The sequence below is a fragment of the Mesorhizobium sp. L103C119B0 genome (assembly GCF_000502235.1).
In the GTDB taxonomy this organism is placed as follows: Bacteria; Pseudomonadota; Alphaproteobacteria; order Rhizobiales; family Rhizobiaceae; genus Mesorhizobium.
On the sequence record NZ_AYXE01000006.1, the window covers coordinates 448,203 to 505,873 of the forward strand.

45 protein-coding genes and 2 pseudogenes (2 of these 47 cut by a window edge) are annotated in these 57,671 nt (G+C 61.4%); 18 read left to right on the forward strand and 29 right to left on the reverse strand.

Annotated features, from left to right (window positions below):
• From X728_RS153845 to X728_RS1000000168795, 3 genes and pseudogenes are all read left to right on the forward strand, one after another.
• Positions 1 to 1,004: the 3' portion of an acyltransferase gene (locus tag X728_RS153845; RefSeq protein WP_155923968.1), read on the forward strand. It extends 460 nt beyond the left edge of the window; 1,004 of the gene's 1,464 nt are visible here — the last part of the coding sequence; the start codon falls outside the window, past its left edge; its stop codon occupies positions 1,002 to 1,004.
• A gap of 130 nt (positions 1,005 to 1,134) precedes the next feature.
• Complete coding sequence (locus X728_RS1000000170995; RefSeq protein ID WP_023831490.1) at positions 1,135 to 1,506, forward strand: hypothetical protein; 372 nt, start codon at positions 1,135 to 1,137, stop codon at positions 1,504 to 1,506.
• 14 nt (positions 1,507 to 1,520) lie between these two features.
• Positions 1,521 to 1,878 (forward strand): annotated as a pseudogene (locus X728_RS1000000168795) (DDE-type integrase/transposase/recombinase); the annotation flags it as partial.
• A 339-nt stretch (positions 1,879 to 2,217) separates the two neighbouring features.
• On the opposite strand, the gene X728_RS153835 reads toward X728_RS1000000168795, so the two are convergent.
• Positions 2,218 to 2,784, reverse strand: a complete 567-nt coding sequence (locus X728_RS153835; protein ID WP_023753829.1) for a recombinase family protein — start codon at positions 2,782 to 2,784, stop codon at positions 2,218 to 2,220.
• A 557-nt stretch (positions 2,785 to 3,341) separates the two neighbouring features.
• Between X728_RS153835 and X728_RS153830 the strand changes: the two genes are divergently transcribed.
• Together X728_RS153830 and X728_RS153825 are read left to right on the forward strand one after the other, a co-directional pair.
• The gene (locus X728_RS153830) at positions 3,342 to 4,157 is read left to right on the forward strand and encodes a Hachiman antiphage defense system protein HamA (RefSeq protein WP_050589897.1); all 816 of its coding nucleotides are present in this window, start codon (positions 3,342 to 3,344) and stop codon (positions 4,155 to 4,157) included.
• Positions 4,147 to 7,266, forward strand: a complete 3,120-nt coding sequence (locus X728_RS153825) for a DEAD/DEAH box helicase (RefSeq protein WP_023831493.1) — start codon at positions 4,147 to 4,149, stop codon at positions 7,264 to 7,266. The genes X728_RS153830 and X728_RS153825 overlap by 11 nt, the downstream gene beginning before the upstream one ends.
• A 289-nt stretch (positions 7,267 to 7,555) precedes the next feature.
• On the opposite strand, the gene X728_RS0135035 is transcribed toward X728_RS153825, so the two are convergent.
• From X728_RS0135035 to X728_RS153805, 5 genes are all read right to left on the reverse strand, one after another.
• Positions 7,556 to 8,002, reverse strand: coding sequence for a terminase small subunit (locus X728_RS0135035; RefSeq protein ID WP_081732390.1), 447 nt, complete (start codon positions 8,000 to 8,002; stop codon positions 7,556 to 7,558).
• Positions 7,999 to 8,208, reverse strand: a complete 210-nt coding sequence (locus X728_RS153820; protein ID WP_023831495.1) for a hypothetical protein — start codon at positions 8,206 to 8,208, stop codon at positions 7,999 to 8,001. The genes X728_RS0135035 and X728_RS153820 overlap by 4 nt, the downstream gene beginning before the upstream one ends.
• Positions 8,209 to 9,569: 1,361 nt before the next feature.
• A complete protein-coding gene (locus tag X728_RS153815; RefSeq protein ID WP_023831496.1) occupies positions 9,570 to 9,905 on the reverse strand; it encodes a hypothetical protein in 336 nt (111 codons plus the stop codon).
• Positions 9,902 to 10,099 carry a hypothetical protein gene (locus tag X728_RS153810; RefSeq protein ID WP_031195418.1) on the reverse strand — a complete coding sequence of 66 codons (198 nt, stop codon included), beginning with the start codon at positions 10,097 to 10,099 and terminating at the stop codon, positions 9,902 to 9,904. The genes X728_RS153815 and X728_RS153810 overlap by 4 nt, the downstream gene beginning before the upstream one ends.
• Positions 10,096 to 10,284, reverse strand: a complete 189-nt coding sequence (locus X728_RS153805) for a hypothetical protein (protein WP_023737715.1) — start codon at positions 10,282 to 10,284, stop codon at positions 10,096 to 10,098. Before X728_RS153805 ends, X728_RS153810 begins: the two co-directional genes overlap by 4 nt.
• Positions 10,285 to 10,394: 110 nt before the next feature.
• Between X728_RS153805 and X728_RS17055 the strand changes: the two genes are divergently transcribed.
• Both X728_RS17055 and X728_RS153800 read left to right on the forward strand, forming a co-directional pair.
• Positions 10,395 to 11,000 carry an Arc family DNA-binding protein gene (locus X728_RS17055; protein ID WP_023831497.1) on the forward strand — a complete coding sequence of 202 codons (606 nt, stop codon included), beginning with the start codon at positions 10,395 to 10,397 and terminating at the stop codon, positions 10,998 to 11,000.
• Positions 11,001 to 11,003: 3 nt separating this feature from the next.
• A complete protein-coding gene (locus tag X728_RS153800) occupies positions 11,004 to 12,230 on the forward strand; it encodes a site-specific integrase (RefSeq protein ID WP_023831498.1) in 1,227 nt (408 codons plus the stop codon).
• Positions 12,231 to 12,621: 391 nt separating this feature from the next.
• On the opposite strand, the gene X728_RS153795 is transcribed toward X728_RS153800, so the two are convergent.
• From X728_RS153795 to X728_RS153785, 3 genes are all read right to left on the reverse strand, one after another.
• Positions 12,622 to 13,776 (reverse strand): GNAT family N-acetyltransferase, encoded by a 1,155-nt coding sequence (locus X728_RS153795; protein ID WP_023831499.1) that lies wholly within the window; start codon positions 13,774 to 13,776, stop codon positions 12,622 to 12,624.
• Positions 13,773 to 14,765 carry a sterol desaturase family protein gene (locus X728_RS153790; RefSeq protein ID WP_023686296.1) on the reverse strand — a complete coding sequence of 331 codons (993 nt, stop codon included), beginning with the start codon at positions 14,763 to 14,765 and terminating at the stop codon, positions 13,773 to 13,775. Before X728_RS153790 ends, X728_RS153795 begins: the two co-directional genes overlap by 4 nt.
• Positions 14,766 to 14,968: 203 nt before the next feature.
• Positions 14,969 to 16,975: a heparinase II/III-family protein gene (locus X728_RS153785; RefSeq protein WP_023671805.1), complete on the reverse strand. Its 2,007-nt coding sequence runs from the start codon at positions 16,973 to 16,975 to the stop codon at positions 14,969 to 14,971.
• A gap of 16 nt (positions 16,976 to 16,991) precedes the next feature.
• Here X728_RS153785 and X728_RS153780 point away from each other — a divergent pair, with 16 nt between their 5' ends.
• Positions 16,992 to 18,233 carry a cellulase family glycosylhydrolase gene (locus tag X728_RS153780; RefSeq protein WP_031192949.1) on the forward strand — a complete coding sequence of 414 codons (1,242 nt, stop codon included), beginning with the start codon at positions 16,992 to 16,994 and terminating at the stop codon, positions 18,231 to 18,233.
• Between the two features lie 221 nt (positions 18,234 to 18,454).
• A complete protein-coding gene (gene asnB, locus X728_RS153775) occupies positions 18,455 to 20,344 on the forward strand; it encodes an asparagine synthase (glutamine-hydrolyzing) (protein WP_023831500.1) in 1,890 nt (629 codons plus the stop codon).
• Between the two features lie 18 nt (positions 20,345 to 20,362).
• Here the strand turns inward: asnB (X728_RS153775) and X728_RS153770 are convergent, their stop codons facing one another.
• The gene (locus tag X728_RS153770) at positions 20,363 to 21,481 is read right to left on the reverse strand and encodes a glycosyltransferase family 4 protein (protein WP_031195420.1); all 1,119 of its coding nucleotides are present in this window, start codon (positions 21,479 to 21,481) and stop codon (positions 20,363 to 20,365) included.
• 168 nt (positions 21,482 to 21,649) lie between these two features.
• Here X728_RS153770 and X728_RS153765 point away from each other — a divergent pair, with 168 nt between their 5' ends.
• Positions 21,650 to 23,089: a polysaccharide biosynthesis C-terminal domain-containing protein gene (locus X728_RS153765; RefSeq protein WP_023831502.1), complete on the forward strand. Its 1,440-nt coding sequence runs from the start codon at positions 21,650 to 21,652 to the stop codon at positions 23,087 to 23,089.
• A gap of 40 nt (positions 23,090 to 23,129) precedes the next feature.
• Here the strand turns inward: X728_RS153765 and X728_RS153760 are convergent, their stop codons facing one another.
• Genes X728_RS153760 through wecB form a run of 3 tightly spaced genes read right to left on the reverse strand, consistent with a single transcriptional unit; the run spans position 23,130 to position 26,414 of the window.
• Positions 23,130 to 23,933: a WecB/TagA/CpsF family glycosyltransferase gene (locus X728_RS153760; protein WP_031195422.1), complete on the reverse strand. Its 804-nt coding sequence runs from the start codon at positions 23,931 to 23,933 to the stop codon at positions 23,130 to 23,132.
• Positions 23,930 to 25,267, reverse strand: coding sequence for a UDP-N-acetyl-D-mannosamine dehydrogenase (gene wecC, locus X728_RS153755; protein WP_023686301.1), 1,338 nt, complete (start codon positions 25,265 to 25,267; stop codon positions 23,930 to 23,932). Before wecC ends, X728_RS153760 begins: the two co-directional genes overlap by 4 nt.
• A complete protein-coding gene (gene wecB, locus X728_RS153750) occupies positions 25,260 to 26,414 on the reverse strand; it encodes a UDP-N-acetylglucosamine 2-epimerase (non-hydrolyzing) (protein ID WP_023831503.1) in 1,155 nt (384 codons plus the stop codon). Before wecB ends, wecC begins: the two co-directional genes overlap by 8 nt.
• A gap of 666 nt (positions 26,415 to 27,080) precedes the next feature.
• On the opposite strand from wecB, the gene X728_RS0135045 reads away from it, so the two are divergent.
• On the forward strand, positions 27,081 to 28,064 hold the full coding sequence (locus X728_RS0135045; RefSeq protein WP_023831504.1) for a hypothetical protein: 984 nt from the start codon (positions 27,081 to 27,083) through the stop codon (positions 28,062 to 28,064).
• Between the two features lie 42 nt (positions 28,065 to 28,106).
• On the opposite strand, the gene X728_RS1000000167810 is transcribed toward X728_RS0135045, so the two are convergent.
• Positions 28,107 to 29,210, reverse strand: coding sequence for an acyltransferase (locus X728_RS1000000167810; protein WP_196815074.1), 1,104 nt, complete (start codon positions 29,208 to 29,210; stop codon positions 28,107 to 28,109).
• 378 nt (positions 29,211 to 29,588) lie between these two features.
• Between X728_RS1000000167810 and X728_RS153745 the strand changes: the two genes are divergently transcribed.
• The 5 genes from X728_RS153745 (at position 29,589) to X728_RS153725 (ending at position 35,788) form a co-directional block, all read left to right on the forward strand.
• Complete coding sequence (locus tag X728_RS153745) at positions 29,589 to 30,851, forward strand: VpsF family polysaccharide biosynthesis protein (RefSeq protein ID WP_023831506.1); 1,263 nt, start codon at positions 29,589 to 29,591, stop codon at positions 30,849 to 30,851.
• Between the two features lie 217 nt (positions 30,852 to 31,068).
• Entirely contained in the window at positions 31,069 to 32,670 is a 1,602-nt protein-coding gene (locus X728_RS153740; protein WP_245266133.1) for a Wzz/FepE/Etk N-terminal domain-containing protein, read from the forward strand.
• Position 32,671: 1 nt separating this feature from the next.
• Entirely contained in the window at positions 32,672 to 33,778 is a 1,107-nt protein-coding gene (locus tag X728_RS153735) for a glycosyltransferase (protein WP_023831508.1), read from the forward strand.
• Between the two features lie 238 nt (positions 33,779 to 34,016).
• Positions 34,017 to 34,676, forward strand: a complete 660-nt coding sequence (locus X728_RS153730; RefSeq protein ID WP_023747185.1) for a HemK/PrmC family methyltransferase — start codon at positions 34,017 to 34,019, stop codon at positions 34,674 to 34,676.
• On the forward strand, positions 34,673 to 35,788 hold the full coding sequence (locus X728_RS153725; RefSeq protein ID WP_023831509.1) for a hypothetical protein: 1,116 nt from the start codon (positions 34,673 to 34,675) through the stop codon (positions 35,786 to 35,788). Before X728_RS153730 ends, X728_RS153725 begins: the two co-directional genes overlap by 4 nt.
• Positions 35,789 to 35,857: 69 nt before the next feature.
• Here the strand turns inward: X728_RS153725 and nadE are convergent, their stop codons facing one another.
• From nadE to asnB (X728_RS153705), 4 genes are read right to left on the reverse strand one after another with little or no spacing between them, the layout of a single operon-like run.
• Complete coding sequence (gene nadE, locus X728_RS153720; protein WP_023831510.1) at positions 35,858 to 36,862, reverse strand: NAD(+) synthase; 1,005 nt, start codon at positions 36,860 to 36,862, stop codon at positions 35,858 to 35,860.
• A complete protein-coding gene (locus tag X728_RS153715) occupies positions 36,859 to 38,406 on the reverse strand; it encodes an AMP-binding protein (protein WP_023831511.1) in 1,548 nt (515 codons plus the stop codon). The genes nadE and X728_RS153715 overlap by 4 nt, the downstream gene beginning before the upstream one ends.
• Positions 38,407 to 38,429: 23 nt before the next feature.
• Entirely contained in the window at positions 38,430 to 38,693 is a 264-nt protein-coding gene (locus X728_RS153710; protein WP_023671787.1) for an acyl carrier protein, read from the reverse strand.
• A 22-nt stretch (positions 38,694 to 38,715) separates the two neighbouring features.
• On the reverse strand, positions 38,716 to 40,653 hold the full coding sequence (gene asnB, locus X728_RS153705; protein WP_023831512.1) for an asparagine synthase (glutamine-hydrolyzing): 1,938 nt from the start codon (positions 40,651 to 40,653) through the stop codon (positions 38,716 to 38,718).
• 298 nt (positions 40,654 to 40,951) lie between these two features.
• Between asnB (X728_RS153705) and X728_RS153700 the strand changes: the two genes are divergently transcribed.
• Positions 40,952 to 41,821: a hypothetical protein gene (locus X728_RS153700; RefSeq protein WP_023814580.1), complete on the forward strand. Its 870-nt coding sequence runs from the start codon at positions 40,952 to 40,954 to the stop codon at positions 41,819 to 41,821.
• A gap of 207 nt (positions 41,822 to 42,028) precedes the next feature.
• Here the strand turns inward: X728_RS153700 and X728_RS153695 are convergent, their stop codons facing one another.
• The 11 genes from X728_RS153695 to X728_RS153635 form a co-directional block, all read right to left on the reverse strand.
• The gene (locus tag X728_RS153695; RefSeq protein WP_023735004.1) at positions 42,029 to 43,543 is read right to left on the reverse strand and encodes an aldehyde dehydrogenase family protein; all 1,515 of its coding nucleotides are present in this window, start codon (positions 43,541 to 43,543) and stop codon (positions 42,029 to 42,031) included.
• A 175-nt stretch (positions 43,544 to 43,718) separates the two neighbouring features.
• The gene (locus X728_RS153690) at positions 43,719 to 45,002 is read right to left on the reverse strand and encodes an RNA polymerase sigma factor (protein WP_023831513.1); all 1,284 of its coding nucleotides are present in this window, start codon (positions 45,000 to 45,002) and stop codon (positions 43,719 to 43,721) included.
• Positions 44,999 to 45,373, reverse strand: coding sequence for a YciI family protein (locus X728_RS153685; protein WP_023725131.1), 375 nt, complete (start codon positions 45,371 to 45,373; stop codon positions 44,999 to 45,001). The genes X728_RS153690 and X728_RS153685 overlap by 4 nt, the downstream gene beginning before the upstream one ends.
• 81 nt (positions 45,374 to 45,454) lie before the next feature.
• Positions 45,455 to 46,555 (reverse strand): DNA topoisomerase IB, encoded by a 1,101-nt coding sequence (locus X728_RS153680; RefSeq protein ID WP_023831514.1) that lies wholly within the window; start codon positions 46,553 to 46,555, stop codon positions 45,455 to 45,457.
• 63 nt (positions 46,556 to 46,618) lie between these two features.
• Positions 46,619 to 47,380 carry a hypothetical protein gene (locus tag X728_RS153675; protein WP_023831515.1) on the reverse strand — a complete coding sequence of 254 codons (762 nt, stop codon included), beginning with the start codon at positions 47,378 to 47,380 and terminating at the stop codon, positions 46,619 to 46,621.
• Positions 47,377 to 47,946 (reverse strand): hypothetical protein, encoded by a 570-nt coding sequence (locus tag X728_RS153670; protein ID WP_023831516.1) that lies wholly within the window; start codon positions 47,944 to 47,946, stop codon positions 47,377 to 47,379. Before X728_RS153670 ends, X728_RS153675 begins: the two co-directional genes overlap by 4 nt.
• 376 nt (positions 47,947 to 48,322) lie before the next feature.
• Positions 48,323 to 49,258, reverse strand: a complete 936-nt coding sequence (locus X728_RS153655) for a glycosyltransferase family 2 protein (protein ID WP_023831519.1) — start codon at positions 49,256 to 49,258, stop codon at positions 48,323 to 48,325.
• Between the two features lie 101 nt (positions 49,259 to 49,359).
• Entirely contained in the window at positions 49,360 to 50,244 is an 885-nt protein-coding gene (locus X728_RS153650) for a transglutaminase family protein (protein WP_023831520.1), read from the reverse strand.
• A gap of 1 nt (position 50,245) precedes the next feature.
• Positions 50,246 to 52,657 carry a circularly permuted type 2 ATP-grasp protein gene (locus X728_RS153645; RefSeq protein ID WP_023831521.1) on the reverse strand — a complete coding sequence of 804 codons (2,412 nt, stop codon included), beginning with the start codon at positions 52,655 to 52,657 and terminating at the stop codon, positions 50,246 to 50,248.
• A gap of 6 nt (positions 52,658 to 52,663) precedes the next feature.
• The gene (locus X728_RS153640) at positions 52,664 to 56,023 is read right to left on the reverse strand and encodes a transglutaminase family protein (RefSeq protein WP_023831522.1); all 3,360 of its coding nucleotides are present in this window, start codon (positions 56,021 to 56,023) and stop codon (positions 52,664 to 52,666) included.
• A gap of 248 nt (positions 56,024 to 56,271) precedes the next feature.
• Positions 56,272 to 57,468, reverse strand: coding sequence for an acyl-CoA dehydrogenase (locus tag X728_RS153635; RefSeq protein WP_023831523.1), 1,197 nt, complete (start codon positions 57,466 to 57,468; stop codon positions 56,272 to 56,274).
• 105 nt (positions 57,469 to 57,573) lie between these two features.
• Here X728_RS153635 and X728_RS01000000166715 point away from each other — a divergent pair.
• A pseudogene (locus X728_RS01000000166715) lies at positions 57,574 to 57,671 on the forward strand (LysR family transcriptional regulator) (it continues 813 nt past the right edge of the window).

Genomic DNA, 57,671 nt, shown 5'->3' on the forward strand with positions numbered 1-57,671 from the left:
TGCTGCTCTCTCCGCCTCGGCTGTTGACCAGCCTGACAGTGTGGGGCGCTGCGTCAATGATCGTGGCGGCGATGATCGCTTTTGCCGCGCCTCAATGGCAGGGCGAGATCCCGCTCAGCCCGATGATAGGCGAATTCCTGCTTGGCATCTTCGTTGGGCATCTGTTCCGTAAGGGCTTAGGCCGCTACCCGATTGCAGGAATCGCGGTCGGGCTGATCTGGTTCTTCGTAGCATGCGAGATCAATGTGGCATATTTCAACTACACCAATCCCTGGTTTCGCCTTATCGGCTTCGGCGTCGGAGCGGCCGTTGTGGTCTATGGCGTGCTGGTGGTCGAACGAGACCACCAATGGACGTTTTCTGCTCCATGGCAGCGCCTTGGGGATGCGTCTTATAGTATCTATATCTGGCACCAACCGATCTACGCCGCCGCATTCGCGGCGGTCGTCTACTTCGGCCTCGACCAGGTTGCGCCGATATGGGCCTTCATTGCGCCTTTCGTCCTAATTGTCCTCTGTGTCGGATTTCTTTCTTTCCACTTGATCGAGCGTCCAGCGCAGTCCTTCATCAACAACGCGCTGCTGCCTATATCAACGAAGGTGGGGTTCGCTCGAGTCGCGGTCCCTGCCTTTGCTTTAGCCGCCATGCTGGCGATTCCGGCGCCCAAGACGTTCATCGAGATGCCAAAGCCGGTCGAACGAGCAGACGCCGGGGTCGCCAAAATCATCAATGGCGACGCACACATCTTCGAAGCAACTCGGGTAGACATACCCAAAGATGCGACCGTCATACGCTTCACCGTAAACAGTAGCGAGCCTGGAAAGCTATATGCTGGGTACCACATAGAGGGTACCCTGAAGCAGAAATGGGCAGAATTCCAGGCGGGAAGTGGAACTGCGGAACTTGAGGTACAGCAGCCAGTTGACGGGTCGCATATTTGGCTGCAGATCGAGACCCCAAGACCTAAGAACTTTACTATCCTGGGGGTCCAGGCATTCCGATGATGGCCTTCTCCCTCATCCCTTGGTTATCGTCGCTGGCTGCACGGGTATAGCCCGAGAACGCCGGCTGGACTATTGTTCCGGGTTACACTTGGCGCTATAGGCGATCGATTGGGGTATTGGGGGGTCTATTTTGAAAGAACAGAGTTTGCACGCCGTGCGCGACATTGTGGCGCTGATACTGCCGTTCTTCGCGAAAGTTAGGTTCGACGCGCGCATCACCGAAGCTACTCGGGTAGATATAACCAAGGGCGCAACCGTCATCCGTTTCGCGGTAAGAAGCAGCGAGCCGGGGATGCTCTATGCTGGCTACCATAGCTATGGCAGCCTCAATGAAAGATGGGCAAAGTTCCAAGCGGGTAGCGGAATTGCAGAAATATGGGTTCAACAACCAGTCGATGAGTCACACATTTGGCTTCAGCTCGAGAAGCCAAGACCGAAGGATTTCAAGATCCGAAGCGTTCAGGTCCTTACGATAAAGGACGAAAGCCCTTTTTCGTTCTGACACCTCAATTCATTAAGGAACTCGCTCTGGATACGCTGCTCATGGCTGTGTGGCGCAGAAAGCCGGCCGGCCGTGTCGTTGTGCATTCGGACCAGTGCAGTCAATACTGCAGTGACGACTTCAAGCGTTTCTGCCAGGCCGACAAATCTGGAGCCCAGCATGAGCAGGCGCGGCAATTGCTGGGACAACGCTGTCGCGGAATCATTCTTCAGGAGCCTGAAGAAGGAGCGCATCCGAAAACGCGTCTAGAGACGCGAGACCTCCGCCCGAGCCGACATCTTCGACTATATCGAGGCGTTCTACAGCCGAACCCGCCGTCGCAGTCACCTGGGCGGTGTCATTCCCGAGGCGTTCGAAAGCGCCGCGGCGTGAGGCTGGGAGTTGTCTGCCAATCTGGGTGCAGTCCAACAAGCCGGACTTCGCGGTGGCTTGTCGGCGGCTGGTTCAACGGCTTGTCTAGCTCTGCATGGATCGCCGACCGGTGGCGCAACGAAAACCGCGCGAATCTCAAGGTTCTGGTTTGTGGCGCTACAACGTCCTTGAGCGTTTTGAAGAAAGACCGCCGTCCTTCCTCTCTCATCGAGTTTCTCGATCTGGCGAAGGTAGTAGGGTTCGATCCATATGAAGTCTTGCGCCATATCGAGGCCGTCGATCAGCTGACGGATTAGGAGTAGGCCCCGGAAGTTCCGCGACACGCTTGCAGACCGTGGGCTACCTGAGGCCAGCAGCCGTAAGCGCTCGGTAGACTGACCCCCGACCGATGCCGAGGGACGCGGCGATCTCTGACACGGACTTCTGTTGCTGGTACAACACGACTGCTTCACCGGCCTTTGCTCGCGCCGTCGGCTTCCGCCCTTTGTATTTCTTGTCTGCTTTCGCCTTCGCGATGCCTTCCTTCTGTCGCTCTTTCATCAGGCCCCGCTCGAACTCCGCGAAAGCCGCGAACATGTTCAGCATCAGCCGGCCGTACGCTCCGGTCGTGTCAAGCGTCTCCTTGCCGAACTGTAAGACCTTCAGTCCTACACCACGTCCATGTAGGCCATCGACAATATCACCTAGGGTCCGCGTATTGCGCGCCAAGCGATCGATTTTGGTTACCACCAGCGTATCGCCCTTGCGCATGAACTTGAGCGTACGATCGAGCTCCTGCCGATCCCCCAGGGCTGAAACCTGCTCGGAAAAGACCTCCTCGCAACCGGCGGCTTTGAGGTCACGTATCTGGGCCTCCAGTCCCGCCACCTGCTCTTCTGTTGAGGTTCGTGCGTAGCCGACCTGCATCCAACTCTCCCATGTCCAATAGCCTCTAAGCTTTTGAGTCAGAGCCGTCCAAAAGTCAATAGGAACCTTATTGGACGGCGCTAGGGGTTGTTACAGGGTGTCCGGTAGACCCTGCCCATATGGACGTGTTGCGAGCTTTTTGATGGATCCTGGGATCGCGCACGGCGCTCGGCCAGCGGGTCGACCCAATGAACAGTTTACGGGTTTCAGGATGATCGGAGGATCTCACTGTCAGACGGCATTGAGGCGCGGTGCAGGCATTCCTTCTTGGGGCCGTCTGCGGACCGGCAGCTATTCGCAGGCGGGATGCGAAACCAGACGTTGAGCTTCGAGCGAACGGGTGTCACGGGGGCGTTGCCGAAAATCGACGGCTGAATGCTGGCCTCAATCACGCCGAATAAGCTACGAAGATCGCTTAGACGTCGGATGATAGCATATGCACGCCTTGTGGAGCCAAGATGTTCGCCTTAACGCTTGCGTCGCGTCCGTAAAATCCTTCAAAGACGCTCTTGGAATTAAGGGCATCTCAGTACTTCGGTCGCGGGGGGATTTAGATCGTGGCGGCACCGGGCCATTTGAACTGGCTAGTCGATACCGGGGAGCGTCAGGCGACGGCGTGCGGCCGCGAAATCGAGATCTGGGAGCTCAATCCACAGGACGATGCTGAAATTCTATCGAATTGGGCTAGGTATTTTCGCAAACATTATATCGCCGATGCTGATTTGCCGTTCATGGCAGGCGGCACCGGGCTCGACCATGCAGATTATCTGCGAACGATTCTCTTCCCCGATGCGAAGGTGGCACCTGGGCCGAGCCTCCGATCAGGAGACTTTGGCGAGATCATCGTTGCCGACTTCATCGAATATTTCCTGGGATATTGGTGCCCGCGCGAGCTGCGCTACCAGGATCGCTGGAACCGAAATGACTCGACAAAGGGGTGCGATGTCATCGGGTTCAAATTCGCGAACGAGGACAATCCCGGCCCGGCCGACGAGCTTTTTATCTTCGAGTCCAAATCCGGCATGTCGGCGACCGACGCGAACCGGCTCCAAGATGCGATCGATGACAGCATCAAGGACAGACTTCGCGAGGGCATGAGCCTCAATGCCATCAAACGGCGCTTCTTCGATCGGGGCGAGATGGGCGATGCCCGCAAGGTCGAGCGCTTTCAGAACCAGGCCGACCGACCCTTTCGCCGGATCAACGGCGCGGCCGCCATTCTCGATGAGGCCGTCTTCGCCGAGTCCGATCTCGCGGCGACCGACGGTGCGGCTCATTTCAACCAAGAGAATCTGCGCCTTCTGGTGATCCGCGGACCGTCGCTAATGAAGCTCGTGCACGCGCTTTACGAGAGGGCAGCCGATGAGGCCTGAGGCGACCGCGCTCACCATCCTGTCCACCGCGCTAGCACGGGCAAAGATGCACGAATTCCGCGTCGCGCCGGCGGATTTCAATGCGCTGCCGCGCGACCCGTCGATGCTCTTTTCGTTGGCGATCGGCATTCTGGGTGACGTTGCGGCCGCCGTCGCCGACACGCTCGAAGGTGCGGCCGTCGCACCGGCCGCGCTTCCCCAGCCGCTCGGCTGGGGCGAGCTGGACGAAGATCCACAAGACGTGCTGCGCTTCGCCTCGATCTTCTTCGATGCCTATCTGAACGCGCAGCTCGATGCTGACCTGGACACCGAGTTTTCCCTGCTGTGCGCCGCGGCTTATTACATCACCGGGAATGTCGGCAGCGCGACCGTGATCATACGGCAGATGGCGGCGCCCGATCTCGACCTCGCGGGCGGCCTCGGCCATCTCGTCTACAGCATCCTCCAGAACAGCTTCGTTCCCATTCAGGCGCCTCACGCTCATCAAGCGGTGACGAGCGAGCTCCTACAGGCGTTGGGCGGCTATTTCAGCTTTGAGGCTGAAGCAGGTGGCATTGCCGAGGTTTGCCGCGCACTCCGTGAGTATTTCCACCAATCTGGCTCGCCGCGCGAATTGCTCTACGCCGACATTGCCGGCGCCTTGTGTGCGCTCAAGCTCAGAAACGCCGCGCGGACCATCCTACCGGCAGCATCAGGCTTGGAGCCGGGCGTCTGGCGCCCGGCGCTCGCCAAGCCGCATTTTCCGATCGAGCTTTGGCCCGCCCAGCAGCGGATCGCGGATGCCGGCGTGTTCGCCGGTCGCTCCGCGGTCATCCAGATGCCGACGAGCGCGGGCAAGACCCGCGCCACCGAAATCATCATTCGATCGGCCTTTCTATCGGGTCGAGCGCACCTGGTTGTCATCGTCGCCCCCTATCGTTCGCTCTGCCACGACATCCGGGGCGACCTGGTGACCGCCTTTGCCGGCGAGAATGTGCGGCTGGACGAAGCATCGGACGCCTATCAGTTCGACCTCGCTCTCGATGCGCTGTTCGCCGAAGACTCGGTGCTGATCGTCACGCCCGAAAAGCTCCTCTACATGCTGCGCCGGGCTCCCGACCTCGCCGAGCGGATCGGTCTGGTGATCTACGACGAAGGGCATCAATTCGACGGGATGACACGGGGGCCAACCTACGAGCTCCTCCTCACCTCGCTGCGCATGTCGCTCCCCGCCGAGACCCAAATCATTCTCATCTCCGCCGTGATTGGCAACGCGCCGGATGTCGCCGCATGGCTGATCGGCGATGCCGATGCGGTTGTCGGCGCCGAGGGCCTGCTGCCGACGACCAAGAGCATCGCGTTCGCGAGCTGGCAGGACCAGCGCGGGCGGCTCGAATATGTGAAGCCCGAGGATCCGGCCGAGCGAGAATATTTCGTGCCGCGCATCATCGGCGATATCGCTCTGCCGCTCCGCGGCAAGGAAACTGCCCAGCGCAGATTTCCCGAGAAGACCGGCGGTGACGTCGGTCTGTTCCTCGGCCTGCACGTCGTGCGCAACGGCAGCGTTGCGATCTTCTGCGGCCGAAAGGACAGCGTGACGAAAATCTGCTCGCGCGCCGTCGAAATCATCGATCGCGGCGTCGCGCTCGAATGGCCGATCGAAACCTCGGATGTCGCCGAGGTGGAGAAGATCCGCGCGCTTTGCGAACTTGAGCTCGGAGCCGGCGCGTCGGCGACCCGCGCGGCAGCGCTTGGGATATTCGCCCATCATGCCGACACGCCGCACGGCATCCGGCTCGCGATCGAACACGCCATGAAAGACGGGCTGGCGAAGTTCGTCATTTGCACCTCGACCCTGGCCCAAGGTGTCAACTTTCCGCTCAAATATCTGATCGTCACATCGACGCGCCAGGGCGGCGAACAGATCCTGGTGCGCGACTTCCACAATTTGATAGGCCGCGCCGGTCGTGCCGGAATGCACACCGAGGGCAGCGTCATCTTCTCGACACCGTCCATCTACGATCAGCGGCAGCAATTTCGTGGCCAGTGGACGTGGAACCGCGCCATCGAACTCCTCGACGCTCGAAACTCCGAACCGTCTCGCAGCTCGATCCTTGCGCTGTTCGATGCGTATCAGCAGCGCCAGCCGCCGATCGTCCAGGAGATCCCGCCCGAGTGGCTCGATCTCGCCTTCGCCGATGCCGCCCGGATCGATGAGGTCGTGGCCGCAGCGCTCGCGGCGCAACCTAATATCAGCGAACGGGAATTCCGCCGGTTCATCGAAAGCCGCGCCCGCGCTGTCCAGAACGTTGCCGCCTTCCTCGTTGCCAACATGACTTTTGCCGAAGGCGAGGACGCCGCAGCGCGGACCGGCGAACTTGCGGCCAATACGTTGGCCCATCACCTCGCTGACGAGGAGACGCGGGTTCGTCTCGTCGAAGTGTTTCGGTCGATCGGGGAGTCGATCGCGGCCAACACCGATGGCGACCAGCGCGCTCTCATTCGACGGTCGCCCCTACCACCGGCGGCGGTTGCCGAACTCAAGACCTGGCTCACCGATAATCTCGAGATCCTCCAGACGGCAGTGCAGGAGAACCGGCTGTTCGCCGAAATTTCTCCGTTGGCGCTCCGTTTCGCCACGTCCCGCGCGATCCAGGCGATCAGCGTTCAGGATTTACTTCCGCGCGCTCTCCAAGAGTGGGTGGCGGGCAGATCCTATGCCGTGATCTTCGACACATTGGCTGAGGCAAAAGTTCGGGTCGGGCGTGACCATGTCACCGTCGAAGATGCTGTTGCGCTGTGCGAGGGCGGCTTCGGCTACGATGTTGCGATGATCGCTGCATCGATAGCGGATCTGACCGAGGAGCTGGACGACGCACTGCACACGAACGCCAGCTTGCTTCAAAAGCAGATCAAATACGGCCTGACCGATCGCGCGGCAATTGCGTTTCACGAGGCCGGGTTCGCGGATCGGCATGTCGCGAGTCTTCTCGGTCTCGTCTGGGGAAATGTCGTCGACCGGGGCGGCGTCCGCGCAGCCTGCCAGCAAGAGGAGATCGTACGCGCGGTGCTCGCGCACATTCCAAGCTATTTCGTCAGGGTCGCTGCTGAGCTAGGAGGATGGGCCTAACACGCGTCATGACCAGGTACGTCGATCGGAACGCGAGTTATTTGTTTGCGACCGCGCTAGATGCGCACTCGTCGCAGACGAGTCTCAACCAACGGCCGCTTTTTGCATCATCATGGCCGACATCGAATGACCGAAATGGGGCCGCAAAGCAGCCACGTCAGGACGCCCTTGGCCAAGAAGTGCTCGACCCGCCGGAATTCGGAGAGCTTTGGATGGGTCCCGCGTTGTCCGATTATCGCCGCCGGCCGACTTCTCCATCAGTGCTCCGTCTTGTCGTGATCCTGCGCCGTCAGGGGCGCATCCCCTTTGCTGCCCTTATTTCACTGATCATGGCAGCGATCTCGAAATGAAGCTCCGAGTCTGTCATCTGGTTGACCGTCGCAGTGACATTGACGTTGAGCTCCTTCGGAGCTTCGATCCCGAGCAGACGGGCTTTGGCTATACTGGCGGCCGTGGCCGCCGCCGACTGGCCATGCTCATGTGCCAAGGCACGGGCTTGTTCGAGCTCTGCGCAAAGTGATTCCTTGCTGACCATGAGACTTTCCGCGAGACCCTCGAGCAGATACCGCCGCCGATTCTGGATGTCAGGCTTTGTCAGGAGTTTTGAGGACTCGACAGCAGCTGCTCGGATAGTACATTTGTAGCCCGCTTCGAGGTATGCCTTATAGGCGGGCAGCCCGTCCACGTAGCCTCGTACGAATGCTTCGTGACGCGGATTTTTAAGCGGTGCGCTCATTGCGTGGCCTCACGCAAATCAGCCACTTCTCTATTCGGAAGACCGCGTTGCGCGATCTCCTCCCGCTCAATCAGGCAACCCACCTCCACGCGCCGCAGTGTGGCCAAAGACCATTTGCAACATTGCGCGACGGTCTCCCAGGCGCGCTCGGCCTTTTGGATAATGCGAAGCTTGGTGGATTCGACCCTGCCTTCCTGGCTGCTCATAGGTTCTCGATCTCCAAACCAAACCCACGTACACACATTATTCCCCACAAATTCTGAATTGGCGCAGAGAGCCGGGGCCTATGAATAGGATGGTGAAGGTCACCGCGCGGCAGTAATTGCCGATCGGCGTCGACAAGTACCCCGGTGATTCAGCGGGAAAGAAGTTGGAGGCCGAATGAATCGCGAGCCGACATGAAGGCTATGTCACAGATGCCGCAACAGGGCGGCGGCCCACAGCCTAAATGGCGGCCTGCGGCGCCTTCTGAAGTCTTCTGCGGACTATGGCAGAGATCGAAGAGCCCTTCGTTCCGGCAGAAGGATGGCAGAAGGGTTTGCAGACCCCATTCCGATTTGTTCCAGGCGCCGGTCTGCTGTCGACAGGCGCGCCAATTTTCCGAGCTGCTTTGAGCGCGCGGTCACCTTGCGCACTGCCATCCAGGATTGACGGTGCATTCATCGTCCAGGGCAATGCCGGAGTCTGCTTCCGGCCCATTTGCCTGAAGCGCTCGGCTGCTTCGCGGAAACGACAAATTGACACCGCCGCGCCCGATGCAGGATCAAAATCCCTGCACATGAGCGCTGTGCAATAAGAAATGACTTAAAGGAATGCGATCGCATGATTGTTCGGCAGGGCGGTGACTGTCGGCGATTGGCTCTTTCGACTTGGCGCCCGATACCGGCAGTGGGAATATTGGCTGCGAGAATCGCCTGCTTCGTTTGGTGCGGAGACATGTGCTTGAGCAGTTCCCCTGCCCTTCGGATGGCGCGGCCGCGGATGCCGCCCGGATTAGGAACTGTATGTACGGTACGTACAAATATGTATGTACATCGATGTAGGGAAAGATCTTCATAGAGCGNCGGATTAGGAACTGTATGTACGGTACGTACAAATATGTATGTACATCGATGTAGGGAAAGATCTTCATAGAGCGGTCAGATGTAGTGCTCAACCTCCAGCGTCGGGGGGCTGTATCAGCGGTGCGTTCGGTCTCTTCTTCACCTCTCTCGAGGAGGGCATTGGGTTTGCATGGATGGTGAGGCGGTGGTGGGACACACTTCACCCTAGCCGGGTGAAGCGTGAGGCTTGCACGGTATGGAGCCGGCGTATGGAGCCCAACACAGTGGCATTTGCAGATTCCGACGGGAGAGGCTTTGCCAATGGTCGGGCGCGCCGGGGTCATACTGTCGGCGCTACTGCATCTTCTTTGGCGGTACCCCGGCAATGCGAATGCCACAGACATTGAAGGGGCTCCTGGTGCTCGTGGCCCAGGGGTCCAGGTGTATTGTGCCTCACCGTTGATGCGGTATTAGCCGCTTCCGGTATCCCGACGGACGGGCTGGGCCTATGGGTTAGATTGCGCTCAGGAAGCGGCGCGAGACTTCATGCGTTGTTTCTTTCCGGGGCGTCGGCGCTTGCTTTTGCCCTTGCCAATATTCCCGATTGACAGCGTTGCCTTTTGGCGCGGCTGGCGTCTCGGGGTTCGCCCGGTCCACTTTTCTTCAACGAGCCTCTCCTTCCAGCCATTGGAGCCAGCTAGGCCCTTCTTGTGGGGGAAGCCCCGATTCTTGATATTGTCGGCCCCCAGTGCCTTCCCAGGCGGGCAGACCGTCACCCAGGCGCCAAGCTGATCGTCAAAGTATCGATCGCTCATGCTTCCCTCGAATTGTTGCCGATCGCCTCCGCGCAAGCCGTTCATGCCGCGCGCGCCCGGCGCAACGTGATCTCACGTATGACGATGATCGCCTGGTGCGACGTCAGCAAGAATCGGCGCCGAAGCGCTGGCACGATCGGCCTTTCGCAGGCGCCATAGTTGGCCGCGTACCACTCGATTGCTTGGTCCACGGCGGCCGAGTGCTCGTGCTCGGCCGGCGTCAAGTCGGCGGCGGTCATGCGGCTTCATCCTTCAGGAAGAACGCCCTCAGTTTGCCCCGCTCAGCCACCCATTGGTTGCCGACCTTCTTGGCCGGCAGGAGACCCTTTTCCAGCATGTGGAATGTCTGCCTGGGCTTCCGTTTGATCTCTTTTCCGATTTCTACGGCGCCCCACACGAGATCGATTGCCGTTATCGCTTCCATGCACTGTCCTTCGCTCCGATAGGTGCAACTCGCACCCACAATATATGGGCTACTCGATAGGTGCAAGTTGCACCCTTGCATTTGTTGGGTGCAAGTCGCATCCATAGGGAATGGATGACGATGAACAGAAATACCCGAGCCAACTTGCCGAGCGTTTTCAGGTCCGGTTGCCGGTTGGCCTCCGAGACAGGATCAAGGCGTATGCCGAGCGCCATGGCCGATCCATGAACACGGAGATTGTGCGCGTCCTTGAGCGCGAGTTTCCAGAGCAATGGCCTGTAGAAACGCGGTTGAATGACCTTGCAGAGATGATGGCGATTCTTACGGCGGGGGCGTCCGACTCGCGCATCGACGAGGTCGTTTCGAAATTCGAAGAGACGGTTGAAGGAATTGTGTCCGGGCGTGTCACTGGCGTGGATTTGGAGACGCGCGAGAGCATCATGGGAATGTGGCAAGCATATCGCTCACGCGAGGACGAGAAGAACTACGAAGCAGCCCAAGAGGCGATGACGGAATACGACGACGAGGAGCAACGATCATTGGAGTTGACGGGACGGTCGGAGAAGTTTGCCTTGCCGCCACCTCGTCGCAAAGAGTGGGGCGAGATGTCTGAAGAAGAGCAAGATCGCCACATCAAGGAACAGCTTTTACGCGAAAATGAAACGGGGGAGCAGTCGAAGTCATCGGATTTTCCGCTCCCCGAATGGGAGCCGTGACCTATGTCCATCCGCAAGCGCACATGGACCAACGGCAAGGGCGAGAAGAAGACCGCCTGGGTTGTCGACTACCCCGACGGCAAGGGCGTCCGCCGCCTGAAGACCTTCGGCAAAAAGAAGGATGCCGACCAGTTCGCGGCCACGGCCAGGGTCGAGGTCCGGGAAGGCTCGCACGTTGCCGACACCGCCAGCGTTACAGTGAAGACAGCGGGAGCCTTCTGGATAGCGACCGGTGAAAATGAAGGGCTCGAGCGCTCATCGGTCGATCAGCGCAAGCGCCATCTGAAACTGCACATCGAGCCGTTCATCGGAACAACTCTCCTTTCGCAGCTCACCGTGCCTGCCGTACGCGAGTTTTCCGACAAGTTGCGGGAGCATGGACGCTCGCAAGCCATGATCCGAAAAGTGCTCGGTTCGCTCGGCGCCCTCCTGTCTGACTCCCAAGAACGCGGCTTGGCTTCACGCAACCCGGTCAAGGATCTGCGCGGCACTCGCCGCAGGGGCAAGGACCGGCAAGCGGACAAGCGCCAGAAAGGCAAATTGAAGTTGGGCGTCGACATACCGACCCGGGAGGAGATCAAGGCCATGGTCGGCGCCGCGACCGGCCGCTGGCGTCCGCTCCTGACAACGGCGATCTTCACTGGCATGCGTTCGTCCGAACTGCGGGGGCTGCGATGGCAGGACGTCGATTTTGAGCGGGCTCTGATCAGCGTCCAGCAGCGCGCCGACGACTATGGGGAAATCGGTCGTCCGAAGTCCGAGGCCGGCGAGAGAACGATTCCGGTTCCGCCGGCGGTGATCAGTGCGTTGCGCGAATGGAAGCTCGCCTGCCCGCGTCGCACGACCGGCAATGACCCCGACGGCAATCCGATCAGGGAATTGCACTATGTATTCCCGACCGGAAACGGCAACATTGAAAGCCGCTCGAACATGACCAAGCGAGGCTTCCTACCGACCCAAGTTGCGGCCGGAGTATCGGTTGCGACCGACGAGAACGGGAGCATCATCATGCTGGCCAAGTATGGCGGGATGCATTCTCTCCGCCACTTCTATGCGTCATGGCTGATCAATCGGCCACAGGACGGTGGTCTCGGTCTCCCTCCGAAAGTCATCCAGGAACGGCTCGGACATAGCTCGATCGTGATGACCATGGACGTCTACGGGCACCTGTTCCCGCGCGGCGATGATGCAGACCAAATGGCCGCAGCAGAGCGGGCTCTTTTGGGTTGAACGCAACATAGATGTGACAAACGAACGATTTCAGCAACGAAATCAACATCAGGACCAAGCATCATAATCCTGGGGTCGGGGGTTCAAGTCCCTCTCCCGCTACCAGCCCACCTTAAGCTATTGAAATAATAGCAAAGACGCGGACCTATGGTAGGCGCCCTGTCCGAAAAAGTCTTCAATGATTTTAGGACCTAGCCTGCTGCCATTGTGACGCCAACGAACGTGTTGCGACGCTTCGCAGACAACAAACTGCGCCTCGAAAGTCTCCACCTGCGGACCCCATTCGGTCTCGATTCCGAGGCGCAATCGACGCGGATTTTCGAATGGCGCGCCCGTGTCGCCCGCCAAGCCCCTGACGCTCGGCGGCTTCTGCCCGAGTTATCCTGCTAAATTAAGCAGTCTCATCGGGCGGGCGCTCTGGATTCGCCGACGCCAATCCGCGTGAGCGTACGCGGATCGTCTGACAGATACGATCAGCGAGAGAAGCGAGCGCGCCCTGCACAGTGCGTGCCCCGAGAACGGATTGGAGGGTAACGGCCTGTGTTGCAAACCTATGTTTGAAGGCCTCTCCGCCACAGAGGAAATCGACCAATCCCAAGCCGTGATCAAACGACCACTGTATATACTCCGTAATCAGGACCGCACCCGGCGACGCTCGGCTAAAATCAGGGTCGTAGGTGGTAACGAATGCCATCATGACGTTGTGCTGGACGATGTTGATGGAAACCGCGACCATCGCACCATTGCATTCAAGTACGAAAATGCGCAGCACACCGGCGCGTGACAGCGCGTCCACCAGGGCGGCAAGAACCGGCTCGCCCTCTTCGAAAAGGTCGGATTCACGCGTGTGCTTTTCCAGCCATCTGCGCTTCAGCGCCGACAGTCGCTCCAGCAATGGCTGCAGCGGCTCGTCGGCCGACAGGAGGCGGAATTTCGCTTCGCCTGTTTCCTCCAGTATCTTGATGCCGCGCCGATAGTTCTGGCGCATCTTTTTCGGCTGGTCCGCCAGCCACGCTGCTCCGCTGGCCCACTGTCCAGCGACGCGATAACTGACTTCCTCCCGGTGATTGGCGCGAAGCTTGACGCCGCTGGAAGAGCCCGGTGTAAAAATCCTGCGGGCTCCCGCATCCGGCGACAGACGATTGATAAAAGCAAGATCGAAGCCACCCGCCGAACAGATCCGGTTCCAGAGGTTCTGGAGGGCCGATAGGGAGCATTCCGGCGCGACAAGAATATCACCATAGTCCGTATAGCTATTGGCGGCCCATTCGAGGAGCCGAAGTCCTTTTCGTCTGCCGATCGCCAGGGGAATGACAGCGACCAGCCTGTCATCGCTCCATACCAGGCCGATCCGCAGCGAGCGCCGGTCGCGGTCACGCACGGTGCTCCACCATGCCGAAACCCAGGCATGGCTCTGAAAGATCAGTGCATGGGTACGATGCCATAGGTCTACCCATTCGGCTTCGATGGCGGCCAGGCGATCCGTCGAACTGACGATTTCCAGTCGCTCCGCACCAACAGCGTCAATCGAAGCCATTTTGTTCATGGTTGGAGACGGTCCTGCGGCTGCGCGACATCGATGCGCTTTTGAAAAAGTCGCATGATATGGTTTGCCATTTTCTTGAGCGGCAGCACGTAAAGTCCGAAAAGCGACTGATAGTCGCGTACGTCGCGATCTATCAGTCCAAACTTGAGGTCTTCGTCCGGATCCGGGATGAACTGCGTTCCGAATATGCGATCCCAGAATGAAAAAAGCAGCCCGAAATTCTTGTCGTAGTGGCGAGGGTCGACACTGTGATGCACCTGGTGCCAGTGCGGACACAAGATGACGCCGTTCAACCGGCCGAAGGAAATCTTCAGATGCGTGTGGCGAACAAAGTCCATCATGAGAATGTTGCGAATGACATAGACGTTGATGCCAAATATGGCGATCTCGACCGGATCAAGCGCAATCAGGCTCCACAAGCCGAAACTGATCCCCGGTATGACGCCGTCCCAGATCCGGTTCATCAGATCGTCCAGGGGGTGAACCCGGTCCTTGGTGATCCCAACCATCACTTCGGCCGAATGATGCACCTTGTGCAATTCCCACAGGAACGGGAAACGGTGCTGGGCAACGTGATATAGGTAGTAGGAGATATCGTAAGCAACGAGCATGGTTGCGGTGAAGAGGATGATCGTCACTGGGCCGGCGGGGCCGGGTATCAGCGGTTGCGAGATGCTGAAGAGCCAGCCGACTGCCTGGTTTGTTGCATATCCCGTGGCGGCAACGAAGGTGACACCGGCGGGAATGAGCAGGAAGGGCATCACCAGCCTTTTCGTGATCCAGAACAATGCGTCCGCTCGCGCCGATGGGTGCATGATGACTTCCGCGGGAAAGGCGAAGTCGAAAAAGTCCCGGAAGGATTTCTGTTCGACCGTTCGCCAGTAGGCGACCACCGCGCTCCCCAGCGCCGTGAGCAACAGGAGACCGAGTGTCAGCAGATCGATGTGTGAGAGTTTTTCCACGATCACTCTGGCGAATTCCGAAAACATCGATGCAGTGGCTCCTAGGTGGTGAAATGGTGATCCGGCTCGTCGCGAAGCACATATTGCCAGGCCCATCATATGCTGCCCGCAACTGTGTATCGGGATGCGACTGGCAGAACAATCATGGCCAAATTAGCAGATCAACGGTGTCAAAACCGCTAAATATCTGAACGTAATTAATGTCGAACGCTGCGCCTGCAACCTGCCCGTTATCGGGTCTGCGGCGGACTTGGCGCGAGCCGGATGACTACTCCCTTTTCGCCTACTTGGCCACGCCATGCGAGGCGTTCGGCTGGCTGCCTTGCACCAAAACGCGGCGAAACCCAGCCGCCCTGGCCCGGTGTGTCGCCGCCGGAACGGATGTGGATCGCTGCGTCTGGAAAGTGGATAGTCATCAAAGGTTCAGCGCCGCGCAATATCGTGACAATGTTTCCATCCCTGTTGGCGTGGAGGTCGGCGGCGAGTTGGAAGACGATCTCAGCGACGCGGCTGCCGCCGAGCAGTTGGTCGGTCACGAGGATGCCGTCGCCATCGCGTGTCACGGCGCGTTGATGCACAACGCCGAAGCGGCCTTTGTACCCGTCATGTCGGGCACACAGCCTCCAGTGCGGCCCCGGCTCGCTCTCCACCAATGTCGCAACCGCCTTGTGCGACCAGTTGAACGCCCCGGAGATGATGCTTTGGCTTTTACCCTCTAGGTTCAGCGTGTTGTGCGCCGGCGTCGAGCGGAACCAGTCGCGCCAGCCTCCCCCCGAACCATAGAGCCATGTGCCGGGGTCGACCAGCACCGGATCGCCGTCAATGCACAGGGTGAGCGACAGCGCGTCGGCATGACCGTGCGCCGCTATCGAAAGGTAGCCCAGCGGGCCGTGGTCGTATGTCAGATGGACGTTGCGACCATTCATCTCGCCGCGCCAGACGGAGAGCCCGCCTTGCGTGAATGTATGCAATCCATTCGGCACCGGCGCCGGCCGCGGTGGCGCGCCGAAGAAAAGCGCACGAAAATCGCCAGGCTCCGGTGCGCTGCCCGGCATCCGTAGAAAACCACGGATGGCGGCCGCGACCGATCCGACATAATCGGTTTCGCCCCCCAGCGTGATCACGCGGCCTTCATCATTGTCGCCGAAGCCGCTGGTTTTCGGCGGGAGCCAGCCTGCGAAATTGGCGAAAGCGGCCAAACGCGCTTCGACGGGCTGGGGAAAAGGCAGTCCGGCCTGGCGCGCCGCCGCAGCGCACAGCAGGAAAAGTTCGGCACTGAAGGCGGCGTAGGTCGGGGTCTGCTCGGCCCCGGCGCCATCGGCCAGGATCTGTTTGAGCACCTCAGCCAGGAGCGACTCGCGAGCCACCTCGGCCCCGAAAGCCAGACCGATCAAATATTCGCCAGCCAATTCCGCGACGAGATGGTTGTTGGCGGACGAAAAACGGGAGGGAAACCGCGGCAGCCAATAGGCGCTTGCCGCCAGTATTTCACCGACTTTTTCTCGCGTCGCCGCGCCAAGCCGGTCGCCGACGAGGTCGAGCGTGACAATCAGGCTGATGGCTCGTAGCGCGACCTCGATGCCCGAGGCCCAGCCAACGCCCCGAAATGGTGGGTTGGCGAAATGCCAGCTCTCGATCGCCGCCTCGATGGCCGCACGGGATTGATCATCGCCGGTGAGAAGCAGATGGGCAGCCAGTGGCGGCAGTTGCTGCAGCCGGTTGATTTCCCAGACATATTTTACATCGCCACGGCCGGTGGCATGGCGAAAATCGATATCGAAAGTATGGGTCTTGGGGCCTGGCCAAAGCCGGCCGGTCACCGGATCAAGGCGCCAGAGCTCGGGTGGAAAGAGAGTATAGGGGTCTCGCTGTGGCCAGGTCTGCCCAAGTGCTGAAAACTGGCCCCGAAGAGTGTTTTGCGCAGCCGCCTCGATAGCTTGCCGCTGGGCTGGTGTCGCAGCGGCCGGCACAGCATTCCGCAATCCGTGCAGCACCGGGTGCAACTGCGGCGACGCATAGCGCTGCCAGCCGTTGTCGCGGCGGCGCGAAACGGTCCTCCGGCGCTGCTCGTCCAACCGATGCAATATCTCGGCCAACTCCATGCTGCGCAATCGGTTGAAATACCACCCGACCCTCATCCGCGCTCCGCCAAGATTTTGATCCTCATACACCATCCCGTCGAAAAAGCGTGTGGCGGCATCCTCTTTTCCGTTCCCGCGGTTAATATCTTCGGCCATGACGCGGAGTTTTGCGATGAGAAAAGTTGTCTACGTCATAGCGTGCGCGCTTGGCATGGCTTTGTCAGCCGAGGCGGCGCCGATCCCGCTTGAGCGCGGCGTTGGCGTCCATGAATGGCTCAACTGGTCGCCGGTGGAGAAAGATGGTTCCTACAAATGGCCGCCCTATCGCAGCGAGAAGGAATGGCTTGCGGGCGGCAGGCCGCTCACCGATTGGCCGGACGGCGACCAGTTTGGTCGCATTCGATCCATGGGCTTCGACTTTGTCCGGCTGAGTGTCGACCCTGGCCCTCTGCTTGCCAGCGAGGGCGCCAAACGACAACAGGCGCTGGACATGCTTGCCGCTGCGGTGCAGCGGGTGGTTTCAAGCGGGCTCAAGGTGGTTTTCGATCTGCATGGCGTCAGCCAGGTTCCGGCCTACAGCATGGAAATGATCCATGGCGGGGCCGACAGCGAGGGTGTTGCCCGCTATCGCAAAATGGTAGTGGCGGTGGCTGCCATGCTGATCAAAATTGGCGCCGACAAGGTCGCCCTCGAGCCCTATAACGAGCCCGCCTACTACCCTTGCGATTCAAGCGGCAGCGATGACTGGCAGCGGATCATGGCAGGCACGGTTCGCGATATTCGCGCCGTCAGCAGCGAACTCACCATCGTCGCGACCGGCGCCTGCGGCGGGAGCATCGCGGGACTGGTCAACCTGGACCCCAACTTCGACGACCCCAACGTCTATTACAGCTTCCACATGTATGATCCGCACAGCTTCACGCACCAGCGGGCCGATGACAAGAACGCTTTCTCCTCCGGCCTTCCCTGGCCTGCCGACGCCAGCACGCCCGAAGTGGTCGCCGAAACCCTCAAGGCGCAGATGGACGCCGCCGGCTTGAGCCAGATCGAAGAGGTGATGAACATGGCCTCGGCGCGTGAAACGATCGCCCGATACTTTGAGCAGAATTGGGGGCAGAGCCAGCTCGAAGCGGGTTTCCGTCAGGCGGTCGACTGGGCTGAAGCCCATGGCATAGCGAGCAGACGCCTGTTCGTGGGCGAATTCGGCGTTATCCTGATGTCTGCGGATGGCCGCATGGGAGCTTTCGATGCTGATCGCCTGCGCTATCTCATGGCAGTGCGCAGAGAGGCGGAACGCTTCGCGATGCCGTGGTCGGCCTGGGAATTCTCCAATCCTTACGGAATGAGTGTTATCCAACCCAAGGGGCCTGCGATCCCGGACCGGGAGATGTTGCGGGCACTGGGCCTGCCATAACTCGTCATCGGGTCAGGATCGGTTCGAGCGGTCTGCCTGGTTGCTGGCGATCAATCGCGTGAAACCCAAGGACTGTCGTCTCCAGTTGCAGCCGAGAGGGCCTGATCGAACCAAATCAGGCTCAGTTTTAAAATCACTCCACCGAGCAGCTATTAATATATTCGCTGTAGATTGGTGTCCTCGATCATACGCAAACAAGGGAAAGAGGGCCAAGGGAAAGAATGTGCGGAATTGCCGGCTGGATTGGGCGCAGGGTCGAGAAGCCACAAGATCGGGCCGCCGGGATGTCGAATGCCTTGCAGCATCGTGGTCCCGATGCCGAAGGCATCGAACTCCTGGACCTGAACACAGGCGAGGACCAGTTGGCATTGGTGCATCGCCGCCTGGCGATTATTGACTTAAACGCCGATTCAAATCAGCCGATGCAGACCGAGGACGGACGGCTCCGGATTATTTTCAACGGCGAAATATACAACTACATCGAGTTGCGTGAGGAGTTGATCGGTCTCGGCCACCGTTTTCGCACACGCTCCGACACGGAAGTGCTGCTCAGGGCTTATGACCAGTGGCGCCTGGCCATGTTCGACCGATTGAGCGGGATGTTCGCTTTTGCGCTGTGGGACGCTCAACGGCGCGAATTGATCCTCGCTCGCGACCCCTTTGGAAAAAAACCCCTTTACCTCATGCAAGGCAGAAATTTGCTGTCGTTTGCCTCGGAGATCAGCGCGTTGTTGTCTGCGCAGCCAGATGGCCAGCAGCTCGATCTGGATGGAGTGCGCGAGTATCTGACCTGGCGTTACGTGCCTGGACCGCGGACGCTTTTCAAACAGATCCGCAAGCTCAACCCGGGAAGCTACGCTGTGTGGTCGCAAGGGGAAGTAACGGAAACGCGCTACTATGCGCCCCCGGATCAGACCGATCTGACAGCGGATATCGATCCAGGAACCGCCAAGCGGCGATTTCTGGAATTGCTCGACCGTTCTGTCGAGATCAGGATGCGCAGTGATGCGCCGTTTGGCGCCTTTCTGTCCGGGGGCCTCGACTCGTCGGCAATCGTTGCCCTGATGACCAGGCACAGCGACAACCCCATTCGTACGTTTTCGGTCGGTTTCAGCGAACAGGCTTACAGCGAGCTTCCATTCGCCCGGCGCGTCGCCGATCATTTCAAGACCGATCATTGCGAAATCGTCATCCAGGCGGATGACCTGATGAATCATCTGCCCAAGATGGTCCGCCATCGGGGGGCACCTGTTTCACAAAGTACGGACATTCCAATTTACCTGATGTCGGTTCGAGCCTCGCAGGACGTCAAGATGGTGCTTACGGGCGAAGGTGCGGACGAGATTCTCGGCGGCTACCCCAAACATCGCGCAGAGTCTCTGGCGGGTGTCTACCGGTCACTTGTTCCAGCGTCGCTTCACAACAATCTCCTCGCCCCTTTGATGCGCGCATTGCCCGGCGCATCGGCCAAGTTCGATACATTTGCCCGAAGCGCGGGTGAACGGGACTTTGCCACCCGGATGATCTCCTGGTTTGGAGCCATGACGGCGCGGGAACGCGATTCGCTCCTCGGTGGGTTGGCCACTTGCGGCCATGACTGCAACGATTTCCCGTTCTCTTCGAGTGTGACGGAATCTCATCTGCGCCGTGTGTTGTTTTTTGATCAGACATCGTGGTTGCCCGACAACCTCTTGGAACGGGGCGACCGGGTGATGATGGCCGGTTCAATCGAGGGGCGAATGCCATTCCTTGATCGCGATCTGGTTTCCTTCGTTAGCCAACTGCCCGATCATTACAGGCTCGGCCTCCTGCACAGCAAACAGATCCTGCGCGACTGCATGGCCGGCATGGTTCCCGACGAGGTCCTCAACCGCCCAAAGATCGGCTTCAAGGTGCCCGTCGCCGAATGGTTTCGCGGGCCGATGAGCGATTATGTACGGGACCATCTGTGTTCGTCCCATTCGGTCATCCGTAGCTATTTGAGCGCCAAGAAGCTGGACCAGATTGTCAGGGAGCACGCCGAGCGCGCCGCGGACCACGAAAAACTGATATGGGCGCTTTTGAACCTGGAGATATTCCACCGCGAATTCGCGCTTGGCCCGCCGCAGTGACGACAATGAAGGACAGCGTCAGCGCTTGACCGATCGCGCCTCGGACGCGACCGATCTCCAGACATCGCAGATCGCGTCGACAAACGGTGCAAGCTCAAGCCTTTCCCGGTGCACCGCCATGGCGGCGGCGCCAAGCCGCGCGCGCAGCGCCGTATCCTCGACCAGCCGAGTTAACGCCTCGGTCAACGCCGCCACATCGCCGGGCGGCACCAACAGACCGGATTGTTCGTGGGTGATGATGTCCTCGACCGCGCCAACCGGGGTGGCCACGACAGCCAGGCCGGCCGCCATGCCTTCGATCACCGACATTGGCAGATTTTCGGCGAACGAGGGGAGCACCAGAATATCGGCCGAAGCGATCAGTGATGCGACCTCGTCAGGTCCCACCCAGCCCGGAAAAGCAATACGGTCGGCAATCCCTAGAGCGACCGACCTCGCTCGTGCCGGCTCGACCTCACCATCGCCGGCGATCGTGGCACGCCAACCCCTGAGATGTTTCATCCGCTCCAGCGCCTCGCCCAACTGCGGCACGCCCTTTCGCTCGCCGATGCGGCCGAGGAACAGGATGTGCACGTGATCGCCTCCGCCGACATGCGCCAGGGAAGGAACTGCCGTGGCGTTGGGAACGATGACAATATTGCCGCCGCTCGCCGGTGCCCGGCTGGCGACGAAATCGCGCCAAAGCCCCCCCAGGACAATCACCCGGCCGGCATGCTCGAACAGAGCCCTGATACGGCGGCTCATGAAACTATGATCGTCTTTCCAGAATGTCTGATACTGGGCCCCATGCAGATGAAGGACGTACGGTATCGACAACAGCCTGGCGCAAGCGGCGATCATCATCTTGCGATAGGTGCTGCCGGAGACCGATATATTGATGTGAATGACGTCGGCGCGTCTATCGAGGCGGGCCGCAAGCATCCGCGCGCAAAAACCAAGCATGTAGAAGATCGAAAGCCCGACATGTCCCGGGCCACGGCTGGAAAGAAAGCGCAGATCGATGTCGGCGATCTCTTGCCGTTCGAACTCCTGCTTCAGCGCCCCCATGATCCGGTCGATGCCGCCTTGTCCCGAAACGCCCGAGGGCGTTGCGACCAAGACATGTATTTTTCTATTGTGGGCGAGACGCTGCAACATGACACCATTTGGGTTGCGGATGCCGGGTGACCGTAAAGCAAAGGTTCCAAAAAAGGTTTACGACGAATCTTTTGGTTCAAACTGTATCCGTTCACCCTTTGCCGTCATCATGCTGGAATTCCCGTCGGTCAACGGTTAATCGACGGCAAATTTTCCGGGGACAACCCTTTGCTGCTCCGTTCCACACTCATCTATGGCCCTGCTATTCTGCTGACGCGGGTTTCCGCTCTGCTCCTGCTGGTCGTCATGACGCGGTTGATCGACCAGACCGAGTATGGCCTGCTGACCCTGGTGGTCACCGTGGGCGAAATGACGGATGTTGCCGTTACCAACTGGCTGCGCATTGCCTTGCTGCGGCTTGGTGGAAAAGGCGACGTCAGCCGTGGCAGCCTGATGCTTGCCGGACAGGTATTGCTTGCCACCACGGTGCTGGCCCTGATCATATCCGTGATCGCCTCCGCGGTGATCGTGCCGGAGCGCTGGATCGAATTTGCAATCGCCGTCTGCAGCTATCTGATTGCCGGCTCCATCAGCCGGTTCGCGTTGACGGTGCTGCAAATGCAGCAGCGTCATTCCCTCTATTCGATGCTTGAATATCTGCGCGGCCTGCTGCAACTCGCCTTGCCGATCGCCGCCATCCTTATCTTCCAACGCTCGTTTCTGACGGTATCGCTCGGCTCGAGCCTCGCCGTGCTGATTGCCGGCATCGTGGCGTGCGTTGTGGCATCCGGGCGCGTTATTGGCGGCCCGCCGCGCTTCACCCACAAGGAGTTTTTTGCCCTCGGCGTGCCCCTCGTCATCATGGCGCTGGTCGGTTTCGGTCTCAACAGCGCTGAACGCGTCTTCCTCAAGCTCTACTACGATGCCGGCGCGGTGGCTGTCTTCGCAGCCGCCTACGCATTGGCTCGGCAGCCGATCGATATGGTCGCCAACGCAATCAACATGGGCGCATTTCCAGAAGTGGTCAGCCGCTTCGACGACGAGGGATCCGAGGCGTCCGGGCGGTTGTTGTCGCAACTCATGGCCTTGATGATACGCCTTTGCCTGCCGGTCGCAGCAATGCTTATCGCGCTCAGCGGCGACATCACGCGACTCCTGCTGCCCGCGGAATATCATGGTCGCTTCGGCCTGCTGTTCCCGATCATCGCCTTCAGCGTTCTTTGTGCCAATCTCACAAGCTTCGTTTATGGCGTCGTGGTGCACGCACATAAGCGGCCGTGGTTGCTGATCATCGCCAATTCCTTCGGCTCGGTGGCAACGATTTCACTGTCTTTTCTGTTGATTCCCACCATGGCGGAGATTGGCGCGGCTTTGGCGTTGGCAGGGGGATCGCTGGCAGGTCTTGCAGCCTGCATCGTCATCGCCGAGAGGCTCACGCCGGTGCCGGTGCCCTGGCGCGACATCGCTGTCTCAGTCATCATTTCTATCTGCACCGGATTGGCCGCCAGCCTTGCCGGCACTGCGCTGGGCTATATGCCGGCGATCTTTCCGCTCGCGGCGGGCGGCGTCGCCGGCGCTGCGGCTTTCCTGGGACTGACCTGGTTGTTTCACCCCGCGGCCGTGACGCAGTTCATCGGCAAGCTAAGGGCACGGCTCCGGATCGCATAAATCCCGCGCTATGAGGCATGCTTGTCTGAAAGTCGCGAGCCTACGGATTGACGTTTCGGCGTCCCCGGCGAGACCAGAACTCACGCCACAGCAGCAGTGCATAGGCGGTGTTGGTATCGTAGTAGCGGCGCCACAAGCGTCGCGGCTCCTGGGCCACGCGGAACAGCCACTCCAGGCCGGCCGCCTGAACCAGTTTCGGTGCCCGGGCGACCTTTCCACCATAGACGTCGAAGCTGCCGCCCACGCCCATGACGAAACTCGGAGCGAGTACGTCGCGATAGCGCTTGAGAAAGCGCTCCTTGCTCGGCGTCGGCATCGCCACAAACAGGCAGTCGGCACCTGAAGCGTTGATGGCCTCGACGATCGCGGCCTCTTCGTCCGCCTTGAAATACCCATTGCGCCTGCCGGCAATGGCCAGGCTCGGATGATCTCTGGCAAGTCGGCTTTCAACTGCGTCGAGAATGTGCTGTTCAGCGCCCAGAAGGTAGGGGCGATAGCCACGCCTGGCGCACAGCGCAAGCAGGTTGATCATGACATCGACGCCGGTCACACGCTCCGGCAACTCGACGCCGCAGAGCCGCGCGCCCCAAAGCACGCCTTTGCCGTCGACATTGACCATATCCGCCCCGACGACATCCTCGCGCAGTTCGGCATTCTTGCGCATGTTCACAAGCTTGGCGACGTTCACGACAACATGATGAAGCGGCCGCCGCGTCGCCATCGCCTCGTCTGCGATGGCCAACGTCTCGGCCATGGTCAGCGCATGGATGGTCGCACCGAGAAACTCGCGGCGGCGTGATGCCAATAGGGAGTGTTGCGCCCATGCCGGGTCATGCGAGTTCATGCCGCTTCTCCGGTGCGAGCGAGAGACTGCGAGCGTTCCATTTCGGATTTCTTGCCTTCGATGCGGGCGTCGGGCTTGCGCGCCTTGCGCCAGGTCCACAGGCCCCGTGTGTCGACGAGCTTCTTGTCCTTGAGCGCTTCGGGATCGATCAGATTGAATTGTCGATGGTCGACCAGCAGGACGACGATATCGGATTGGTCAATAGCGGAAAGTGCATCGGTGAACATGACGCCGCTGCCCTCGAGTTCGTGTGGCAACTGACGCGCATTGGGCTCGGCAGCGACGATCTTGATATTGGGAATCTTGGACAGAAGCTTAACAACCTCGACAGCCGGGCTCTCGCGCATATCGTCGATATTGGGTTTGAAGCTGAGGCCAAGACAGGCGATCGTCTGCTTGCGGGTCGGGTCGAGCAATGCCTCGATGTCCCTGACCACCGACAAGGGTCGCTCGGAATTGATGCGCCGCGCCGAACTGATCAGCCGCGTATTGTTCGGTGCGGCGTCGATGATAAAATACGGATCGATCGCGATGCAGTGGCCGCCCACGCCCGGGCTCGGCTGCAGGATGTTCACGCGAGGATGCCGGTTGGCGAGATCGATTACCTCCCAGACATTGAGGGACAGATCCTGGCACACCGCCGCAAGCTCATTGGCGAAGGCGATATTGACATCGCGGAACGCATTTTCGGTCAGCTTAACCAGTTCCGCGCTTTCGGCCTGGGTTATGAACAGGTCGCCGGCGACGAAGCTTGAATAGAGTGCCGCTGTCCGCTCCGAAGACTTTCGGGACAGTCCGCCGATCGAGCGATCGTTGTTGATCAGCTCGGTCAGCACCTTTCCCGGCAGCACGCGCTCGGGAGAGTAGGCGACCAGGACGTCAGCTTCCTCGCCATGCGCGACGGGAAATTTGAGATCGGGTCGCAGTTCCGCGAGCAGCGCTGTCATGACGCGCGTCGTACCGACCGGCGATGTTGATTCCAGCACCACCAGGTCGTCCCGTTTTAGTACCGGAGCGATGCTTCGCGCTGCCGCAAGCACGTAGCTGACATCCGGCTTGCGGTCCGGGGTGATCGGAGTTGGAACGGCGATAATATAGGCATCGGCCGGCTGAGGCGTGCTGAATGCCTTGAGCTTGCCATTGGCGACAACTTTCTGGATCAAACCATCCAGGTCCGGTTCGATGATGTGGATTTCGCCGCGGTTGACCTTCGCGACCACCGCCTCGTTGATATCGACACCGATGACATCGAGTCCGCGGCTGGCAAAAATGGCGCAGGTCGGCAGGCCGATATAGCCCATGCCGATAACGGAAACGGTTTTGATTTCAGCCATGATTCAGCAATTCCTCAACGATCCGGGTCGCAGCTTGGCCATCGCCGTATGGGTTGTGCCTCTCCGCCATGCCGCGATAGACGCTCTCATCATCGAGCAGGCTATTGGCATTGGCCAGAATTTTTTCGATATCGGTACCGACCAGCCGGGCAGTACCAGCGGCGATCCCTTCGGGTCGCTCCGTGTTTTCCCGCATCACCAGCACCGGCTTGCCGAGTGAAGGCGCCTCTTCCTGCACGCCGCCGCTGTCGGTCAACACCAGGTAGCTCTGTTTCTGCAGGTACAGGAACGGCAAATAGTCCTGCGGGTCGATCAGGTGGATGTTCGGCACCGTCCCGATTTCGGCGTCGACCACGGAGCGCACATTCGGGTTGGGATGGACCGGGTAGATGATCTGCACATCCCTGCGCGCCGACAATGCCTTCAGCGCGGTGCAGATTCTCTGGATGCCGCCATCGAAATTCTCACGGCGATGACCGGTGACGAGGATCATTTTCTTGGTCGGATCGATGAAGGGGAAACGAGCGGCGAGCTTGGCGTTCATCAGCTCGTCGGCATCGATCTCGCTGGAGAAATGCAGCAGCGTGTCGATCACGGTATTGCCGGTTACGAAGATGGTGTTCGCAGCCTTTCCTTCGGCGATGAGATTGTCGCGCGCCTCGGTGGTCGGCGCAAAATGCCAGGTGGCGATGTTGCCGGCAATCTTGCGGTTCAGTTCCTCCGGAAAGGGAGAGTTGATGTTGTGGCTGCGCAATCCCGCCTCGATATGGGCAACCGGAATGCGCTTATAGAAGGCAGCTAGAGCCGCGGTCATCGCGGTGGTTGTGTCGCCCTGGACGATGACGATGTCCGGCTTCGCCTTCTCCAGCACCCCCGCCATTCCGAGGAGCACGCGCGAGGTCACGTCGAACAACGTCTGACCTGGCTGCATGATGCTAAGATCGTAGTGCACCGGCAGGCCCGTCAGTTCAATGACCTGATCGACCATCTCGCGATGCTGGCCCGTCACACATATTTCCGTGGTAAAGCCCGGATGGGCAAGCGCGGCGCGCGCCACCGGAAAACATTTGAGCGCCTCCGGCCTCGTGCCGAACACGATCAGCAGTTTTCGCCTTGCGGGCAATTTCGGATGTGAAACGGCGTTCATGGTTGACCCTGGTCACCGAAAGCGTGCGCGCCCGGCTGATATGTGCTTACAGCCTAACAATAGCGCCCTGAACCGCCTTCGTATTCAAAAAAATTAACGTATGATTAACGCTAGAGTCCGCAGCCCCCCTTGGGCAACCCTTGCCAGGAACAGTGGGGAAAGATACCAAAGCAAAGCCATTTTTTGCTCTAACGAGAATAACTTGGGTTGACTAATATTTTAATCATCGGCCACGCCGTCGCATCCCGGCGCTGGGAAAATGAGCTTTTTAAGCGGTTGGATGCGGCAGGTTACGTGGTCTCGAGTTGCAACGCGCCGGCGGCGGCGCCAACCGCTCGGGGGCTGGACACTGTCTTGGCGATTGAGAGCCGGCGTTTCGGTCCCTCGCTGGCGGGCCGGTCCGAGCCGCTGCCGCCCATCGATCGCGGCCCTCCGGACCTCGTCATAGATCTCACTGCCAGCGCAACGGGGCAAGGCGCGCCAGTCCTGAGGCTCGAATTTTGCGGCCGCAACAGCTTTCCAGCCGGCGTTGCCGCAATGTTGGCGAGCGGACAATTGCCTGAACTTGGCGCTCGCCTCGATGGCGTTGTCGTAGCCCAGGCTAGACCGATGCTGGCAGACAGGCTCTGGCTATCTCGAAGCTGCAACGACCTGCTCGCCGGTGCCATGTCGCTGATCATGCAAACCGTCGCCCGCTTCTTTGCGGGCAAGCTTGTGCCGGTAAGCGACAACCCGGTGCCGATCCTGAAGAACGACAGTTTTGTTCGACACTATGTGCCCTTTTTTGGCAGGGCTTTGATCGATCGCGCCGTGCAAAAAATCAGGCGGGGACGACGCCCCTTCTATTGGCAGGTTGCCTATCGGGTGATCGACGGACCAGGCATCGCCGAAACCGGGCAACTCGACGGCAAACCGTTCACAGTCCTGCGGGACGATGGCCAACGCTTCTATGCCGACCCGTTCGTCTTCGAGGCCGACCGCCGCCATCATCTGTTTGTCGAGGAATTCCCCTACGCGACGAGTCGCGGCGTGATTTCCGTCGCCGAGCTCGGTGACGATGGCACTTTCGGTGTTCCAAGGGTTGTATTGGAGGAAGCGCACCACCTGTCGTATCCGCAGGTGTTCGCACACGATGGCGAGATTTTCATGATCCCCGAAAGTGGTTCGGCTCGCGAACTTGTGCTCTATCGCGCCGCGCAGTTTCCCGACCGCTGGGTCCGCGACACGGTGCTGATGACGGACAGGGATTTCAACGACGCGACGCTGCTCGAATCCGACGGTCGCTTCTGGCTGGTTGGAACGGAGCGGTTCGGCTACGGCAGCGCGTCGGACACGATGGCGGTCTATTGCGCACCCTCGCTGCGCGGGCCATGGGTCGCCCATCCGCTCAATCCCATTGCCGTCGATCATTCGGCCACCCGGCCGGGCGGCGCCTTTATCCGCCAGGACGATGCCCTGGTGCTGCCGGTGCAGAACGGATCGAGGGCCTATGGCGGTGGTCTGGGGCTGATGCAGCTTGAGCGACTCGACGCGTCAGACGTCCGCTTCGCCTCGCCCCGGCCGATCGGCGCGGGTCCAGCATGGGCACGCACGGGCATTCATACGCTTAACCGCGCCGGCAATGTCGAGGTCGTGGACAGCGCGGGCTGACTGAAGCGCTGAAAGCCGTGAGCGTCCCGTTGCGTGACCTGCTTATTTGTTCTCCGTGGCAATATGAGGAAGCGGTGTGTTTCTCGTCTTCCTTCTGCCGTTCAGGGTCTGAAGAATCGGCTTCTCGATCATCTCGTAAATCACCAGACTGACGAGGCAGGCTGCCACGATGCTGACCACCGACACCAACAATACCGTTGTCGGATGCTCGTATCCGACGGTGCGTCTGGCCAGGTACGCCACAGCGCCGATCACGAAGATATGCGACAGATAAAGCGCGTAGGAAGCGTCGCCCAACTGCTCGAGAAGGCTCCAGTGCTTGAGTTTCGGCTCCAGATTGAGGCTGAGATGAAGCAGGCCCGCCGCCCACATTGCTTGTCCCGCGAAGCTGATCTGACCCAAGAGCGGCGTACCGTCATCGACGAATGAAAGCACCACGCCTGCAGCGGTCATTACGCCGAATATCCAGGCATGGCGTATGTCGGAAGTGAAATCACCGTCCAAATAGCGCCGCCCTATCCACATACCGATGACGAATGCCACCGGAGAAGGGTTGAGATAGAACTGGATAACAGGGTTGGTGGGAGCCAGCCACAGCCCGGCTATCCACATCGCAATGAAAAAGACCGTCAGCACAAATACGCGCGAGGTCACGGACAGGAATGCGAACACCGCAAAAGCGATATAGAAAAATACCTCGTAATTAAGCGTCCAGCCGAGTGAAAGAATTGGACTGGCGCTATCCCGTCCAGGCGCTTCGTGAACAATGAAGAGGAGCGACTGAAGATAGTGGGGCCATGTAAAGACGGTCTTCTGGAAGAGACTTGGCGCGAGCGCCGCCAGAACCGCGGCGAGGCTGGTGAAAAGCCAGTAAAGGGGGATGATCCGGATTGCTCGGCGTTTCAGGAAGGTGGCAGCGGAAAACGGACCATCTCCCGTAATATGGACCATTATGAAACCGCTGATGACAAAGAACAGAACGACGCCCAGGCGGCCCGCCGTCACAATAATCAGATTGTCCACGCCAATCTGATAGGAAAAGGCGTGTGCGAACAGAACCAGCAAGGCGGCGCAGGCGCGAAGATACTGAATCGAATAGAATTTCTTCACCTTGATCTCCTGCGCTTTGCCGGCGCCTGATGCCATTGTGCCGTCCACAGGCAGCGCGTCGGGCGCCGTGCAAAGCATCGCCATCAATACGACCGGCCAATTAAGTGTGGGTTACCGAGTTCACGAAATAGCGTGAATCCGGCTGCCGATGCATGTCGCGCAAGTACATTGCGTGCATTCGTTCCCACGCGGCGCACTTTGGTGAGACTTCAATGAGCGGTGTCCGGCTTTTCGGCAAAGCTGACATGTGGCGGCCCATGCCCGGCATCGCCACTGTTAAGATCGGGTTATCCATATTCCTTTACGTTCGTGCAGGAAAATGTACCCGGGGTGCGTTCGTCCCCTGCCATCTCAATCGCAAGCCGCAACGCTGGTCGGATAATCGTGAGTGTCACCCCCACAGAGCAACAGTTCGTGACCGCGCAGGCCAGCCGCCAAGACGCCCTCACACTCCTGTTCTTTCTCCTCGCGGCCTTCGCTTTCCTGCTCCGCTCGACCATCTCGCCGCAGTTGATGAATATGGTGATGTCCTATTCGACGGAGGGGGGGTCGTTTCCCGAAAAGCTGCATATCGGGACCTATGCCATCTTTCTGCTGCTTGTCGTCATCGCCACAACCCGGCCAATTCGGCTCGAAGGCGATGAAGTCAGGCTGTTCAAGGCGACATTGTTATATTCGCTGCTGCTGTTGTGGCTGGTGCCTTATCTCTTTGTGATAGGCCGTGCCGGCTCGGCCGGCTTCATAATCGATTCCTATCTGGTCTCTTGTGCCGCGGCGATGATCATGCTTGCCCTGGGTGACCATGTGCGCAGGGCGCTTGGCAATGTCATCGTCGGCATGATTGTCCTCAGCGCCATCATCGGAACGATCGAGGCCGTCACCCAGCATCGATTCCTGCCCTATCCCCTCGTTGAGCTGGACTTTCGGCCGATCGGACTGTCGGCCCATCCGCTGGCGCTGGGCGCGCTTTGCACCACCGCCATAGGTTTCGTTGCATTGACGCGGTGGCGTATCTGGGTGTGCGCGCTTTGCATCTTCATTCTCTTCATCGGCACGGCCGCTTCGGGCGCGCGCACCGCCCTGCTGCTCGCTTGCGGCGAGATCCTGTTCCTGCTCGTGTTCCTGCCTTGGCCGGACTTGTCACCCAGACATCAACGCCAGGCCAAACTCCTGGTGCTGATGCTGACGCTGGCCGGTGGCGCCATACTGATTGCGATACTCTCTTCGGCGGGGCTGCTGAACCGCTTCAGCAACACGCTCTTTGATCAAAATTACGACGCGCGCGTCAAGATCTACGATGTATTCAAGTTCGTTGAATGGAGGGACATCCTGCTTGGCATGAATCCCAACGAGTTGTTGAAGATCGTCAACGAAAAGCTCAACCTCCCCTTCATCGAAAGCACGCCGGTCGTTCTTACGCTTTTGTTTGGCCTGCCGATCGCCTTGCTCTTCGCGTTTGCTTTCTTCCGGTTCCTTTTCAAGCTCCTGCGCAATACGCCTCGGGCCGCCCATATCGCAGCGGCCGCGTCCATTCTCGCGGCATTGTCAAACAATGCCCTCTCTTCGAAGGCGCCGGATATCATGCTGCTCGTCATCTTGTTGCTCGCTTATCGAAAGCCGGATGGGCGCCAAACCGGCACGCCCCTTCAAGGCCAACCAGCATCAACAGCGACATGACGCCAAAGCCCGCTCCTTGTGGATGCCCTCGCAACGACCTCTTGCATCTTCCATTTGAAACGCCTGCGCGCTTTGCCAGGCTACGACGGGCGTGGCAGAATACCGACCAAAGGTGGATAGATCGCTGTTCCGGAACGCGCCTGACACGCCTGGAAAATGAAATGTTAACGATGTTTCCGTAAAGCAGGCTGTGCGTATTGAATATTAAAGGGTTAGCATGATGTCCGCCGCTTCCGGTCCTCCTCCAACCGCGGCCGCCGCCGGCATTAGCCCCTATGAACGGATCGAAAATGCGCGGCGCGCCAGCCGGCCAAAGCCGCAACAAACCGCGCCGATCATGGCACATGCGGCGGCACCCGCTGTAACGTCGGCCCCTGTAACGTCGGCCCCTGTGTCGCCTGCACCCCTGGCGCCGCCTGTATCCGAGCCCGTCACGACGGTGACGCTCAACAAGATCGGAACCTTTCTCGAACTCGATTTCGGGCGTCTGTTTGTCTGGCTGCGCGCCGGCCTCGCTCTGGTATGCCTGCTGGCAATCGTCGGCGGGATCGTCGGCGGTGCCTACGCTCTGCTGAGCAAGCAGCGCTACACCGTGACCACGGACATCCTCATCAATCCGGCCAATCTTCAGGTTGTTCCGAATGATCTTTACCCGCAATCGGCCCAGGTCGATGGACAGTTGCTCAGCGCGCGCAGCAAAGAGCGAATCTTGACCTCGGGCAGCGTGCTTTCACGTGTTGTAGACGATCTTGACCTGGCCAGTGACCCGGAGTTCTTCGACGCGGACCGTAGCCGCACAGGGACGGACGGCGCCAAACCCGATCCAAAGCTTACCGCCCTGAAGAACCTGGCGGAACGGGTTAGCAGCATCGCGGATGAAAAGTCGTTTGTCACGACCTTGATGGTATCGGCGGAAACCCCCGCTAAGGCGATCCTGATTTCGCAGGATATCGTCAAGACTTTCCAGGAAGAGCTGGCCAGCGCCGAGGCTTCCGGCGCCAGCCGTGCCGCGGCCGCGCTGGACGGGCGGCTGGGCCAGCTCAAGAGCGATGTGCAGGCGGCCGAAGAGAAGGTCGAGGCCTATAGGCGCAGCCACAATCTGGCCACCAGCAATGGGCAGCTTGTTTCCTCGCAAACCATGACCCAGCTCAACGGCCAGATCGTGGAGACGCAATCGCGCGTCATCGCCGCGCAGGCAAGTTACGACGCCCTGCTTGCCGCCGGCGCAAACGGCACCAATTCCGGTCCCGCCACGTCGGAGGCGCTTGTGGCGCTGCGCGCAACGGCCAACGGCCTGCGCCAGCAGATCGATTCGCAGTCGATGACCTTTGGCCCCCGTCATCCGTCGATCGTCAGGCTGAAGACGGAGTACAACACGGTCAGCGCGCAACTCAGCGCCGAATACGCGCGCACCCTGCGCCTGGCGAAGGTCAATCTCGATGCCGCCAAAACCTCGTCGGCCTCCCTCAATGCCAAGATGAATGACTTGAAGGGCAACGTGTTCTCGGATAGCGATTCCGAGGTCGCCTTGCGTGAGCTTGAACGTGACGCCGCGTCGAAGACGGCTATCTATGAGAGCTTCCTGTCGCGGGCACGCCAGATAACCGAGCGCGAACAGATCGACAGCACCAATGTGCAGGTGATTTCCACCGCAGTGCCGCCAAAGGGCCGTTCATGGCCCCCGCGCACCGTCGTGATGATCGGCCTGGGGGCCATTGGCGGCATGATCCTCGGCATGTTGCTCGCCATTACCCTGGGTATCGTGCGCGACATGCGGCTTCCGCCGAACCGCCCGGATGTCATTGCCAGCCGCGCCTGAAATGGCGAAGCGGATTGTCTTTCACATTGCCAGCCTCAGGGGCGGCGGCGCCGAGCGTGTATTCGTCCTGATGGCGAACGAGCTGGCATGGCGCGGCCACAACGTCACGCTTTTTACCTGGAACGCGCAGGGGCCCAATGCCGCCCTGCTTTCGCCTGCCGTGCATCTGGTCGATTTCGGCCTCCCCATTCGCGGCGAGGGTTATGGCAAGTGGGCGACATTGAAAGGCATCGTGCGAAGCGCGGGCCTGCTTGGCCGCCTTTCTCCCGACGCGATCTACAGCGCCCCGGAATTCGCCAATCTGGTCGTGGCGCTGGCGCTTTCCCTCGCGCGAAGCAGGGCGCGGTTCTTCCCGAGTTTCCACGCCGCCGCCTCACTGCCTTCCGGCAGCCTTGGCGCGAAAATGGCGGTCTGGCTTTCGGCCCTGGTTGCGGCCCGCGCCACCAGGGCCATCGCGGTTTCTGAGGGTGTCGGCGGCGATCTTGTGGCCCGAGGCTTCCCGAAATCCAAGGTCGTGGTCATCAACAACCCGCTGCCGCCGGCTGCGGCATCCCAGCAACGCTCCTACGCCTGGCAGGCAGAGCTCGCGGCGATGGGCGACGGCCCCATCATCATCACCGCCGGACGCCTGGTGCCCGTTAAGGATCATTGGACGTTGCTGCGGGCCTTCGCTGTGCTGCGCGCCGGCCGCCGGGCCCGGCTTGTCATCTTCGGCGAGGGTCCGCTGGCCGACGAGCTGCGCGCCTATGCCGAAGAATCCGGTATCGGCGCAGACGTTCTGTTTGCGGGCTATGTCAATGATCCGGCGGCGTGCTACGCCGTAGCTGACTTGTTCGTCCTATCATCGACCAGCGAGGGCTTCGGCAATGTTCTGGTCGAGGCCATGGCAGCGGGGATTCCGGTGGTCTCCACGGACGCGCCGCACGGCCCGCGCGAAATACTTGATGACGGCCGCTTCGGCGCCCTGGTGCCGGTCGGCGATGCCGCGGCCCTAGCAGTGGCGATGGCCGGAATGCTCGACCAGCCGACAACCGCCGCGATCCTGAAAAGCAGGGCGGCGGATTTCGAAATTGAAAAGATCGGAGACCGGTACGAGGCGTTGCTCTGAATTAGCGCATGGATCGGCTTGCGGCGGCACAGGAATTCGCCATTGATGGGACAGGACGCCGCCAACATAGGCCGGTTACTCCCAATCCAATCATGATCTTTAACATCAATTTACCCGGAGTTGGTAACAACAGGGAACCCGCGTTTTATCCTCAGGATAGGGATTTTCCTTGCCGCAGCATCACAGCCTTCCTGCCGGCCGTGCAAACGATCGCAATTGGCCGCGATTGCACCGCTTCATGCGGGTTGAGCTGGAACTCGCGCCTGACGTCCTGGTGCCGCGAGCCGAAACGGAACTGCTTGGCCGGACGGCCGCGGCCATTCTTGGCGAACAGGCGCACGAAACGATCCTGATCGACATGTGCTGCGGCAGCGGCAATCTTGCCGTGGGCATCGTCAGCGAATGTCCTCGGGCTCGGGCATGGGCGGCGGACCTGACCGACAGCACGGTTTCGCTTGCCCGCCGCAATGTTGTGCGCCTCGCCCTGCAGGACAGGATCAAGGTCCGGCAAGGCGACCTATTTGCCGCGATCGAGGGTGACGGCCTCCGCGGCGCTGCCGACATGGTTGTGTGCAACCCGCCCTATATTTCCTCATCCCGTCTCGATAGCGAAAGCGCGCATCTGTTGGAGAACGAACCTCGGGAAGCTTTCGACGGCGGCCCTTACGGTATTTCGATCCTCCAAAGGCTGGTCCGGGATGCCGCAGCTTTCCTCAAGCCAGGCGGATGGCTGCTATTTGAGTTCGGCGAAGGTCAAGATCGGCAGATAGCAACCCTTTTATCGAGAACGAAATCCTACGAAACCCCAACCTTTGCCGTGACGGCCGACGGCCAGCCCCGTGTCGCCATGGCGCGCAAACATGGTGGCCGGGTTCCCGGAACCGGGAGCCCGGCGTGAGCGTCGTCCGCGCCCTCGATCAGGCCGACCTTGCGGCCGTCGCGGGCATGTTTCAACGCATGCTGCGCAAGAAGCGGGGGCCAGCGCCGGCCTCCCTCGTCGATTACATGAGGCGGTTTTATCTGGACGCACCCGACTGGGGCAGCGGGCTCCGTTCGCTTGTCCATGTCAATGACGCCGGCCAGGTTTCCGGGTTCGTCGGCGTTCATGCGCTGCCAATGAAATTCAACGGCCGGCAGCTCTACGCTGCCATCTGCAGCTCGCTGATGGTCGAGGATCACGAGACCGATCCGATGGCCGGTGCCCGCCTGTTGAAGGCCTTCCTCGATGGTCCGCAGGACATCTCCTTCAGCGAAACCGCCAATGATACGTCCGTGAAATTGTGGACGCGGCTTCGCGGCGTTGTGCTGCCGCAATACAGCCTTGACTGGGTTCGCGTGATGCGGCCGGCGACCTTCATGCTCAGCCTTTTTGCCAATCACATGAAGCTTGCCTGGATGTTCAACCCGCTCGCCCGGATCGTCGACCGGCTCTACCTTCGCAAAATGAAGGGCAGTCAACGACGCTGGACCGGCGTCATCGCCAACGCATCGAGCCGGGGGGCATTTCGGACCTCCGAGATCGACAGCGGCAGCTTTGCGGGGCTGCTGGAGCCGCTTTGCGCCCAGTTTCCGCTACGTCCGCAGTGGGCGGAAGGTCAGCTCAACCATATTCTGGGCGATGCGGCGCAAAAGCCGGATTTCGGAGAGCTTGTCTGCGTGTCGGTGGCATCGCCGAACGGCGCCAATGTCGGCGCTTTCGCCTACTACGCTCGACCGGACGGGATCGGCCGCGTGCTGCAGGTCCTCGCTCTTCCCGGCCAGGCCGGGCCGGTGATCGATTGCCTGGTCGAGCATGCCGCCCGGCGCGGTGTCTCCGGCTTGCGCGGCCGCGTCCAGCCCGCGCTTCTGGAGGCCATGCTTGTAAGACGCATAGCCTTCATACCGGTCGCCTCGACCGTCGTGCATTCACGCGATCCCGAGCTTCTGGATGTCATGAAGAACGCGCAGGTCTTTCTGAACGGGCTTGCGGGCGAGCAGTGGAGCCAGTTGATCGGCGGCCGCTTCACCTGAAGCGTTCCGCCTAGAGCAATTCCAGGAAAGGGTGCGCGGTTTCCGTCCGGAATGGCATAATGCATCAGGTCAGGAGCCGACTTCGTCCACGCCGTCAACGAGCTGCGGGCGCAGGTGCAGATAGCGCGTCGCCTTTCGCTTGGCGGCGATGTCGGCCCAGACGCGTTCGATCTGTGAGGCGGCCAATCCCGCCGCTTGCCCTACCACCTCGGCGGACACGCCGTTGTTGAGGCCGTAGAGACACAGATCCATCCGATCGTAAGGCAGGGAGAAGTAGAATTCTTCCTGCGTCTGCGCCAGCGAGTAGGTGTCGGTGGTCGGCGGCCGGTTGCGGACCTCTTCCGGAATGCCGAGATAGGCGGCTAGCGCATAGACCTGCGTCTTGTAGAGATGCGCGATCGGCTTGACGTCGGCGGCGCCGTCGCCGTTCTTGACGAAGAACCCCTGGTCGTATTCCAGCCGGTTCGGTGTGCCGAGCACGGCGAAGTTCAGCCGGTCGGCATGATAATATTCGAGCTGCTTGCGGGTGCGCTGCTTCATGTTGGTGGCGGCAACGATGCCGAGATAGACTGCCACCGGCATCCGCAGTTTCGTCTGCTTGCCTTGCGGGTCCTGCACCACCAGCGACGAGATGTTGTAGCCCTCGCCTTCGAGCACGTTCGCGATCACGATCTTCGAGGCCCAGCCCTTGCCATAGTCCGGGACCAATTCGCGGATGAAGGCGTCGCGGCGTTCATAGCAGCCCATTGCCCGCAGGGTCGGCCCGATATCCTCCACAACGGCCTCGACGCCGAAAGTGTCGGCGACCAGATGGCCGAGCCGCAGGCTTTCGGGGTCGGAATCGCTTTCCGGCATGAGGACGCACAGCACATTCTGGTGGCCGACGGCCCGCGCGGCCAATGCAGCCGAAACGCTGGAATCTATACCGCCCGAAAGACCAAGCACGAGGCCGCGTTTGCGAATGCCGCGCAACTGCTCGCGCAGGGCCGCCACGATCCTGTCCGTTTCCGCGGCGGGATCGATGGCCAGGGCTTGGGTGAGGGCCGGCGCATCCTGGGTTGAGCCGATGTTCATTGCTCGGCCTCCATCATCTCAGCCGCGAGCCGGCGGCTGACCTTGCCCGACTCCGTCTTCGGCAATTCGCTGCGGAACTCTATGATTTTGGGGACCATGAAATCCTCCAGGTGGCGCGCGCAGTGACGAATGATGTCCTTTCCGCCAAGCGCCGGGTCGGACCGCACGACGAGCGCGCCGATCGCATGCCCCAGCACCGGATCCGGCACGCCGACGACCACCGCTTCCGCGATACCTGGATGGGCGTGGAGCACGGCCTCCACTTCCTTGGGGGCGACCTTCTCGCCACGCGTCTTGATGATGTCGTCCTTACGCCCGACAAAATAGAGAAAGCCGTCCTCGTCGGTCTGGAACAGGTCGCCCGTATAGAGCACCTTTTCCCAAGGGTTAGGCCCCGGCCGGAGCGCTCGTTCCGTCGCGGCCTGGTTGCGCCAATAGCCCTGCATGACGTGCGGACCGCGGATGACGAGCTCACCCGCCACGCCCGCCGGCACGCGTTGTCCAAGGTCGTCGACGACAAAGGCTTCCGTGTTGGGGATGGCTATGCCGACCGACCCTGGCCGGCGGTCAAGTTCCTCGGGTGGCAAATAGGTGCAGCGCTTGCATTCGGTCAGTCCATACATCGAATAGATCCGGACGCCGGGCAGCAGCGAGCGCAGGCGTTCTATGTGGGCTGGCGGCAAGGCGGCCGCGGTGTTGGAAATATAGCGGAGGCTGGGCAAGAAACCCGGCGCCAGATCACGCATCTGCAGGATCATCGCCGCCATGGTAGGCACCAGCGGAAGGCCGGTGACGCCCTCTTTGCGGATGCGTTCGAAGATCTCGTGCGGGAAGGCGAAGGACTTCTCGAGCACCAGCGTGGCCCCGAGCCTGACTGCCATCAGCAACTGGTAGAGGCCATAGTCGAAGGCAAGCGGGAGGACGTTCAGGATGATGTCGTCCGGCGCGTTGCGCAGATAGGTGGCGATCGACCCCGCGGCGGCGTCGCAATTGCGATGCGTCATCATCACACCCTTGGGCCGGCCGGTCGAACCTGACGTGTAGATCAGCATCGCAAGGTCGACGTCGATGCCGCGATGGTTTACCTCCGCGCCATCGAACGTCAGGCAGTCAGTCAGGGACGCGGCCCCTGCCGGGCATTGCCCATCGGCCCCAGGGGTGGAAGCCACGAAGATGCCGGGCTTGCCTTGCGATGCGCAGGCTTCGGTGACCACGGGCATCAGCTTCGCCTGCGTCAGGACCGCCCTGGCGTCGCAATCGGCGATGACGTAACCGAGCTTGTCGGCCTTTGTGGAGGGGTTGACCGGACTGAAGGTCGCACCTGCCTTGAGTGCGGCAAAGATCGATACGGCGGCCTCCCAGCAATTGTCCATGAAGATCAGAACGCGGTCGTCGCGCCTGATCCCATTCATGAAGAGAGCGGTGGCCAGCCGGCTCGAAAGGTCGTCGAGTTCTTCGTAGCTCAGCCTTTTGCCCTTGGTGACCAATGCCGTCTTGGCCGGGTGGGCAGCAGCCTTCGCCACCAGAAAATGCTCGATCCGCACGGGACGTTCCTCGCCGTTGGCGCTTACGCTGCCAGCGTTTGTGCTCTCGCCTCGATGAAGGACGAGATGCGGTCAAGCGAGTCCAGGTTGGCCGGAACGATGTCGGCATCCACCATCGCGATGCCGAAATTGTCCTCGATGAAGGCCACCAGCTCAAGTACCGCAGTCGAGTCGATAATGTCGTTCTCGATCAGCGAGGCTGAATCCGACAGTTTGTAGGAGGTGTCGCCGAACAGGAAGTTGTCGACGATAAAGCTTCTGACCCTGTCCTTGATTGCCGTCATCATGTCTTTCCTTTTCCTCGCCGTCTCAGGCCGCTCTTGCCGCGCCGACCGCTTGGCCGGCGAAATTCTTCTGCCACAGCTGCGTCGACAGAATGCCGACGAAGGCGGCGTTGTCGCGAAATCCGGTCGCGGTCTCCATGCGGCATTTCTCGTGGAGCTTGGCCACCGCCTTGGCGTTGAACAGGCCGCCGGCGGTAATGCTCGCCTCGCCCAGGCAGTCACGAACATAGTCTAGTTCCTCCGCCCCGACGAAGGAGCGGGCCTCCGGGGCGCGGTAAGGTTGCTTGGTGCGTTTACCGATCGCCGCCGGAAGGTGGTGCCTGGCCACCTTGCGCAATATGTGCTTCTCCATCAAGCCTTTCAGTTTCATCTCCGGCGGAAGTCTTGCCGCGAACTCTACCACGCGATGATCCAGGAAAGGAAACCGCCCTTCGATGCCGTGCGCCATGGCCATCCGATCGCCTTGGCTGGAGAGGATGTAGCCGGGCAGGAGGAAGCGGGTTTCGAGATATTGCGCCTGATGCAGCGGATGCCATAGGGAAAACGCCTCGGGTAGGCGGCTGGTCAGCTCTTCAGCTGCGTCATAACCCTTCAACGTCGCGCGCAGGTCGCCGGAAAAGAAGATTTTCGCCGCCGCCGTGGTCTTGAAGCGTGGCCGATGCGAGAACAGCGGATCGTCGAGGGCAGCGTTGCTGGTACCGAAGAAGGCAGCCAGATACTCCACCGATTGCTGTTGCAGGCCCGGCAGATACGGGTAAAGCCGGCGGAACAGCTGCGGCCTTATGCGCGATGTGGGCTGCCGCCCGCAGAACCGGCGGACACGCGCCTCCTTGAAGACGTCGTAGCCGGCGAAGACCTCGTCGGCGCCTTCACCCGTCAGCACCACCTTCAGGCCGGCCTGGCGAACCAGCGCGGACAATTTGTAGAGTGGCGCTGGCGCCGTGCGGATGATCGGCCGCTCGGCAAAGCGGATGACCTCAGGAAAGACGCTGGCGATATCGCGGGCGCCGCATTCTATGGCGTGGTGGCGCGTGCCGAGCGCCGAGGCCATTTCGGTCTGAAAGGCGCTTTCGTCATGCTCGGCGCTGTCGAAGGTTACGGAAAATGTCTCCAGTCTCCGAGGAGTCATGCCGGCGGCAAGCGCCGAAACAAGCGACGAATCGAGCCCTCCGGAAAGATAGGAACCGACCGGCACGTCGGCCCGCATGCGAAGCCTCACCGCATCGGTCAGAAGGGCTTGCAATTCCTCTGCCGCGTGGTCCTCGTTCGTGATCTTCGACGGCTCATCACGATGCGGATAGTCCAGGTGCCAGTACCGTTTGACCGTGACCTGCCCCTGCGCCGCGATCATCACACTTGCCGGTTCCAACTCGTGGATATTGCGGAACGCCGTGCGCGGAGCGATCGGCGCCCACAGCGTAAAGATCTGATCCAGCGCAATCGGATCAATTTCAGCGGAGACGCCCGGGACCTTCAGCAGGGCTTTGATCTCCGAGGCAAAGTAAAGCACCCCGTCCTTAGTTGTGTAGAACAGCGGCCGGACACCCATGCGGTCTCGTGCAAGCACCATTCGTCGCTGCCGATTGTCCCATATCGCCAAGGCGAAATCACCGTTCAGGAGAGACAAGCAGTCTTCGCCCATCTCCTCATAGAGCTGAAGGATGACCTCTGTGTCGCTCGAGGTCCGAAAGTGTCGGCCCTTGGCGATCAGCCCTTCGCGCAGTTCTATGTAGTTGAAAATCTCGCCGTTGAACGCAATCGTCAAATTGCCGGCCTCGTCGGACATCGGTTGCTGGCCATCTCCGATGCCGATCACCGACAGCCGCGCATGCCCGAGCCCGGCATCGGGTGCTACGAATTTCCCTTGCTCATCCGGCCCACGATGGGCAATTGCGGCTACCATGTGCGTGAGCAAAGCTTCCGCATCCCGGATTGACCCGAAATAACCCCCGAATCCACACATCCCTTGAACTCATATTGAACGCTAAGGTACGGAACATAACCTCGATAGTGGCATCTGGGGTTAATCCGATATTTTCACCGAGCATGTGGTTAACAAGAAGTTTGCCACGATGTGGTCTTCGTGGCTAGGACGCGATGGCTCTCCATCACCTCGCGGTTGCGGCCGTAATAGCCGGAACGATAGCCCTGGCTCGCTCTAGGCCTTTTGTCCGGGTTGGCATGGCTGGACACGGGCGGCTAAGGCTGGAAATGTGATTGCACGTCTTCGCTGCCGGGGGGCTGGCCGGAGGACGAGGAGGATGGCGCTGAATTTCGAATATATTGCCGGCCATCCGGCGCTGCACCGTCATGTCGAGGCGCAGTCGAAGGCGTTGCTGCATATCTATGAAACGAGCCCACGCCTGGCCGCCGTGTTCGCCACGCAACAGCGCTGGTTGCTGGCTCACACTGGCCTAGCCCTGCATTTCGCCCGCGACCCGCGCGATCCCCGCACGGAACTGACACTGGCCCGCTTCATCGATGCCGTGCTTCACTATTCCGTCGCTAGCCGCAACACGGCCGAAGCCTTCATCAAGGAGATGCTGTACTATCACATCATCGAATACCTGCCGCACACCGGTGACGGACGAGCCCATCCCTTTCAGGTGACGGCAGCGACGCTGAAGGAATTCGACGGCTGGGTGGTTGCGCATCTGCGCACGCTCGACGGTCTCGACGGCGGCAACCGCCTCGCCGCGTTTCTCGAGCAGCACGGCATGATTTCCAGGCTGCAGCCGCTGGTGGCGGAAGGCCTGCTCTCCTCCAACCCTGTGCGTGAGCCCAAGCAGACGTTTTCGCTGTTCATCTGGCTCAACAATGGCGGCATCGTCATGGATTGGCTGATGTCCGGCATCGATCCCGACAATGCCGCCCTCGACCGGATCCCGACCAGCGTGGTTTCGATCGGCGAATTCGCCAGTTGGCTAAAACTCTCGCGCACCCATCTTGCGCGCAAATTGCGCGACGCCGAAAAGCTCGGCAGCGTCGGCTGGCTGGGCCGGCGCGGGCATTCCGTAATGTGGGTCTCGAACAGCTTCTACCAGGAATACATGACCGTGCAGGCCGCCAAACTTGCCGTCATCGATGCCGCGTTCGAAGCCTGCCGACCGGCGTCGCCGCACGCTGGCTGAACGTTCGGCGCAGACGCTGTTGCGCAGCCGATCGTGCCGACCACGAGGACCCGTCCGGGCGCAGGGCCGAGGTGGCCTTTCCGCCGTCGGGATACGGACATCTGGACAGCGGGGGCGAAGCCTGAAAGCGGAACGATCCGCGCGAGCGGCAGCGATCCGCCCGACGGGTTCGGGTGGATCAACTGGTCAAAAGCCGGGCGCAGCATCTCAATCGATGTCGAATGACACGCCCTGCGCCAGCGGCAGCGCCTTGGAATAGTTCACCGTGTTGGTGGCGCGGCGCATATAGGCCTTCCAGGCATCGGAGCCGCTCTCGCGCCCGCCGCCGGTTTCCTTCTCGCCGCCGAAGGCGCCGCCGATCTCGGCGCCCGACGTGCCGATGTTGACGTTGGCGATGCCGCAATCCGAACCATCGACGCCGAGGAAGCGCTCGGATTCCTGCAGGTCGCGGGTGAAGATCGACGACGACAGTCCGGCGCCGACCGCATTGTGCTCGTCGAGCACGGCATCGAAATCGGAATATTTCATCACGTAGAGGATCGGCGCGAAGGTTTCTTCGGTGACGGGAGCCACCTGCTTCGGCATTTCGACCAGCGCCGGATGCACGTAATAAGCATCGGGATGGCCATTCTCGACCCGCGAACCGCCGGTCAGCTTGCCACCGTGAGCGGTGGCTTCCTTGAGCGCCTTCTGCATGGCGTCGAAGGCCGCCTTGTCGATCAGCGGCCCGACGAGCGAAGACGTCTCCAGCGGATTGCCCACCGAGACGCTCTCATAGGCCTTCTTCAGCCGCGGCAGCAGCGCGTCATAGACGCTGTCATGCACGAACAGGCGCCGCAGCGTCGTGCAGCGCTGGCCCGCGGTGCCCATGGCGCCAAAGGCGATGGCGCGCAGCGCCATGTCGAGATCGGCGGTCGGGCAGACGATGCCGGCATTGTTGCCGCCGAGCTCGAGCACGGCGCGCGCAAAGCGCTTGGCCAGCCGCGGGCCGACATCCCGGCCCATGCGGGTCGAGCCGGTGGCAGAAACCAGCGCCACCTTCGGGTGGTCGACCAGGATCTCGCCGACGGAGCGGTCGCCAATCAGCACCGGTGCCAGGCCCTGCGGCGCATCCGCGCCGAAGCGCTTGACCGCGCCGGCAAAAATCGCCTCGCAGGCGAGCGCCGTCAGCGGCGTCTTTTCCGAGGGCTTCCACACCACGGCATCGCCGCAGACCAGCGCCAGCGCCGCGTTCCACGACCACACCGCGACCGGGAAGTTGAAGGCCGAAATGACGCCGACGACGCCGAGCGGATGCCAGGTCTCCATCATGCGATGTCCCGGACGCTCGGTGGCGATAGTCAGACCGTAGAGCTGGCGGGAAAGGCCGACGGCGAAATCGCAGATGTCGATCATTTCCTGGACTTCGCCGAGGCCTTCCGACGGGATCTTGCCGACCTCGACCGACACCAGCCGGCCAAGCTCGGTTTTGTGCGCGCGCAACTCCTCGCCGAGCAGCCGCACCAGTTCGCCGCGCCGGGGACCCGGCACCATCCGCCAAACCTGGAACGCCGTGTGCGCGGCATCGATGGTCTTGGCCGCATCGGCCGGCGAAATCGTCTTCAGCGCCGCGATCTGTTCACCCGTCACCGGACTGCGCACGACGAGGTCGCCGCCGGTCAGCGCGTCCTTGGCCACACCCAGTTTCGCCAGAAGTTCGGCCGTTTCCTTCGCTATCGTCATTTTCATCCCTTTCAGATCCGCTCGCCATCATAGGGCGGCGGTCGAGCCTTGGCGCCATTATCGCCCGCATGCCGCAGGCGCTGTCATGGCGTGCCATTACTCGGTTCAGGGGAAAATCGCCACCCCGGCATGGTCCAAGCCGGGATTGCACGATTGAGCCAGAGGAGAAACAGGCTTAGTGCGCTGTCTTCGCCGGCGCCTTCACGGCTCCGTCTCGCATCAGCCGGTCGATATGCATGCGGATATGGGCGGCTTCCGCTGCCGTGTTGGCCAACGCAATGGCGCGATCGAAGGCGACACGCGCCTCTTCGCCACGGCCGAGCTGCATCAACAGACCGCCCTTGAGGCCGAAGAAGTGGAAATAGCCGGACAGCCTCTCGCCTAGCGGCTCTATCATGGCAAGGGCAGCTTCCGGCCCGCGCACCTTGGCGACCGCAACGGCACGGTTCAGCGTCACCACCGGCGAAGGTTGCATCGCCTCCAGCAGGCTGTAGAGCAGGTCGATCTCTGTCCAGTCGGTCTCCTCGGGGGTTGCCGCCCGCGCATGAAGGGCGGCGATCGCCGCCTGCACCTGGTAGGGTCCGGGCTTCTGGTGGCGCAGGGCCTTGTCGACCAGCGCCAGGCCTTCGTCGATCATCTTGCGGCTCCACAGCGAGCGGTCCTGGTCGTCGAGCAGCACGATCTCGCCATTCTCGTCGAAGCGGGCCGGCGCGCGCGCATGCTGCAGCAAAAGCAATGCCGTCAGGCCCATGATCTCCGGCTCGGTCTGGAACAGCCGCAGCAACAGGCGAGCCAGCCGGACCGCTTCCTCGCAAAGCGGCGCACGCGCCGGCGCCTCGCCGCTGTTGGTGGAATAACCTTCGTTGAAGATCAGATAGACCATGGCGGCGACGGCGGCGANGGGGGGGAGCCGCTCCGAGCGCTCGACCGCGCCGGGCGTCTCGAACGGCACGCCGGCATCTGCAATGCGCGCCTTGGCGCGCGTGATGCGCTGTTCCATGGCGCTTTCGCCGACCAGGAACGCACGCGCGATCTGTTTGACGGTGAGACCGGAGACGATGCGCAACGCCACCGCGATCTGCTGCGTAGGCGGCAGATCCGGATGGCAGCAGATGAACAAGAGCCGCAATATGTCGTCGCGGTAGTGGGCGCCGTCCAGCCGTTCGGCGATATCGCTCTCGGCATCTTCGAGGTCCGAGATCTGGTCCTCTTCCGGCATCGGCGCCTGCTTGGCGCGCTTGCGCACCGCGTCGATGCCGGTATTGCGGCCGACAAAGATCAGCCAGGCCGCAGGATCGCGCGGCGGCCCGTTCTGCGGCCAGTTCTTGAGTGCCCTCAGACACGCGTCCTGGAAAGCTTCCTCCGCCGTATCGAGATTGCGGAAATAGCGCAGCAGCGCACCCATAGCCTGCGGGCGGGCAGCGCTGATCGCCGAGCTTATCCAGGCGAGGTCTGTCATGTGGCTACTCTGGTTGGGTTGAAGACGGAAACCGGTCGGATCTCATAGGATCCGCCGCTGGGATTAACCTCGGAAAGCTCGCGCGCGAACTCGACGGCCTCGTCGAGATCGGCGCATTCCAGCGTGTAGAAGCCGAGGAACTGTTCCTTGGTCTCGGCAAACGGGCCGTCGATGACGACCGATTCGCCCTTGACCTTGCGCAGCGTCGTCGCGGCGGTGGTGGGCAAAAGCCGCGCCACCGGCCCAAGCCGGCCGGCTTGAGCGTATTTTTCCTGCACATGCATGAGCTTTGCCATGACCTCGTCATCCTGTGCCTTGCTCCAGGAGGAGACGACATCTTCGGAGGCATAGCAGAGGATAGCGTAGAGCATGGGAGGTCCTTTTCTGTCTCAAAGGACGAAACAGTAGGGCCTATGCCGACATGGCGTCGACAAAAAAGTTACGCCATTTTGTCAGCCTTCGCTTGCCTTCAACCATCTCAGCACAAGAGCCTCTTCATCATCGAGACCGTCTATCGATCGCTTGCGCTTGTTGGCCTCGGTCATTTCGCTAAGCAGCCGCCCTTCCACCCAGGCTTCGAAAACCTGTGGATGGATGTAGCATTTGCGGCAGACGGCGCGTGTGTTACCGAGCCGCTCGGCCACCTTGTCGATGACCGCGTTCATCACACGCTTGGTCTGCGCCTGGCTTTGGGGAAGCTCCGTCCGCGCAAACAGCGACGCGGCATGGATGGTGCCGCCCCAGGTGCGGAAATGCTTGGAGCTGAAATTGGCGCCGATCGCGTCGCGGATATAGCGGTTGACATCGTCGGAGCGCACTCCATGCCTCTCGCCGTCCTCGTCGAGATATTGGAACAGTTGCTGCCCCGGAATATCCTGCGCGCCGCGCACGACCCGGGCGATGCGGCGGTCGACCAGCTTCAACTTCCATTCCTTGCCGGACTTGCCCTTGAAGGCAAAGCGCAGGCTGGATCCCTTGATGTCGACGTGGCGGTCGCGTAGCGTCGTCAGCCCAAAGCTCTTGTTGTCGCGGGCATAGGCGGCATTGCCGACCCGGATCATCGTGTTGTCGAGCAGCCAGACAATTGCCGCCACGACGCGCTCGGCCGGCAGGCCACGGCGGCGCAGATCGGCATCGATCCGGCGGCGAAGCTCCGGCAGGCTTTCGGCAAAGGCGACAAGGCTGGAGTATTTGGCGCCGTCGCGCTCGGCGGCCCACAGCGGATGGTAGCGGTACTGTTTGCGCCCGCGCTGGTCGCGGCCGGTCGCCTGGATGTGGCCGGCGGGATCGGGCGAGATCCACACATCCGTCCATGCCGGCGGAATGGCCAGCGCCTTGATGCGGGCAATGGCTGCCGCGCCGACGGCCTGTCCTTTCGCGCCCTTGTAGGAAAAGCCTTCGCCCGCCTTCAGGCGCCGGATCCCCGGCTCGCTGTCGCTGATATAGGTGAGCGAGGCCTGTTCGGCAGCGGTCTGCGCGCCGTTCTTCGGCGCTCCATCGTCCCCCTGTCCGGCAGCCGACCGGCCGGATGGCGTCCCAGATTTGTCAAGCATGCCCGCTCCACGAAATTTTTCTCGTAGATAAGCGCCAAGCCGACTGCTGGTTCCACCCCGTTGCTATGGAATGTGGTCGGGTCCACCAATGGTGGCACCAGCCGGCACGGCCATCCAGAGGCCGCCATCGTCGACGTGAGGCGGATGGTAGTCGCGCCCGGGCGGAATCTGTTCGAACACGGCCCCTGCCTCATCGGCAAGGTAGTCATAGCCCACATCCTGCAGGAGCCCCTTTGGATCAAGGTGGTGGTAGAGATTGCGGCGGGCGATCCGCCGCTTCGGCTCCATCATCTTTAAATGATAGAGGTTGAGCCCGCTGTTGCGGGCCTTGAAACCAAGATCGGGAGGATACCAGAGCCCGTGCAGGTCCTCTGGTCGGTACTTCGCCGGATCGTAGGCTCTGAACAGACGATACTGGAACTTTTCGGCCCACAGCCCGTCGACCCGGTACTCGGTCGGCGAATACAATTCGCGGAGCCGGAACCCCCAGGCCATGCGCCTGTAATCCCCCGTCAGCTGTCCGATCCGCTCCGCGGTACCGCGTTCCAGCCGCTCATCGGGATCAATAGCCAGGATCCAGTCGGCGGCAGCTTCATGCGCTGCGTCGAGTAAGATCCGCCGCCGCTGCGGCTCGCTGCTGAACACGCCGGTCGCCCCGCGATCGTCATAGGCAATCCAGCCGTCAACGACCGGATCGATATTGGTGATCAGATCGGCAACCAGATGCGCGTCATAACGATAGCTGAAAACTGCGACCGTTCTCTGGCGCGTCCAGAACAGTCGGCTCCGTCGCAAGCGTCGAGGCTTGATTTGGCTCGTTATCATTTTCTTGTTGCCGCTTTCACGCGATTTCGCACGCCAATATAGACACCCACGGATTTGACCAGCAGGGCAAGCCAGACAATTGGCATCGACATCATCGCGAAAGTTCGATCCCGATCGGAAAGCCCGATCTTCGCCAGCTTGCGGGCATTCCGCCGATCGCGAAACGTGTCGCGAAAACACCGAAACGGAGTGTTCAGGGCGGACGCTGCGAGGTAATCGCCGCGGCGACAGCCGCGCCTGTACTGATCGGCAAGCAATCTGGACAGCCGGGTTTCGTTGCGATGAACGGTTTGCACCTTAGGCTCCCAGACCGGCTGCAGTTCCTGCGGCAGCCGCCCCAGAAATTCGGTGTCTTCGGCAGCAGGCATGGTTTCATCGAACAAGCCATATTCATCGAACAGCCGCCGATCGAACGACACGCCGTAACGCAGGGCACGATCCGACGGCAGACCGGGAAGCCGTCGCATGAACATGATCAGATGAGCCGCACAGGCGATCAGATTGCGCGGATGGCTATTCACCATCGCGCTCGCCACGGCGCGGTCGCCAGCCAGATGCCGCTGCATCCGTGCCTCGGCCCAGCCCGAACAGGCGAGGCAATCATCGGCAAGAAAGGCAACGAAAGGCCTTTGGTGGCCGCAATGCCGAGATTGCGGGCTGCGCCGACAAACAGCCTTCGACCGACCTCCATCACTGGCACCTTGACCCCGGCGCCGGTCAGCAGCGCCAGGACCTCACCTCCGCCCGAGTTGACCACCATGNTCCATCACTGGCACCTTGACCCCGGCGCCGGTCAGCAGCGCCAGGACCTCACCTCCGCCCGAGTTGACCACCATGATCTCGAGCGGCGCATTCTGATCCAGCAGGGATGTCACAGCCTCGACGATTTGAGCCGGCGCGCGATAGCCGATGACAATGACGGCAAGCTGCGGCGGGGCTGATTCAGGCACGTTGCAACTGGACGCGCGGAGAGGAAAGCCAGCGCCGCAGCGCCAGCTTCAGCTGGTAGCGCCTGCAACGCCAGGTGTTCGACCGCACCTTCGGCGCCGCCGCCGCGATCCTCAGGAACCGCGCCGCCGTCTCCAGATCGCCGCGCGCATAGTGAACCCTGGCGATCTTGAGGGCGACCAGCCCCTCCCTGGTTTTTAGCGACGATAGTGGGATGCCACAGTCAGTCAGCTCGCGCAGCGCCAGCCGCCAGTCGAGAAAGCGGCGCACCGGCCTGGTGATGAAGCGATCATCGGAACGCACTGCCGAAACGTGGTAGATCATGACGGGATGCACGATCAGGGCAAGCGACGCCCTGCCCATCAGCCTGGACCAGAACAGCGTGTCCTCGTCATAGGCAAGCCCGGTCGGGAAGCGCGTGTCGCCGACGACGCGCCGGGAAACCAGCGCACTGCCCACGGCGATCGAGCGAATGTGACCTTCCAGATAGGCCGAGGCATTGGCTATACCGTCTTCTATGTAGCCGGCTGGAAGCTTGAGGTTCCGGTTCTCGCCATCGGTGCGCCGACGGTAGGCGCCGATCACCATGTCGGCGGCCGGCTGCTCCCCCGCCCGGACCAGCATCGACCGCAGCCCGCCCTCCAGATGCAAGTCGTCGGCGTCGATCAGGTAGATCCAGGAGCATTGCGCCTGCGCCAGCGCCACATTGCGGGAGCCGCCCGCGTCCCGGCAGTTGCTCATGAGCACGCGCAACGGCAACGAGAATTGCGTGGCGGCATTCAGCGCGGCTTCTGCCGTCCCGTCCGAGGAGGAATCGTCGACCAGCAGCACCTCGCCGATAACCTCGGCTTCGGAACGAAGCGAGGCCAGCGTGGCCGCTATGGTTGCCGCCGCATTGTGCGCCGGGATGATGACACTGATTGCCGTCAATACCGAACTCCGCATCAGCATGCCTGCCGACCGATCCTCCCCGAAGTTTCGACCGAGCATAACGGGCATGGACGTTGTTGAGAAGCTGTGCTTCGAGGCTGTCAGGCCTTCTCGAGCGCAACCGGAATGACGTCGACGGCCTGGTCGCCGACCTGGCCGCCGGTGGTTTTCAGCACGCCGACGATCGGAGCCACGTCGGAATAGTCGCGGCCATAGCCAACGGTGATGTGGTCGTTGCTGGCCCGCATGCCATTGGTCGGGTCGAATTCCTGCCAGCCGGCATCGCGCCCACACCACACCTTAACCCAGGCATGCATGGCATCGGCGCCTTCGAGCCGCGGCTTCCCTTTCGGTGGAATGGTGCGCAGGAAGCCGCTGACATAACCCGCAGGAATACCTAGCCCGCGCAGGCCGGCGATCATGATGTGGGAGAAGTCCTGGCACACGCCCCGCTTCAAACGGAAGGCATCGCTGGCCCCGGTACGCACCGTGGTCGCTTCCCCGTCATAGGTGAAGTCGCGGTGGATGCGGTTGCACAGATCGATGGCCATGCCGACCGTCGAGCCGCCGGCGCTGTCGCGGGCATAGGCGGTGATCGCCGCATCGATGCCGGCATGATCGCTGGCGGCGAGAAAGTGATGCGGTGCATCCGGCGCCAGTGACCGTACGGCGCCGAGTTCTTCCCACAGGCGCTGCAGATCGGGCGACACGTCGAGCCCAGGCTCCGGCCGCGACACCGACACGCGCGCGCTCATTCTGATGTCGAGCCCGTCATGGACGTCGCGAAAGGCGATCGCGGTGACATTGTTGCGGAAGAAATCGGCAAAATCCGTGCGCTCCGATGGGGTCGGCACAAACGAAAGCGAGGCCGCGATCACGCGCTGAACGCCGGCAATGGTCGGCGGCAATACACGCACTTGATGCCGGCTGCCGCCGGCCGCGGCGTCATAATCGTAGCTGAGATGAAGCCTGATATCGTACAGCATGTTAACCGAAATACGCTTTAGCCAGGCTGCTGTAGAGGTTGCCGATCTCAGTTGCGAGATCGTCCAGCACCTCCGCCGATATCTCCGATGGCTCCATGACGGCAATTGCCGTGTTGAGCTGCAGGATTTCCTTGGCCGCTAGCGACATCTGCCCCTCCGGGCCGACCGAGGGCAACAGGCCGATCTCCGCCTTCAGCCGTTCGAGCTGGAACAGGATCGAGCGCGGGTTGAGTGGGTCGAGCGCCAAGAGGTCGATCACCGTGCGCCGTCCGGCCCGCACCGGATATTGCCGGCGGTGGGTCATGACGCTGTCGCCGATCTCCAGCATCATGTCGAGCGAGCCGTCCGGCGCACCGGACCTTGTCAGTCGGGCTAGAGTACGGGCGATCTGGATGCCGCGCTCGATCCGCCGGCCGATCTCGAGGAAACGCCAGCCGGTGAAACGGTACATATTCTCGTGCAACAGGCCAGAGAAACCGGCGAGCTTGCGCAGCATGACCGTCATCGCCCGTGTCGCGTCGTCACCCGGCGCCACCGTGGTGGCGAACTGATGAATGGTCTTCGACAGGTCCTTCAGCGCCAGCCAGCCATCGGGCGAAAAGCGGTCGCGGATCTGTCCGGCGCTGTAGACGGCGCTGTCCAGCGTGCCGATCAATCCGGGCGGAATGGCCGCTTCGAGATCGACGCCGAAGGGTTCGAGATAGTCCCTGATATCGGCGAGCAGCAGCATGTCAGGATCGGACGTCTCGGCCAGCCGCACATGATAGGCGCGCAGGATGCGAACCGTATCCTCCGAGCGCTCGATATAGCGGCCGAGCCAGGTCAGGTTTTCCGCCGCGCGGCTGGGCAGGCTGCCCGGCATGGTGCGGACAAAGCTGTCATGCTCCTGCGGCAGCAGCGTCTCGCGCTCGACCGACCGGTCGCTGACCACCCAGACGTCGGCCGCCTGGCCGCCGCGCTGCATGGCGATAGCCGTCGGGTCGAGCGAAAGGCCGACACGGGCGAAACCGCCCGGCATTACCGTCCAGCCATCGGGCGTGCGCGCCAGATAGACGCGCAGGCTTGCCGGTCGCGGTTCCAGCCAGCCGCCGACATAGACCGGCGTCGTCGACAGCGTCACCGCTTCCTGGCCGACGAAACCGCTGCCATCGCTCTCGATGCGCGCAATCAGCGCGATGCGTTCCTCCGGCGTCAGTGCCGAACCGAGCCTGGTCTGGCCGTCATCCTCGAAGGCCAGCCGCGTCGACAGCGCCGGACCGATCACCAAGCGATCGATATTGGCAAGCACATGGGCCCGTTCGGTTGCTTGCCCGCACCACCAGGTGGCGACGCTTGGCAACAGAAGTTCTTCGCCGCGCAATGCGCGCGAAATCTTCGGCAGGAAAGCGAGCAGCGCCCGGGTTTCCATCAAGCCCGAACCCAGCGCATTGACCGTCGAAACCGTGCCGCGGCGGATCGCCTCGACCAGCCCCGGGGTGCCGATATGCGAGTCTGGCCGCAGTTCCAGCGGATCGGCGAAGGCGGCATCGAGCCGCCGCCACAGCACGCTGATCGGCATCAGCCCCGAAACCGTGCGCACCATCAGCTTGCCGCCGGCGACGGTCAGATCCTCGCCCTCGAGCAGCATGATGCCGAGATAGCGGGCGATATAGGCGTGCTCGTAATACGTCTCGTTGAGCGGCCCCGGCGTCAGAATGGCGACGCGGCCGTCATTCTCCTTCGCCATGCCGATCAGAGCATCGCGAAAGCGACGGAAGAAACCGGCCAGGCGATGCACATGCATCTCGCCATAGATGTCGGACAAAGCCCGCGTCGTGGCGACGCGGTTTTCCAGCGCAAAGCCGGCGCCCGACGGCGCCTGCGTGCGGTCGCCCAGCACCCACCAGCTTCCATCCGGCCCACGGCCGAGCTCGAAGGCGCAAAAATGCAGGAAATGACCGCTGGCCGGCATGGTGCCGACGACGGGGCGCAAATATTCGGGGCTCGCCGCAATCAGGCCTGCCGGCAGGATTCCCTTCTCGATCAGCCGGTTCGGCCCGTAGATATCAGCGACTATCTCCTCGAAAAGGTCGGCCCGCTGGACGAGACCGGCGCTGATCCCTGCCCATTCCTTGTCTTCGATCAGCAGCGGGATATGCGCCAGTGGCCATTCGCGCTCGTTGGCGCCGGCCTTGTCGTAGACGCGATAATAAACGCCGGCGTCGCGCAGATACTGGTCGGCGCGGGCAAAGCGCTGGCCCAGCTTTTCGGGACCCAGCTCCTCCAGCGCCTCGATGAAGGGCGCCCAGGCCGGACGCGGATGGCCCGAAGCATCGACCATCTCGTCGACGACGCCGTCAATCGGCTGGTAGTGCTCCAGCAGACTGTGCCTCAGCGGCTTGCCGCGGACCTTTTTCTGATTCCCCTTTGCCATCGCTGATCAGAGTCTTGCTGGCCGCCTGAGGTCAAGGGTCATGGGGAAGTCTTCAGAGGCTTCTTCATTGCGCAGCACATAGGCCGACGGCGTATGGCCGCGCGGCTCGAAGCGGGCGAGACGCCTCGCCTCGGCCTCATTGCCGTTGACCGGGAACGTGTCGTAGCTGCGCCCACCTGGATGCGCGACATGGTAGACGCAGCCGCCCACCGCCCGCCCCGTCCAACGGTCGTAAATGTCGAAGACCAAAGGCGTGTTGACCGGCAGCGCCGGATGCAGGCCCGACGAAGGCTGCCAGGCCTTGAAGCGCACACCGGCCACCGCGACCTCGCGATTGTCGGTGACCTTCATCGGCACGATTCGGCCATTGCAGACAATGGCATGACGTTCCGGGTTGAGGCCTTCGGTCCTGACCTGCAGCCGTTCGACCGAGGAATCGACGAAGCGCACGGTGCCGCCGATGGCCCCTTGCTCACCCATCACATGCCACGGCTCCAGCGCCTGCCGCAGTTCCAGCTTGATGCCGGCATGCTGGACTTCGCCGCAGAACGGAAAGCGGAACTCCAGCTGGGCATCGAACCATTCCGGCCGGAATTCGAAACCGTTGAGCTTGAGGTCGTCGAGCACGTCGAGGAAATCCGCCCAGACATAATGCGGCAGCATGAAACGGTCATGGAGCGAGGTGCCCCAGCGCACGAAGCGGCCATCAAGCGGGTTCTTCCACGCACGGGCGATGATGGCGCGCACCAGCAATTGCTGCGCCAGCGACATGCGCGCATTGGGCGGCATCTCGAAACCGCGGAACTCGACAAGCCCAAGCCGGCCGGTCGGGCCATCGGGCGAAAACAGCTTGTCGATGCAGATTTCCGAGCGGTGCGTATTGCCGGTGACGTCAGTCAACAGATTTCGGAACAGTCGGTCCACCAGCCAAGGCAGCGGTGCGTTGCCCTGGTCGGGATGCGGCACCTGCGCCATCGCGATCTCGAGTTCGTAAAGCGAGTCATGCCGCGCCTCGTCGAAGCGCGGCGCCTGGCTGGTCGGGCCGATGAACAGGCCGGAGAATAGATAAGACAGCGACGGGCGCCGCTGCCATTGTAGCACCAGGCTCTTCAACAAATCGGGCCGGCGCAGGAACGGGCTGTCATTGGGCGTTGCGCCGCCGACCACAACATGGTTGCCGCCGCCGGTACCGGTGTGGCGGCCATCGATCATGAACTTGTCGGCGCCAAGCCGTGTCTGCCGTGCTTCCTCGTAAATCGCCGTCGTCGTCGCCACGCAGTCCTGCCAGTTGGCAGCCGGATGGATGTTGACCTCGATGACGCCGGGATCGGGTGCCACCCTGATGACGTTGAGGCGCGGATCGTGCGGCGGTCCATAGCCTTCGATATGCACGGGAAGGCGGATCGCCTTGGCCGCGTTTTCTGCGGCTGCGACCAGTTCGAGATAATCTTCCAGCGCCTCGACCGGCGGCATGAACACGCAAAGCCGCCCGTCGCGCGGCTCGACCGAAAGTGCTGTACGCACCGCGCCGCCGATCTCGGTGATCTCCTGCTCCACCCGGTCTTGCTGGCCGGTCGTCGCAGTGAACGATACCGCCTGCTGGCGCCGCGCCATCTCGTCGGCGCCTTCCTGTTCGGCCGGAGCCGGTTCTGGCAGTATGGCTTCCCGCGCCGGCAGCGGTCCACGCGGCAGCGACGGATCGACCGGCACAATATAGGGGAACTGCGCCGGCGGCACATAGGGCAGCGTGCCCAGCGGCAGGCGGTAACCGACAGGGGAATCGCCCGGCACCAGGAACAGCCGCCCGCGCCGTGTCTTCCACTTCTCCGAGCGCCAGCGCGGGTCCGAAGCCTGGCTGTTCCAGCGCTGCACCGGCAGCACGTAGCCCGACGGCTTGGTCAGCCCGCGCTCGAACACTTTCGCCATGCGGCTGCGCTCTTCCGGGTCTTCCAGCTTGGAGTTGGACGGATCGACATTGTCGGGCAGCTTGCCTTCCTTCAGCAGCCATTCGGCCGGGTCCTCATAGGCCTCGCTGACCATCGCCTTGTCGATGCCGAGTTCGCCGGCGATTGCCGTCAGCAAGCTCTCGGCCTGCAGCGGCCCCACCTTTGCATCGCTCTTTTCGCGTGCGATCAGCGACGGATCGCTCCACACCGGCTGGCCGTCGGTGCGCCAATAGAGCGAAAAGGTCCAGCGCGGCAGGCTTTCGCCCGGATACCATTTGCCCTGGCCGTAGTGGAGGAAGCCGCCCGGCGCGAAGCGTTCGCGCAATTTACGGATCAGCGCATCGGCCTTTTCGCGCTTGGTCGGGCCGACGGCGGCGGTGTTCCACTCGGCGGACTCGAAATCGTCGATCGACACAAAGGTCGGCTCGCCGCCCATGGTCAGCCTGACATCACCCGCTTGAAGTGCGGCGTCGACCTTGTTGCCCAGCGCATCCAGCGCCTGCCAGCTTTCGTCCGAGAATGGCTTGGTGATGCGCGGATGTTCGGCGATGCGGTCGACACGCATGTCGAAGCCGAATTCGACATTGGCAAAGCTCGCCATGCCGGAAATGGGCGCGGCGTTGCGGAAATGCGGCGTGGCCGCCAGCGGCACATGGCTTTCGCCGGTGAGCAGGCCGGACGTCGGATCGAAGCCGATCCAGCCGGCGCCCGGCAGATAGACCTCGCACCAGGCGTGCAGGTCGGTGAAGTCGACGGCGGTTCCGGCTGGGCCATCGAGCGCGACCAGATCGGGCTTCAGCTGGATCAGATAGCCTGAGACGAAACGCGCGGCGAGGCCGAGATTCCTGAGAATTTGCACCAGCAGCCAGCTCGAATCCCGGCACGATCCCTTTTTCGCGGCCAGCGTTTCCTCCGGCGAGAACACGCCGGTTTCCATCCGCACGATATAGGCGATCTCCCGCTGCAGCCGCGCATTGAGGTCGACGACGAAATTGACGGTGTTGGTGGCGCTACGGTCGATGGTTGCGAGGAAAGCCGACAGCAGCGGCCCCGCCGGCTCCGGCGTGCGGTAGATGGCGAGATCGTCCCTGATGTCTTCGGGGTACTCGAACGGGAAGGTCTCGGCCGATGGCTCGACGAAGAAATCGAACGGATTGTAGACCGTCATGTCGGCGACGAGGTCGACCTCGATCTTCAATTCCGTCACTGGTTCCGGGAAGACGAAGCGGGCCAGGAAATTGCCGTAGGGGTCCTGCTGCAGATTGACGAAGTGGTTCGCCGGCCCGACCTTCAGCGAATGGCTGAGCACCTTGGTGCGGGAATGCGGTGCCGGCTGCAGCCTGATGACCTGGGGCCCGAGAACCACCGGCCGGTCATATTTGTAATGGGTCAGGTGGTAGACGGCTGCCAGTATTGCCATGGGGCCCCGGAGATCGGCGTTTCTTCAGCCGAACCCTGACACATCTATTGGCCATTCTCCAAGCAGAGATGTTGCGCTGCACCTAAATTAAGCAGCCGAAGCCGGCTACGCTGTGTCGAGATTCAGGTCAGGCCGAGTCGAAAATGGCTGATACCGAGAACCGGAGCAGAGCGTACTTTTGGCACGCGAGCACCGGAAGCGCAGGTATCGGCCATTTGCAGGCCGGCCTCACTTGAATTCGGCACAGCTTAGAAAAACGCCTGTATCCCCGTCTGCGCCCGTCCCAAAATCAGCGCATGCACGTCATGCGTGCCTTCATAGGTGTTGACCGTCTCCAAGTTCTGCGCATGGCGCATGACGTGGTAGCCGATCTGGATGCCGTTGCCGCCATGCATGTCGCGGGCCTGGCGCGCGATGTCGAGCGCCTTGCCGCAATTGTTGCGCTTGACGATCGAGATCATTTCCGGGGCCATCTTGCCTTCATCCATCAGCCGCCCGACGCGCAGCGAGCCCTGCAGGCCCAGCGCGATCTCGGTCTGCATGTCGGCGAGCTTTTTCTGGAACAGCTGCGTGCCGGCGAGCGGCTTGCCGAACTGCTTGCGGTCGAGTCCATACTGCCGGGCCCGGTGCCAGCAATCCTCGGCGGCGCCCATCGCGCCCCAGGAAATGCCGTAGCGGGCCCGGTTGAGGCAGCCGAATGGGCCGCCGAGGCCCCTGGCGTTGGGCAGCAGCGCGTCTTCGCCAACCTCGACGCCTTCCATCACCACCTCGCCGGTGATCGAGGCCCTAAGGCTGAGCTTGCCGCCGATCTTCGGCGCCGACAGCCTCTTCATGCCCTTCTCCAGCACGAAACCGCGGATTTCGTCCTTGCCGTTGTCGCCCTTCAGCTTCGCCCAGACCACGAACACGTCGGCGATCGGCGCGTTGGATATCCACATTTTCGAGCCGGAAATCTTGTAGCCGTTCGCCGTCTTCTCGGCCCGCGTCTTCATGCCGCCCGGATCGGAACCGGCATCCGGCTCGGTCAGGCCGAAACAGCCGATCCATTCGCCCGAAGCCAGCTTCGGCAGGTATCTCTTGCGCTGCTCTTCCGTGCCATAGGCATGGATGGGGTACATCACCAGCGACGATTGCACCGACATCATCGAGCGGTAGCCGGAATCGACCCGCTCGACCTCGCGCGCCACCAACCCGTAGGTGACGTAATTGGCGCCGAGCCCGCCATATTCCTCAGGGATGGTGATGCCGAGCAGGCCGGCCTCGCCCATCTCGCGAAAGATGCCGGCATCGGTCTTTTCCTCGAGATAGGCCTCCTCGATGCGCGGCGCGAGCTTGTCGGCGGCAAAGGCGGCCGCGCCATCGCGCACCATACGCTCATCCTCGGAAAGCTGGTTCTCGATCAGGAAGGGGTCTTCCCAGACGAACGCGTTCTTGTCGGCGGCCATGGCTTCGCCCTCTCCCAAATCTTGAAGTGCTCGGGCTTATCCACCTCCGCTTCGGAAAAATCAAACAAAATTGCATCACAGATCAATGAGGTTTAGTAATGGATCATGAACGTCCAACGCCGGCTTTTACCCAGCACCAGCGCCCTTGCCGCCTTCGAGGCCGTGGCCCGCCTTGGCTCCTTCACCGCTGCCGCCCAGGAACT

What these genes read in the sequence shown, in the direction of transcription:
- X728_RS153645 (WP_023831521.1), bottom strand. Translation starts at nt 52,657, where the DNA reads ATGGCAAAGGGGAATCAGAAAAAGGTCCGCGGCAAGCCGCTGAGGCAC.
- X728_RS153790 (WP_023686296.1), bottom strand. Translation starts at nt 14,765, where the DNA reads ATGTTTTCGGAATTCGCCAGAGTGATCGTGGAAAAACTCTCACACATC.
- X728_RS153740 (WP_245266133.1), top strand. Translation starts at nt 31,069, where the DNA reads ATGATGTCCGCCGCTTCCGGTCCTCCTCCAACCGCGGCCGCCGCCGGC.
- X728_RS153670 (WP_023831516.1), bottom strand. Translation starts at nt 47,946, where the DNA reads ATGCAGCGGCATCTGGCTGGCGACCGCGCCGTGGCGAGCGCGATGGTG.
- X728_RS0135045 (WP_023831504.1), top strand. Translation starts at nt 27,081, where the DNA reads ATGTCGCTGATCATGCAAACCGTCGCCCGCTTCTTTGCGGGCAAGCTT.
- X728_RS153805 (WP_023737715.1), bottom strand. Translation starts at nt 10,284, where the DNA reads ATGGAAGCGATAACGGCAATCGATCTCGTGTGGGGCGCCGTAGAAATC.
- wecC (WP_023686301.1), bottom strand. Translation starts at nt 25,267, where the DNA reads ATGGCTGAAATCAAAACCGTTTCCGTTATCGGCATGGGCTATATCGGC.
- asnB (WP_023831512.1), bottom strand. Translation starts at nt 40,653, where the DNA reads ATGTGTGGATTCGGGGGTTATTTCGGGTCAATCCGGGATGCGGAAGCT.
- X728_RS153810 (WP_031195418.1), bottom strand. Translation starts at nt 10,099, where the DNA reads ATGACCGCCGCCGACTTGACGCCGGCCGAGCACGAGCACTCGGCCGCC.
- X728_RS153800 (WP_023831498.1), top strand. Translation starts at nt 11,004, where the DNA reads ATGTCCATCCGCAAGCGCACATGGACCAACGGCAAGGGCGAGAAGAAG.
- X728_RS153730 (WP_023747185.1), top strand. Translation starts at nt 34,017, where the DNA reads ATGCGGGTTGAGCTGGAACTCGCGCCTGACGTCCTGGTGCCGCGAGCC.
- X728_RS153695 (WP_023735004.1), bottom strand. Translation starts at nt 43,543, where the DNA reads ATGACGATAGCGAAGGAAACGGCCGAACTTCTGGCGAAACTGGGTGTG.
- X728_RS153785 (WP_023671805.1), bottom strand. Translation starts at nt 16,975, where the DNA reads ATGGCCGAAGATATTAACCGCGGGAACGGAAAAGAGGATGCCGCCACA.
- X728_RS153700 (WP_023814580.1), top strand. Translation starts at nt 40,952, where the DNA reads ATGGCGCTGAATTTCGAATATATTGCCGGCCATCCGGCGCTGCACCGT.
- X728_RS1000000167810 (WP_196815074.1), bottom strand. Translation starts at nt 29,210, where the DNA reads ATGGCATCAGGCGCCGGCAAAGCGCAGGAGATCAAGGTGAAGAAATTC.
- X728_RS153760 (WP_031195422.1), bottom strand. Translation starts at nt 23,933, where the DNA reads ATGAACTCGCATGACCCGGCATGGGCGCAACACTCCCTATTGGCATCA.
- X728_RS153835 (WP_023753829.1), bottom strand. Translation starts at nt 2,784, where the DNA reads ATGCAGGTCGGCTACGCACGAACCTCAACAGAAGAGCAGGTGGCGGGA.
- X728_RS153795 (WP_023831499.1), bottom strand. Translation starts at nt 13,776, where the DNA reads ATGAACAAAATGGCTTCGATTGACGCTGTTGGTGCGGAGCGACTGGAA.
- X728_RS153650 (WP_023831520.1), bottom strand. Translation starts at nt 50,244, where the DNA reads ATGCTGTACGATATCAGGCTTCATCTCAGCTACGATTATGACGCCGCG.
- nadE (WP_023831510.1), bottom strand. Translation starts at nt 36,862, where the DNA reads ATGAACATCGGCTCAACCCAGGATGCGCCGGCCCTCACCCAAGCCCTG.
- X728_RS153675 (WP_023831515.1), bottom strand. Translation starts at nt 47,380, where the DNA reads ATGATAACGAGCCAAATCAAGCCTCGACGCTTGCGACGGAGCCGACTG.
- X728_RS153825 (WP_023831493.1), top strand. Translation starts at nt 4,147, where the DNA reads ATGAGGCCTGAGGCGACCGCGCTCACCATCCTGTCCACCGCGCTAGCA.
- X728_RS153820 (WP_023831495.1), bottom strand. Translation starts at nt 8,208, where the DNA reads ATGAGCAGCCAGGAAGGCAGGGTCGAATCCACCAAGCTTCGCATTATC.
- X728_RS0135035 (WP_081732390.1), bottom strand. Translation starts at nt 8,002, where the DNA reads ATGAGCGCACCGCTTAAAAATCCGCGTCACGAAGCATTCGTACGAGGC.
- wecB (WP_023831503.1), bottom strand. Translation starts at nt 26,414, where the DNA reads ATGAACGCCGTTTCACATCCGAAATTGCCCGCAAGGCGAAAACTGCTG.
- X728_RS153780 (WP_031192949.1), top strand. Translation starts at nt 16,992, where the DNA reads ATGAGAAAAGTTGTCTACGTCATAGCGTGCGCGCTTGGCATGGCTTTG.
- X728_RS153770 (WP_031195420.1), bottom strand. Translation starts at nt 21,481, where the DNA reads ATGTTGCAGCGTCTCGCCCACAATAGAAAAATACATGTCTTGGTCGCA.
- X728_RS153640 (WP_023831522.1), bottom strand. Translation starts at nt 56,023, where the DNA reads ATGGCAATACTGGCAGCCGTCTACCACCTGACCCATTACAAATATGAC.
- X728_RS17055 (WP_023831497.1), top strand. Translation starts at nt 10,395, where the DNA reads ATGGATGACGATGAACAGAAATACCCGAGCCAACTTGCCGAGCGTTTT.
- X728_RS153635 (WP_023831523.1), bottom strand. Translation starts at nt 57,468, where the DNA reads ATGGCCGCCGACAAGAACGCGTTCGTCTGGGAAGACCCCTTCCTGATC.
- X728_RS153685 (WP_023725131.1), bottom strand. Translation starts at nt 45,373, where the DNA reads ATGCTCTACGCTATCCTCTGCTATGCCTCCGAAGATGTCGTCTCCTCC.
- X728_RS153710 (WP_023671787.1), bottom strand. Translation starts at nt 38,693, where the DNA reads ATGATGACGGCAATCAAGGACAGGGTCAGAAGCTTTATCGTCGACAAC.
- X728_RS153815 (WP_023831496.1), bottom strand. Translation starts at nt 9,905, where the DNA reads ATGAACGGCTTGCGCGGAGGCGATCGGCAACAATTCGAGGGAAGCATG.
- X728_RS153680 (WP_023831514.1), bottom strand. Translation starts at nt 46,555, where the DNA reads ATGCTTGACAAATCTGGGACGCCATCCGGCCGGTCGGCTGCCGGACAG.
- asnB (WP_023831500.1), top strand. Translation starts at nt 18,455, where the DNA reads ATGTGCGGAATTGCCGGCTGGATTGGGCGCAGGGTCGAGAAGCCACAA.
- X728_RS153735 (WP_023831508.1), top strand. Translation starts at nt 32,672, where the DNA reads ATGGCGAAGCGGATTGTCTTTCACATTGCCAGCCTCAGGGGCGGCGGC.